General features: G+C 62.4%; 46 protein-coding genes and 1 pseudogene (1 of these 47 running past the window's edge). 22 read left to right on the top strand and 25 right to left on the bottom strand.

Annotation, left to right across the window (positions count from 1 at the left end):
• The 3 genes in view from EYW47_RS26300 to EYW47_RS26290 are tightly spaced (each overlapping or abutting the next) and all read left to right on the top strand, a layout consistent with a single transcriptional unit that may run on beyond the window.
• Positions 1 to 1,344 carry the 3' portion of a bifunctional alpha/beta hydrolase/class I SAM-dependent methyltransferase gene (locus EYW47_RS26300; protein WP_133197772.1) on the top strand. Its footprint begins 423 nt before the window's first position, so 1,344 of the gene's 1,767 nt are visible here — the last part of the coding sequence; its start codon lies off the left edge, out of view; its stop codon occupies positions 1,342 to 1,344.
• The gene (locus EYW47_RS26295; RefSeq protein ID WP_133197771.1) at positions 1,341 to 2,744 is read left to right on the top strand and encodes a phosphatase PAP2/dual specificity phosphatase family protein; all 1,404 of its coding nucleotides are present in this window, start codon (positions 1,341 to 1,343) and stop codon (positions 2,742 to 2,744) included. The genes EYW47_RS26300 and EYW47_RS26295 overlap by 4 nt, the downstream gene beginning before the upstream one ends.
• Positions 2,744 to 3,199 (top strand): hypothetical protein, encoded by a 456-nt coding sequence (locus tag EYW47_RS26290; RefSeq protein WP_133197770.1) that lies wholly within the window; start codon positions 2,744 to 2,746, stop codon positions 3,197 to 3,199. Before EYW47_RS26295 ends, EYW47_RS26290 begins: the two co-directional genes overlap by 1 nt.
• A 240-nt stretch (positions 3,200 to 3,439) precedes the next feature.
• Here EYW47_RS26290 and EYW47_RS26285 read toward each other — a convergent pair whose 3' ends face one another.
• The 7 genes from EYW47_RS26285 to EYW47_RS26255 form a co-directional block, all read right to left on the bottom strand.
• Positions 3,440 to 4,711, bottom strand: coding sequence for an IS256 family transposase (locus EYW47_RS26285; protein ID WP_133197863.1), 1,272 nt, complete (start codon positions 4,709 to 4,711; stop codon positions 3,440 to 3,442).
• 174 nt (positions 4,712 to 4,885) lie between these two features.
• The gene (locus EYW47_RS26280; protein ID WP_133197769.1) at positions 4,886 to 5,764 is read right to left on the bottom strand and encodes a hypothetical protein; all 879 of its coding nucleotides are present in this window, start codon (positions 5,762 to 5,764) and stop codon (positions 4,886 to 4,888) included.
• A gap of 70 nt (positions 5,765 to 5,834) precedes the next feature.
• Positions 5,835 to 6,374: a type VI secretion system lipoprotein TssJ gene (tssJ, locus tag EYW47_RS26275; protein ID WP_240763929.1), complete on the bottom strand. Its 540-nt coding sequence runs from the start codon at positions 6,372 to 6,374 to the stop codon at positions 5,835 to 5,837.
• Between the two features lie 13 nt (positions 6,375 to 6,387).
• On the bottom strand, positions 6,388 to 7,491 hold the full coding sequence (gene tssG / locus EYW47_RS26270) for a type VI secretion system baseplate subunit TssG (protein WP_133197767.1): 1,104 nt from the start codon (positions 7,489 to 7,491) through the stop codon (positions 6,388 to 6,390).
• Entirely contained in the window at positions 7,488 to 9,296 is a 1,809-nt protein-coding gene (gene tssF, locus EYW47_RS26265; protein ID WP_133197766.1) for a type VI secretion system baseplate subunit TssF, read from the bottom strand. The genes tssG and tssF overlap by 4 nt, the downstream gene beginning before the upstream one ends.
• A gap of 37 nt (positions 9,297 to 9,333) precedes the next feature.
• Entirely contained in the window at positions 9,334 to 10,920 is a 1,587-nt protein-coding gene (gene tssA, locus EYW47_RS26260) for a type VI secretion system protein TssA (protein ID WP_133197765.1), read from the bottom strand.
• The gene (locus EYW47_RS26255; RefSeq protein ID WP_133197764.1) at positions 10,917 to 14,474 is read right to left on the bottom strand and encodes an ImcF-related family protein; all 3,558 of its coding nucleotides are present in this window, start codon (positions 14,472 to 14,474) and stop codon (positions 10,917 to 10,919) included. The genes tssA and EYW47_RS26255 overlap by 4 nt, the downstream gene beginning before the upstream one ends.
• A 344-nt stretch (positions 14,475 to 14,818) precedes the next feature.
• On the opposite strand from EYW47_RS26255, the gene EYW47_RS26250 reads away from it, so the two are divergent.
• On the top strand, positions 14,819 to 15,094 hold the full coding sequence (locus EYW47_RS26250) for a PAAR domain-containing protein (RefSeq protein WP_133197763.1): 276 nt from the start codon (positions 14,819 to 14,821) through the stop codon (positions 15,092 to 15,094).
• Positions 15,095 to 15,136: 42 nt separating this feature from the next.
• Here EYW47_RS26250 and EYW47_RS26245 read toward each other — a convergent pair whose 3' ends face one another.
• The 8 genes from EYW47_RS26245 to tssB all read right to left on the bottom strand — a co-directional run bounded on the left by EYW47_RS26245 (position 15,137) and on the right by tssB (position 24,483).
• Positions 15,137 to 16,396 (bottom strand): hypothetical protein, encoded by a 1,260-nt coding sequence (locus EYW47_RS26245; RefSeq protein ID WP_133197762.1) that lies wholly within the window; start codon positions 16,394 to 16,396, stop codon positions 15,137 to 15,139.
• A gap of 125 nt (positions 16,397 to 16,521) precedes the next feature.
• Entirely contained in the window at positions 16,522 to 17,124 is a 603-nt protein-coding gene (locus EYW47_RS26240; RefSeq protein WP_133197761.1) for a WD40/YVTN/BNR-like repeat-containing protein, read from the bottom strand.
• A 325-nt stretch (positions 17,125 to 17,449) separates the two neighbouring features.
• Positions 17,450 to 18,052, bottom strand: coding sequence for a hypothetical protein (locus EYW47_RS26235; protein WP_133197760.1), 603 nt, complete (start codon positions 18,050 to 18,052; stop codon positions 17,450 to 17,452).
• A gap of 76 nt (positions 18,053 to 18,128) precedes the next feature.
• On the bottom strand, positions 18,129 to 19,028 hold the full coding sequence (locus EYW47_RS26230) for a DUF4424 family protein (RefSeq protein WP_240763936.1): 900 nt from the start codon (positions 19,026 to 19,028) through the stop codon (positions 18,129 to 18,131).
• On the bottom strand, positions 19,025 to 19,585 hold the full coding sequence (locus tag EYW47_RS26225; RefSeq protein ID WP_133197758.1) for an NlpC/P60 family protein: 561 nt from the start codon (positions 19,583 to 19,585) through the stop codon (positions 19,025 to 19,027). Before EYW47_RS26225 ends, EYW47_RS26230 begins: the two co-directional genes overlap by 4 nt.
• Positions 19,585 to 22,266: a type VI secretion system Vgr family protein gene (locus tag EYW47_RS26220; protein WP_133197757.1), complete on the bottom strand. Its 2,682-nt coding sequence runs from the start codon at positions 22,264 to 22,266 to the stop codon at positions 19,585 to 19,587. Before EYW47_RS26220 ends, EYW47_RS26225 begins: the two co-directional genes overlap by 1 nt.
• A gap of 83 nt (positions 22,267 to 22,349) precedes the next feature.
• Positions 22,350 to 23,897: a type VI secretion system contractile sheath large subunit gene (gene tssC, locus EYW47_RS26215; protein WP_133197756.1), complete on the bottom strand. Its 1,548-nt coding sequence runs from the start codon at positions 23,895 to 23,897 to the stop codon at positions 22,350 to 22,352.
• Between the two features lie 73 nt (positions 23,898 to 23,970).
• Positions 23,971 to 24,483 carry a type VI secretion system contractile sheath small subunit gene (gene tssB / locus EYW47_RS26210; protein WP_133197755.1) on the bottom strand — a complete coding sequence of 171 codons (513 nt, stop codon included), beginning with the start codon at positions 24,481 to 24,483 and terminating at the stop codon, positions 23,971 to 23,973.
• Between the two features lie 549 nt (positions 24,484 to 25,032).
• Between tssB and tssK the strand changes: the two genes are divergently transcribed.
• From tssK to tssE, 6 genes are all read left to right on the top strand, one after another.
• On the top strand, positions 25,033 to 26,385 hold the full coding sequence (gene tssK, locus EYW47_RS26205) for a type VI secretion system baseplate subunit TssK (protein WP_133197754.1): 1,353 nt from the start codon (positions 25,033 to 25,035) through the stop codon (positions 26,383 to 26,385).
• On the top strand, positions 26,382 to 27,110 hold the full coding sequence (locus EYW47_RS26200) for a DotU family type IV/VI secretion system protein (RefSeq protein WP_133197753.1): 729 nt from the start codon (positions 26,382 to 26,384) through the stop codon (positions 27,108 to 27,110). The genes tssK and EYW47_RS26200 overlap by 4 nt, the downstream gene beginning before the upstream one ends.
• Positions 26,999 to 28,837 carry an OmpA family protein gene (locus tag EYW47_RS26195; RefSeq protein WP_133197752.1) on the top strand — a complete coding sequence of 613 codons (1,839 nt, stop codon included), beginning with the start codon at positions 26,999 to 27,001 and terminating at the stop codon, positions 28,835 to 28,837. Before EYW47_RS26200 ends, EYW47_RS26195 begins: the two co-directional genes overlap by 112 nt.
• A gap of 105 nt (positions 28,838 to 28,942) precedes the next feature.
• Positions 28,943 to 29,428, top strand: coding sequence for an Hcp family type VI secretion system effector (locus tag EYW47_RS26190; RefSeq protein ID WP_133197751.1), 486 nt, complete (start codon positions 28,943 to 28,945; stop codon positions 29,426 to 29,428).
• Between the two features lie 159 nt (positions 29,429 to 29,587).
• Positions 29,588 to 32,365: a type VI secretion system ATPase TssH gene (gene tssH, locus EYW47_RS26185; RefSeq protein ID WP_133197750.1), complete on the top strand. Its 2,778-nt coding sequence runs from the start codon at positions 29,588 to 29,590 to the stop codon at positions 32,363 to 32,365.
• A gap of 14 nt (positions 32,366 to 32,379) precedes the next feature.
• Positions 32,380 to 32,805 (top strand): type VI secretion system baseplate subunit TssE, encoded by a 426-nt coding sequence (tssE, locus tag EYW47_RS26180; RefSeq protein WP_133197749.1) that lies wholly within the window; start codon positions 32,380 to 32,382, stop codon positions 32,803 to 32,805.
• 38 nt (positions 32,806 to 32,843) lie between these two features.
• Here the strand turns inward: tssE and EYW47_RS26175 are convergent, their stop codons facing one another.
• A complete protein-coding gene (locus tag EYW47_RS26175) occupies positions 32,844 to 33,716 on the bottom strand; it encodes a LysR family transcriptional regulator (protein ID WP_133197748.1) in 873 nt (290 codons plus the stop codon).
• 170 nt (positions 33,717 to 33,886) lie between these two features.
• Here EYW47_RS26175 and ampC point away from each other — a divergent pair, with 170 nt between their 5' ends.
• The 3 genes from ampC (at position 33,887) to alr (ending at position 36,742) form a co-directional block, all read left to right on the top strand.
• The gene (gene ampC / locus EYW47_RS26170) at positions 33,887 to 35,056 is read left to right on the top strand and encodes a class C beta-lactamase (protein WP_205710160.1); all 1,170 of its coding nucleotides are present in this window, start codon (positions 33,887 to 33,889) and stop codon (positions 35,054 to 35,056) included.
• A gap of 88 nt (positions 35,057 to 35,144) precedes the next feature.
• Positions 35,145 to 35,477 (top strand): DUF2322 family protein, encoded by a 333-nt coding sequence (locus EYW47_RS26165; RefSeq protein ID WP_133197747.1) that lies wholly within the window; start codon positions 35,145 to 35,147, stop codon positions 35,475 to 35,477.
• A gap of 152 nt (positions 35,478 to 35,629) precedes the next feature.
• Positions 35,630 to 36,742 (top strand): alanine racemase, encoded by a 1,113-nt coding sequence (gene alr, locus EYW47_RS26160; protein ID WP_133197746.1) that lies wholly within the window; start codon positions 35,630 to 35,632, stop codon positions 36,740 to 36,742.
• A 133-nt stretch (positions 36,743 to 36,875) separates the two neighbouring features.
• Here the strand turns inward: alr and EYW47_RS26155 are convergent, their stop codons facing one another.
• Entirely contained in the window at positions 36,876 to 38,342 is a 1,467-nt protein-coding gene (locus EYW47_RS26155) for an aminotransferase-like domain-containing protein (RefSeq protein ID WP_133197745.1), read from the bottom strand.
• Between the two features lie 218 nt (positions 38,343 to 38,560).
• Here EYW47_RS26155 and EYW47_RS26150 point away from each other — a divergent pair, with 218 nt between their 5' ends.
• The 5 genes from EYW47_RS26150 (at position 38,561) to EYW47_RS26130 (ending at position 43,695) form a co-directional block, all read left to right on the top strand.
• A complete protein-coding gene (locus EYW47_RS26150; protein WP_133197744.1) occupies positions 38,561 to 39,691 on the top strand; it encodes a mandelate racemase/muconate lactonizing enzyme family protein in 1,131 nt (376 codons plus the stop codon).
• A 147-nt stretch (positions 39,692 to 39,838) separates the two neighbouring features.
• Positions 39,839 to 40,879 carry an ABC transporter substrate-binding protein gene (locus EYW47_RS26145; RefSeq protein ID WP_133197743.1) on the top strand — a complete coding sequence of 347 codons (1,041 nt, stop codon included), beginning with the start codon at positions 39,839 to 39,841 and terminating at the stop codon, positions 40,877 to 40,879.
• Positions 40,880 to 41,005: 126 nt separating this feature from the next.
• Positions 41,006 to 42,136 carry a porin gene (locus EYW47_RS26140; protein WP_133197742.1) on the top strand — a complete coding sequence of 377 codons (1,131 nt, stop codon included), beginning with the start codon at positions 41,006 to 41,008 and terminating at the stop codon, positions 42,134 to 42,136.
• 65 nt (positions 42,137 to 42,201) lie between these two features.
• The gene (locus EYW47_RS26135) at positions 42,202 to 43,152 is read left to right on the top strand and encodes a LysR substrate-binding domain-containing protein (RefSeq protein WP_133197741.1); all 951 of its coding nucleotides are present in this window, start codon (positions 42,202 to 42,204) and stop codon (positions 43,150 to 43,152) included.
• Positions 43,153 to 43,236: 84 nt separating this feature from the next.
• Positions 43,237 to 43,695: an excisionase family DNA-binding protein gene (locus EYW47_RS26130; RefSeq protein WP_133197740.1), complete on the top strand. Its 459-nt coding sequence runs from the start codon at positions 43,237 to 43,239 to the stop codon at positions 43,693 to 43,695.
• A 126-nt stretch (positions 43,696 to 43,821) separates the two neighbouring features.
• On the opposite strand, the gene EYW47_RS26125 is transcribed toward EYW47_RS26130, so the two are convergent.
• Genes EYW47_RS26125 through fae form a run of 3 tightly spaced genes read right to left on the bottom strand, consistent with a single transcriptional unit; the run spans position 43,822 to position 46,843 of the window.
• Positions 43,822 to 45,276: an NAD-dependent succinate-semialdehyde dehydrogenase gene (locus EYW47_RS26125; protein WP_133197739.1), complete on the bottom strand. Its 1,455-nt coding sequence runs from the start codon at positions 45,274 to 45,276 to the stop codon at positions 43,822 to 43,824.
• Positions 45,273 to 46,292: an aldo/keto reductase gene (locus EYW47_RS26120; RefSeq protein WP_133197738.1), complete on the bottom strand. Its 1,020-nt coding sequence runs from the start codon at positions 46,290 to 46,292 to the stop codon at positions 45,273 to 45,275. Before EYW47_RS26120 ends, EYW47_RS26125 begins: the two co-directional genes overlap by 4 nt.
• Before the next feature lie 29 nt (positions 46,293 to 46,321).
• Positions 46,322 to 46,843, bottom strand: a complete 522-nt coding sequence (gene fae, locus EYW47_RS26115) for a formaldehyde-activating enzyme (protein WP_133197737.1) — start codon at positions 46,841 to 46,843, stop codon at positions 46,322 to 46,324.
• Between the two features lie 390 nt (positions 46,844 to 47,233).
• On the opposite strand from fae, the gene EYW47_RS26110 reads away from it, so the two are divergent.
• The 4 genes from EYW47_RS26110 to EYW47_RS26095 all read left to right on the top strand — a co-directional run bounded on the left by EYW47_RS26110 (position 47,234) and on the right by EYW47_RS26095 (position 51,298).
• The gene (locus EYW47_RS26110; RefSeq protein ID WP_133197736.1) at positions 47,234 to 48,199 is read left to right on the top strand and encodes an ABC transporter permease; all 966 of its coding nucleotides are present in this window, start codon (positions 47,234 to 47,236) and stop codon (positions 48,197 to 48,199) included.
• A gap of 101 nt (positions 48,200 to 48,300) precedes the next feature.
• Positions 48,301 to 49,125: a quaternary amine ABC transporter ATP-binding protein gene (locus tag EYW47_RS26105; RefSeq protein WP_133197735.1), complete on the top strand. Its 825-nt coding sequence runs from the start codon at positions 48,301 to 48,303 to the stop codon at positions 49,123 to 49,125.
• A 9-nt stretch (positions 49,126 to 49,134) separates the two neighbouring features.
• A complete protein-coding gene (locus tag EYW47_RS26100; RefSeq protein ID WP_133197734.1) occupies positions 49,135 to 50,298 on the top strand; it encodes an MFS transporter in 1,164 nt (387 codons plus the stop codon).
• Between the two features lie 121 nt (positions 50,299 to 50,419).
• Entirely contained in the window at positions 50,420 to 51,298 is an 879-nt protein-coding gene (locus EYW47_RS26095) for a LysR substrate-binding domain-containing protein (RefSeq protein ID WP_205710161.1), read from the top strand.
• Here EYW47_RS26095 and EYW47_RS26090 read toward each other — a convergent pair.
• The 5 genes and pseudogenes from EYW47_RS26090 to EYW47_RS26070 form a co-directional block, all read right to left on the bottom strand.
• The gene (locus EYW47_RS26090) at positions 51,271 to 52,959 is read right to left on the bottom strand and encodes a GMC family oxidoreductase (RefSeq protein WP_133197732.1); all 1,689 of its coding nucleotides are present in this window, start codon (positions 52,957 to 52,959) and stop codon (positions 51,271 to 51,273) included. The genes EYW47_RS26095 and EYW47_RS26090 overlap by 28 nt on opposite strands.
• A gap of 17 nt (positions 52,960 to 52,976) precedes the next feature.
• The gene (locus EYW47_RS26085) at positions 52,977 to 54,194 is read right to left on the bottom strand and encodes a mandelate racemase/muconate lactonizing enzyme family protein (RefSeq protein WP_133197731.1); all 1,218 of its coding nucleotides are present in this window, start codon (positions 54,192 to 54,194) and stop codon (positions 52,977 to 52,979) included.
• Between the two features lie 3 nt (positions 54,195 to 54,197).
• The gene (locus tag EYW47_RS26080) at positions 54,198 to 55,562 is read right to left on the bottom strand and encodes an MFS transporter (RefSeq protein ID WP_377785044.1); all 1,365 of its coding nucleotides are present in this window, start codon (positions 55,560 to 55,562) and stop codon (positions 54,198 to 54,200) included.
• 131 nt (positions 55,563 to 55,693) lie between these two features.
• Positions 55,694 to 57,115, bottom strand: coding sequence for an aldehyde dehydrogenase (aldA, locus tag EYW47_RS26075; protein ID WP_133197729.1), 1,422 nt, complete (start codon positions 57,113 to 57,115; stop codon positions 55,694 to 55,696).
• Between the two features lie 255 nt (positions 57,116 to 57,370).
• Positions 57,371 to 57,671 (bottom strand): annotated as a pseudogene (locus tag EYW47_RS26070) (urocanate hydratase); the annotation flags it as partial.

Here is a 57,671-nt window from a genome sequence, read left to right as displayed (position 1 = left end):
CATATCAAGCTCTACGTACCGTTCGCACGGCCCGGGCTGCGGCTGATGCACAAGCTGCGTGGCCTGTTCTACGTGAACAGCTATGTCAAACCCAAATTCCTGACCCACGACCCCGAGCGAATCGCGAGCTATGCAGCCGATCCGCTAATCACGCGCCCGATTGCCGTCAACATGCTGCTCGACGTGCACGACACCGCACAACGCATCGTCGCCGATGCAGCCGCGATCACGGTGCCCACCCAACTGCTGATTTCCGGAGCGGACTGGGTCGTTCATCGCGGCCCACAGGATCGCTTCTTCGAGCGCCTCGGCTCGGTACGCAAAGAGCGTATCGAACTGCCTGGTTTCTATCACGATACGCTCGGCGAGCGCGACCGCGCACAGGCGCTTGCGCCCTCGCGGGCGTTCGTGCTGCGTGAATTCGATGCGCCAGCGCCGCGGGTCTCGCTTGTCGACGCCGACCGGAGCGGCGCATTCCACGATGAATACACGGCCTTGATCCGGCCGGCGACGAATCCGGTCGCTCGCGCTTATTGGACCGCCACACGCGCGGGACTCAAAGCTGCGGGCACGCTATCGGACGGCATTGCGCTTGGGCTGAAGCTCGGCTTCGATTCGGGCTCGACGCTCGACTATGTCTATCGCAACGACGCGAAGGGGAATCTCGGTATCGGGCGAATGATTGATCGCGCGTATCTGGATTCGCCGGGCTGGGTTGGTATTCGCCAGCGCAAAGTCCATCTCGAAGAACTGATCGGTTCAGCGATCGGCCGTCTGCGCGGTGGCGGCACAGCCGTGCGGATCGTCGACATTGCCGCCGGCCACGGCCGTTACTTGCTCGACGCCATTGCGGCGGCAGTGCGCGAAGGTGCCCCGCCCGACGACATCGTGCTTCGCGACTACAGCCCGACGAACGTCGCGGCGGGACGCACGCTGATTGCACAACGCGGCCTGGAGACTATCGCACGGTTTGAAAAAGGCGACGCATTCGACGAAGCCTCACTCGCCGCACTCGAGCCGCACCCTACATTGGCGATTGTGTCTGGTCTCTACGAGTTGTTTGGTGAAAATTCGCTGATCGAGCGATCTCTGCGCGGCCTCGCTCAGGCAGTGCCAGCAGGAGGCTATATCGTCTATACCTGCCAACCATGGCACCCGCAACTCGAGTTCATCGCCCGCGCACTCAACAATCATCGCGGCGATGCAACCTGGGTGATGCGCCGCCGCTGTCAGGCTGAAATGGACGAGCTCGTCGCACGTGCCGGGTTTCGCAAGATCGAGCAACGCATCGATGCGGCGGGTATCTTTACCGTCAGCCTCGCGCAGCGGGTTGCAGCAGCATGAGCGAGTCGGTTGGCCGTTCGACCAATGCCGCCGCAAATGTCGCGGGTAGCGAACGCAAGGCGACGTTCGCAATGCAATTCGGCTGGCTCACCCTCATGGGCGCGGTATTCTTCTCGACCTACGGTCTTGCCAACTGGCTGGCTACGCAGCGCGCCTACGTGCCATCGTTTTCGTTCGGATGGGAGCGTGCGATTCCGTTTGTACCCTGGTCGATCGTCCCGTACTGGTCAATCGATTTTCTATATGCGCTTTCATTCTTCTTCTGGACCCGTCGCGACGACCTGCTCGACCACGTGAAGCGCTTGCTGACCGTGCAACTCATTTCGGTCGCGTGCTTTATCCTGTGGCCATTGCGTTACGACTTCGCGCGCCCTGCCACGGACGGTGTAGCCGGCACGCTGATCACGCTGCTGATGGGCTTCGACAAGCCGTACAACCAGGCCCCTTCGCTGCACATCGCATTACTGGTCGTGCTTTGGGCGGTCTATGCAAGGCATCTACGCAATAGAGCGGCGCGCCTTGCAATGCATCTGTGGTTTGCGGCGATTGGCGTTTCGGTACTGACGACCTGGCAACATCATGTGATCGACGTTCCGACTGGCGCGGCGGTCGGCTGCCTCGCATTGTTCTTGTTCCCGTTGCGCAACATGGCTAGCGCGCCCCCGGACGATGATGTTGCATCGCGCACTCGCCGTCGCGCGCTTGCCCTACGCTATACGGCTGCGGCCTGTGTTGCCGGTTTGGCGGCTATCGCGTGTATTCCTCGCGCGGTGGAGTGGGCGCTTGTCGCCGGCTGGGGCGCGTTGGGACTAGCGTGCGTCGCATGGGTCTATTGCCGCGGCAACGCGAAAGCCTTCCAGAAGGACGTGCTGGGACACTTTCCGGTGCCTATGTTGATATTATTCGCGCCGACGATTGCCGGCGCATTCGTCAATTCCCGCGCCTGGACCTGGCGGCGGCCAGCGCCTGTACGCATCGACGAGAGACTATCGATAGGCCGCACACCGACTGGCGGCGATTTGCTCCGCCGCGGCTTCACGGGTCTGGTCGATTTGACAGCGGAAATGCCGCGTTGGGTATCGCTCGATGCTTCGTGCGCCTATTCGGCCGTTCCACAACTCGATCTCGTCGCACCCTCCATGCAGCAACTGGAGCGGGCGCTCGCCGCGCTCGGGTGTATGCACCGCGAAGGCCGTGACGTGCTCGTTTGCTGTGCGCTCGGCTACGGGCGCAGCGTCCTGTGCGCGGCCGCGTGGATAGCAAGACAACGAGGGCTCACGGATGCACGCGCCGCACTCGCGGCGGTGCGCGAGCGACAACCGCGAGCGGTGTGCTCCGACGAAAGCATCTCCGTGCTGCAAGACTGGATCGATCGCCATTGCGCGATGACGGAGGCTTGATGAGTGATCGCCGCGATATGTTTCGGATTGCCGCTGCGCGCGGCGCGCTCGACGCAGGTATGTGGGGTGTGGTCGCAGCATTCATTGCCGCGATTGCGGGATGGTGGATAGCAACGGGTTGGGTGCAGGCGCCGTTGGCTGGTTCGTTGCTCGCCTTCGTCAGCACTGCTTCGGGGTTAGGTGCGTTGTGGTACGCAGTGAGGATTGCGATCGACCGCAGGCTGTTTGCAGCGATGGCAGATTATGCGCTGGCGCCCGAATCTGGAATCGACGAGACCTTGGCTGGATTGGATGAGGCGCTGACCTATCTCGGATGGATCAGCGCAGCAAAGGCCGGCCGCCCGCTGAACGCGCGGGTACGAGGAACGATCGGATTACAACGGGCGAGTTTGATTGTTGCCGCCGTGCAGTGGGGCGTTGTGGGGGTGGCACTCGTTGCAAGAACGCTTTGCTGACCTCCAACAGGAACTTCAGCTTGAGCCTCCAGATCGCGACACCTATACCGGTATTCTCACCTGCATACGGAGAATCTTGAATAACGGAGAGCAGAAAGGCTCGATACTCGAATCGACGAGTCGTCGCCAAGTTGGCCGAGAACTGGATCTTCCATCGTCTACGAGAAGAAATCTCTTCGCGTGAATTCGGCGATTTCGAACCTGTCCGCATTTTTGTGGGCGAGGCGGTTGAACAAATCGTTATCCACGCGCCTGTGTGAATCGATCACCGAACAGGATAGCAAACGGGTTCATGGCGGATTTCGAGTCGAAGGCTGCGCGTACCGACTTGGCCAGCACGTTGCGCAATGCCAGCCAGAGCAGCTTGATAGCCGCTTCGTCATTCGGGAAGTGGCCCCGGGTCTTGATGATCTTGCGTAACTGCATGTTCAGGCTTTCGATGGCGTTGGTTGTGTACACAACCCGCCGAATCTCCGGCGTGAACACGAAGAACGGCGTGACATGCTCCCAGGCGCGCTGCCAGGATTGCACGATCGTCAGATACCTTGTCCCCCAGGGGCCGTCAGCAAACGCTCGCAGGGCAAGCTGCGCAGCCTGTTCGCTACTGGCGGCATAGATCGGGCGCAGGGCCGCGGCGAGCGCTTTGCGGTCCTTGTAGCTGGCGTACTCCAGACTGTTGCGGATCAGATGCACGATGCAGGTCTGCACGGTGGTGCGAGGGTAAGCCGTGCCAGTCGCTTCGGCCAGCCCCTTCAGGCCATCGACGACCGCGATCAGGATGTCCCGGCAGCCGCGGGTCTTGAGCTCGCTGAACACCTTGAGCCAGAATTTGGCGCCCTCGGTCTGCTCGATCCACAGGCCCAGCACGTCGCGCTGGCCGTCGGCCTGGATGCCCAGAGCCAGATACACGGCCTTGTTGCTGACCACGCCGTCATCGCGGATCTTGACCCGTAGCGCGTCGAAGAACACCACCGGATACATCACCTCGAGCGGGCGGCTCTGCCAGCTCAGGGCGTCGGCCATCACCTCGTCGGTCACCGAGCTGATGAAGTCGGGCGACACTTCGGTGCCATAGCTCTCGGCCAGGAACGCCTGGATCTCGCGCACACTCACGCCGCGCGCGTACATCGCGATGATGCGCTCGTCGAAGCCGGTGAAGCGGCGTTCGTGTTTGGGAATCAGGATGGGCTCGAAGCTGCCGTCGCGGTAGCGGGGGACCTCGACACGCACCGGCCCCCCATCGGTAATCACCGTCTTGCCGCTGGCGCCGTTGCGTTCGATGGCCTGTCCGGGTGGCTTGGCCTGGCCCGGCTGGTAGCCCAGATGCAGGTTCATCTCCGCACCCATTGCACGCTCGATGAGCGCCTTGTTGAACGCCAGCATCAGGTCCTGTACTTCACCCGGCGTCATCGGCCCCTTGACCAGTTGATCGAGCAGTTCCGCGGGCAATTCAGGCAGAGGCCCGCGAGCCGCTGCCTGCGAAGCTACCGTGCGTCTCCTCTTCATCGGCATATCCATGATTTTTACCTCTTATGATATGCCTCGCCCACAAAATGCCGGATAGGTCCGGGTAATGAGGAAGCCAATCATCGATGAAGGCCTGCGGAGAAGTATCGACCACAATTGCCGCCTCCGACGCTCCGACATACGAAGAACCCGGGACGCAATATCGCAACTAAGCTACGTTCATCGGGATGCGGTCTGGACTATGCGCCATCGGTTGTCAGGACCGCGAGTCCAGTGAAACGATCGCTCAAACCACGCCTCATATGGACTGAGCACCCCCACATCATTTGAGTTTTTAAGGGGGATATCGGGCTCGGGGTTGCGCTTCATGAACTCGTTATCAAGATCAATGGGCGGTAGCTCAGGTGCGCGACCATCGGTTACCATGAGTTGATGCCGAACTGGACTGGAACCGCTCACGACAAACCACGCCACTGAGGACTCGTCTGGCGAAACGCTCACGAATTCGCATCTCCCATTTGCGTAGTTGACGATCCCCGGCCGGGCCGGCAACCAATGCTGTGTCAACTGCATCCCATTGAACAGTCGTCCGCCTCGCTCGATGTAGTTCGGGTACGTGCCTTCACGGCGGACGTCTGGGATATACCACCGATGATCGTCGATACGCTTCATCTGCACACCTTGACGGCGTTCGTCGTCCATGTTCCAAAGCGGCGTCAGAACTGGACGCTCCGAGCCCATCGTCATCAACGCAACGCTATCTCCGACGCGAAGAAGCCATGCCAATCGATCTGACGGCAAACGAACAATTTCATCGATTCGGTCAGTCTTGTATTTATCAACCGGGAAATAGACCGGTGTGGGAAATAGCCGCCCGTACTTGATCGTAAAATAATTGTAGCTAGTTGACCCGGCAGAATACGCTGGCAAATGATCCGTATATTCCTGGAATTGAAATGCGCCTACGATTTGAGCCTTCCCTACGGGTGTCTCATCCTCACATCCCCCGGGAAAGACCATTGACGACAGTACTGCTATGGCAGCAATGAGTTCTCGCATATTACTGTTTGAGCTGGCGCACGAGTTCGCTGAATTCAACGCGTCTTCGTTAATACAACGCCTGTTTGTGATACAGGCGGCTTTACCTACTTAGGGAATAACCGGGACATCACTTCGTGGGTCTCCCGGGCGATTCGCCTCCGGCAAGCAGAAGCTGATCAACTAGCTCGAGCTTCAATGGCTTGTCTGCATCGAGCTTCTTTTTCCCAATCACGTACTTCCAGCCATCGCCGCTGCCCGGATTTCGGTAGAACACGACGATGGCCACGTACTGCGTATCGGCTTTCATCGGCTGCGAGAGGCTTGCCGACGCACCGGGATTCAACACTGCCGCCATGTTGTCCCGCAAGTCTTGGGCAAGTACGTTTCGGTCATTCTTCAAGAGATCATTGTAGGAAGCCCCATCGAAGAGCTTACGGTCCCTGAGCTGATACACCCGCACGGCCACCGACGTGGATCTGCCTGCGTCGTCGGGATTGAGCGCATCGCGTGCTGCAAGATCGACGTTGAGCACCTTGACCTGGCGATAGAAGACGAAGCGAAACGCACTCGACGTGCCATCGGAGACGGCCTGCCACGCGCCGCACCCCGAGAGCAGCAGAATGGGTGTAACAGCAAAAGCGACAGCAGCAACGAGGCGTCGGGACATCGGGTTTCCTTGCTCAAACATGTTGGGGAGTCAGATACGGATTGGGCGCGGGCGCCGGGATGGCTTCGCAGACGCCGAGCGCGATGTTGATCATGCGTTCGCTCTCAGCCGGCAAAACCGTGGTCCAGCCGAGTCGCGGTGAAAGGCCGGCGTGAACAGTCGCGATGGACGATGCGGGAACAAACCGCGTCGAGAGTTCCATGCGCAAAACGACATCGGCTTTTACACCGATATAGAGCTGAACAACGGCCATCAATTCTCGATGCAACCATGCCCCAGGCAACAGATCGTGAGCCTGTTGCGCACCTGCCGGCCGCAAGGTCGCGCGCGCTGCGCGGCTACGGTACGCAAGCCGCTTGCCGAGCACATAGCCGCCACCCAACCCTTTGCGCGGCTGTCCAGCAGCGCTAACTGCGTCATGCGAAGCGAGCGGCATCGGCGCGCCAGCGCTTGCGTACGCCGTATAGAATTCGTCGACACGCACCTCTACTCCAGGCGCCGTTAGCGCAATGACGCCAGCGAGCCCTTCGGGCGTGCGCGTACGCTGAATGAGAAGACCGAGCAGGGCAAGCACGCGCGAGTCCGGCAACCCCACGCGCTGAGGCTTCTCTCCCCAACCAAATCCGGCCAGGCACAACAGGTTGCGCGAATGGGCGTCGTTGCCGCCCGGACGAAAGCTTTCCGGGTATCGGTATTTCTTCCACGCGCGGTACAGCAGCGTCACGAAGCGATGATTGAACCTGTCGAGAAACGATTCGACAACTTCGTGCCCTTCCTCACGCAGGACGATGTCATCGACCAAATGCGACGGCATCGCCGCATCGACGCCATATAGCCCCATGAAAGTCGTTCGCACGATGGGCGGAACCGTCGAGCCTGCTTCGCCCGGCACATCTCCGAAGTCGACCGCGACGACTTCGGCCGCCGGAAATCCGACACGCGGCCACGACCCGAAACGCACGGGTTCGTGCTCAGGCGTGTCGCGCGTTCCGAGTCCCGGGAGACCAGGCGCACGCATTTCAAGCAGACGGCACAATTGCATGAAACTCATCCGGGGCGCATCTGCAAGCAGCGACGCGACCAACGGTTCAAGATCGGGACAACCCTGCGGTTTCATAGCGGCGCCCTCTGCGCCTTGCTGCGCGGCCAGACTGTGCGCGTCTGCGACGGCAGGCTCACGATGGAGAGCTTCGTGAACAAATTGATTTCCGCATACAACGCAAAGAACCGGTGCAACAGTTCGCCAAACAGCATCACGTCGCCCTCGCCCGCGAACGCATGGGAATCTAGCGTCACCTCGATCAGCACACCGCGCTCGACCGCGCCTCCCGACACCTCCTCGAGCAGTTCCTGCGAGACCCAGAGTATGCCGGCGAGGCGCCGGCGGTTCAGTTCGTCGTCGGTCCAGTCGTAGAGCGCCAGCGCGCCACGCAGCACTTCCGCATTCATCAGCGAAAGAAAGTTCGGTGCCAGATGCGAGAGCACGCGCCACTGGAACCGGTCGCCAGTGGGCGGATAAAGCGGCAAGGTGGGGGCGACGAGATTGCGCACGCCGGCAACGTTCGGCGTGCTCGCGGCAAGCTCGCCGATGCTGGCCTCGCGCAGCCCCTTGCGCGGCAGCATCCCATTGGTGCCAGTCACACGCAGCGAAAGGCTTTCCTCCGGCAGCGTCTCCATGGTCTCCCAGGCGTGTCCGCCGAGGACGACCCAAGTCTCGTGCAACCCCGATACGCCAGGACGCACGCGCGCGTGGTAATACCGCTCAGGCGCCTCGTGCCGCAACATGCCGCCGCGATGCCGGAACGTGGCGAACGGCACATATTCGTAGCGCTCACCCGTCACATGATCGAGCGCCTCGATCGCATCGACCGAATATGTTTCGACATGCTCACCATGATGACCAGCTGGCACGACGCGATACTCCGTTTCGTGGTGGTCGATTTCGATGGGTTCAGCGTCGAGTTCAAAGAGATTGATCACCGGCGAGCAGAACAGCCGCACATTGTCCTTGTTGAAACGCTGATCTGATGGGTAGGCATCCTTCAGGACGATTTCGAGCTCGAATCGCGTCGCGCCCGCGGGCAGCTTTGCGACATCGAGCCCGCACAGGTCGACGAAGAGGAACTTCTCGCGGAACGAAAAATATTCGAGCAGGAGCTGGTAGCCGGAAAACGCGGCATCGGCCTTGGGCCACAACCGCTCCTCAGTCGAGAAACCCGCGGGCTCGAACGTGACTCCAGCAAGCGGCACGGCATCGCCGTCGCGTACTTCCGGAATGCGCCACAGGACCGTATCGACCTGGCGAGTCAGCGCGAGATGCATGGAGAACGCCACCGGCAGATCGGCGTTCAGGTGCAGGCGCAGGCGCGAAAGGTCCGTTTCTTCGCGCTGCGCCGAATGATGAAGCTCGAAGCCCAGCCGAATAGCCGAGCGGCCATCATGCCGTACGGTCGGTCCAGCGTGCGTGATGGTGAGCGGCTGCAGCATCACAGCTTGAGTGGTGCGGTACAGGCATTGAACGGTGCGTGGTGTCGTGCCCTCGGCGCCTGCCGCGGGCGGCACGCCGATCGGCGCTGAACGCACCGGCACGCCGGCCGGCACCGCTTCGGTTCGCTGGAGCTTCTCCCGAAGCGGCACCAACTCGGCCACCGAGAGCGATGGAATCATCCGCAAATAGTGCGGCCACAACAGGCTCACGAGCCCTTCGGTGAGTTCCGGCAGCTCGTCGTCGAGCTTCTGCTGGAGGCGTCCGGTGAGGAAGGCGAAACCCTCATGGAGCCGCTCGACATACGGATCGCGGTCGCCCACGCGATCGAGGTTGAGCAGGCGCGCACGGTCGGGATGCGCCTTCGCAAACTCCTTGCCGGACTCGCGCAGATAACGCATTTCCGCTTCGTAGTAGCGCAGGATCGGATCGTCCATCTGAGTTTTCCTGTTGTTGATTCGGCCGTCTGCGACCTCAATGAGCCAACGACAACGCACGGGCGGGATCGAGGACCGTCATCTCGGCCTGCAATTCGCCGATACGGCGCGCAAGCGCCAGCTTGTCGGCATCCTTGCGGTTGCTCACAGCCTTTAGAGCCCTGAACAACTGATGCTTGACCTCGAAGACGAGTGCGGGATCCCAAAGCGAGAGCGGCAGCGATTTCGCCGACGAATCCAGCTCGGCAAGCAGCGCGAGCGCCGTATCCGCACGCCCCGCGTGGTCGGCGAGACGTGCCATCACGAGCCGCTGCAGATAGCGGTGACGACCGGTCCTCATGCCCGGCAGCGCCTCGAGCCACGCGAACGCCGCGTCGATACCGTCGCGCCCAGCCAGATCCCTTGCCTGCGCCTCGATTTCCGGCCAGTCGCCGGCGCTCCCGTCCTCGCTATCGGCCGACACAGGCAGGGGCGCCACGCTCTCCCCGGCTTCAAGGTCCCGCACGACCGCGTGCCGGGCAATCCACTCGAGTGTCGTATCGTCGGAGAAGGGTGTGCCGTCGCTGAACGACAACCGCTCAATTCCGGGCAGCCGTTCGAGAAAAAGCGCAAAGTCCGCGCGCAGCAACTCGCGCCACGCGTCGTATGGCGCACCCACGTGATCGAGGGCGACGTGCTGGAAGTACTGCAAGTCGAACCACAGGTGATTGACACCTTCCATGAAAGCGCCCTCGACACGTTCCAGCAGTTCATGCCACTGCTTCTGCAGCACGAGCCGTTTCATCTGCTGACGCAACTCGGCGCGCGGCGCCATCAGTCGCGTATGCGACGCCGCATTCGACGGCGGCACTTCGTGCAACGTGTCCCAGCGTACGCTGCGCACGAGCCGCACCGATGGAAGGTAGCCGTTCTCCTGATCGTGCAGCCACGCTGCCATGGCGCGTGCCTGGTCGAGCAGATCGCGAGTGGAAGTGATCGGGCCGGCCGAAGGACCCGCCGTGACAGCCGGGGACGATACGGTGGAATCGGCTTCACGACTGGAGGCAGCTTCCCTGCGCTCGAACCTCGATACAAGCGGTTGAAGGTTCGGACGCGCAACCTCCGGCCAGGCGCCCGTGAGTGTCACCAGAACATCGAGGGCCGCAAGCGCGCGCTCGAGATCCATCGATGCGAATTCGCCCCGGCTCTCGAGCAGATCCAGCACGCGTGCGGACGCCAGCATTTCAAGCGCGCCTTTCTTCGCTTCGGCCCTTGCGGGCAGCACGGCATCGCCAAACCGGTCGACGAGCGCGGCGGTCAGTTCCAGCCCGTCGGCAAAACCGGATGGGCCGTCCTGGCGCAAGCGCGCAAATGTGTAGTAGCCCGAAAGACGCAGATCCTTGCCGGTCTCCTTCAAGAGCTGCTCGCAGGAACGAGTGATCAGACTCTCGTCGATACCCGAGAGCTTGCCCGCCTCATCCCTGAGCTCGAAAAAAGCATCTTCGTAGCCGGGATCGCGGCCAGCGCCGGCCTCGCCCGTGAGCGGCTGCAACCACGGCAGCCACGCATCGAGGCGCGTGCGAGCAAGTTCCCCGCCATCTTCGCGCGACGGAAAGAGACTCTTGAACAATTCTCCGAGCTTCATTCGGCCTCCGTCACGGAACCCTGCGGTAATGGCATGGCCGCATGTTTCGCAGCGGCGAGCGCAGCCGGCGGCAACGGCGGCGGGCTGCCGGCCGAAAGTTTGGGTCCTGACTTTGCACCGCCCGTCACAAAGATCCGGGTGGGCAGAGTGAAGTGCCGCAGTTGCAGCACGTTGAGCGGACCCGCGCCCGCATCGCTGCGCATCTGGACCTTGAGCGCAATGCCCTGACTCGCGTCGGGAGCCCACGTCAGCAGATAGCGCGCGTTGTCCTGCTGGGAGACCTGCGCCCGCTCGAGCAGCCGGATCAGCCCGAACCGCCCCTGCGCGTCGAGGGCAGAACGCAGGCCGCCCTGCTCCATCTGCCATTCGACGTGCGAGAGGTTTTCCAGCGACTGGCCGGGCCATTCGAACGGTACCCACTCCTCCTTCTGGTTGAAGTAGTGCAGCTCGTTGCCCGGCAGCACAACCCGCATGTCCGTAATACCCGATACCGGCACGCCGCGCAGATCGAACCGGATATGCGCGTCACCAGACGGGAACAGCACCGTCGATACCCGCATCAACCGGTTCAAACCATCCAGGAAAGCCGGGTCGAGCCGCAATGCTTCCTGTTGCGTGCCGCGATCCGCTCCTTGCGCGGCTACCCAGCGGTCTCCCTGCCGCTCGACGACGCCAGCGAGTTGAGTCGTGACGAACTGGGCGATCACGCCGTTGTCTGGACGCATGAAGCGCGCCATCTCGGGCAGCGATGCATCGTTGTCCGAATCGGCAAACGGATAGCGGCCACCGAAGGCCTGATTCCAGTCGGCCAGAATCGAACTGCGCCAGATGTCGTTCAGGCTCGCCGCCGCAGGCTGCACCACAGCCTGCCACGTCTGGTTCAGCGGCGCCCGGAATAGCTGGCCGAAGCCCGCCCATTGCTCGCCCAGACTCGCGGCGACGCGGCTTGCGTAGTCGCGACTATCGGCGATGTCCGAGCTCTTGCCCTGTAACACCGCCTGCGCCGCGACACGCGACATCGCCTCCGTATCAGGGCTGGCCACCATCTGCTGCACCTTGAGCCGCATCGCCGTGACTCGTTCGAGATAGCGAGCGAGGCTCAGGTCGCCCGTGGTCGCCTGCTGCGCTGCCACCTTGCCGGATTGCGCCGGTGTGGCGGAAACGAGGTCGCTGCCCGTCAAGCGCAGGATCGGGCCGAATGCGACCGCAAGCGGTGCAAGCTGAGGCTGCGATTGCTTCGACGGATCTTTGTTGTCGGCGCCGACTAGCTGCTGGGCCTTGCTGATCAACGTGTCCGAAAGCGATTGCTCCGTCACGCCGGCGCCAGCCTGATACACGATCGCATTCATGAGCGCCACCAGCGGCGAGCGTTGCGGATCGCCCAGCAAGGTGAGCTGGTCGGCCGTTGCCGACAGCGTCGGTGCGGGTTGCCAGCGCATGCTGTTGAGAAACTGTTCCCATGCCCGCGTGTAGTCGTCGAAGTAGCGCTGACGCAGTTCGGCCTTCAGCGTCGAAGGCGCCTGGCTCGCAGTCTTCGCATCCGAAAGCACCCAGTCGCTGGCGACGTTGCCCTGTTCGCTCGCATCGTCGATCGCCTTCGAGATACGCTGTTCCCACGCCTCGCGTGTGAAGATACCCGGGATCGTCTGTGTCGTATTGAACAGACCCCGGCCGGTGGTGTCGCCAAGCAGCGTAGCCAGCGATGCCGGAGGATATTTGGGCTTGGCGTCGTCGAGAATCTGCTGGTAGACCGTGTCGGTCGAGTTCTGGATGCCGCGCACGCCGATAACCGTCTGACGTGTCGCGGCGATCAGGCCGCTATCCGGCACGATGGCAAGCGACGAACCATTCGTGGATATCCGATGACCCAAATGCTCCGCAAAAAAAGCGATGGCGTGCTGGCGCAGGTCCTCCCAGGTGCCGGATGAAAGCGGCGAGTCGAGCGGGCGGGCAGGCATTGCCGTCGCGACGAGTTCTGAAGTCAGGAAGGAGGCAACGGCGCGCTCCGGCTTCGCGAGCATCAGGTAGGCCTTGAGCGTGTCGTAGGCGGCCTGCGTCTGAGCGCTGCCGCCGCTCGCTATCTCTTCGTCGGACATCGAAGCCAGTTGGCGCAGGCGATCCTCGAGCTTTTGGCGGATCGGGGCAACGAGGACACGGTTTGCTGCGTCTTCGTAGCCTGGCCATAGTGCAGCGAGCAAGGCGCGGTCGCTGTTCAGGCCGAAGCGGGTTGTCCAGGGGGCGCCTTCGCGCTGGTGAGTTTCGAGTGTGTCGATCTGCTTGTCGAGGCTGTCCAGCGTTTGCATCGCCTGAGTGGGATCCTGAGCGCCGTATAGCTTCGCGAGTGTGTCTTTCGCAGCGCCGATCGACTCGCGGTTCGAGAAACCCGACACCATCGTGCCTGCGATCCAGAGACCAATCGCGGCGGTCGTCGCCCATGCGGCTGTCGCCGAGAGCGAGAAGCCGACGCGGCGGCCGTGGACTTTTCGGCTGTGGTCGGCAATGGTTTGCCATGTTGAGCGGTGCTGTGGGGCAATGGTGGCCCCTTCCGCTTCCTCGCCTGGCTCTTCCGTAGGCGTAGGCGGAGGCAGTTGCCGCTCTTTGAAGAGCGGCGCGAACAAAAGACCTTGCACCGGCTGGCGCCAGTATCGTGAGTTAGCCGTCTGCAGCACGAGGTCCGACAGCGCACCACCCAACATCTCGACGTGTTGCGACAACTCGGCTGGATAGCGGTCTGAGTTGTCCTGTGCAATGCGCGCAACGCCTGCGTCCGCGAGGGTGTGCGTGAGCCTGTCCAGTGACGCGTGAATTTCGTCGGCATTCACGCGGGCGTTCGACCAGGTGAAACCGATGGCCTCGTCCGGGCCCGCAGGCTCAGTGCCGAAATCCGTCGCGTTCAGCAGATACGTAGGCGCGGCCCAACGTAGCGCACGCGCGTGGCGCATGAGGCGCTGGGCTAGCTCGTCGGCATCGAATGGGGACCTTGGCGCTGCGCGGTTGCGGGTCACTGCGACTATCGCGTCGATCGGGCGGCTCAGGCGCAGGCGCCGGATATGGTCGAGCCAGTCGGTATCGAGTTTGGTGCTTGTTTGCTTTGCGTAGAGCAGGACGGCGTCGCCGGTGATCGCGTAGCCGGAGTTGACCAGGCCGGGGGCCAGACGTTTGACGAGGGGCTCGTCGCCGGCGACCAGGATCCAGCGGTCGCGGTAACGCCAGCGCCAGCCGTGGCGGTCTTTGAGTGCACTTTTGAGAGTCTCGCAGGAGTGCGCGTTGAAGTCGAACGCACTCGCATTCCCATCTGCGCGGAGCCGGGCAGCCGGCTCTCGAACATACTGCGTCACCGATTTGCCGTGCGTGTGTTTTGCAACAAATCGCCAAACGCCAGTCAAAGAAGCACGATGCGATAGGACAACAACACCAGCCAGGACAACAAAACCCACACGACGGAAAGCCGACGGTTCGAGGTCAGAGCCGTTGAAGTAGGCAATGATCCCCATGAAAGCGGTAAGCGCAGGGACTAGTATCAAATATCCGGATAATACCTTGCGTACGGTCATGCCCTAAATCTCGTCCAAATAACAAGTTCGAAGTCCATCACGCGAAAAGTTCAGGCTGGTAGATCGTTTCGTTCGATAAGTACTACAACGGAATCTCGACAATATGTCAAATATCATCAATTGCCAGACTTACGCTGCGACAAATCAAACTCAATTGATTAGAAAATTTCACAATCCCTGCTTTATCTCGATACTTCATGAAATTAACATGATGGTTTATTTCCAGCGCCATGCGCTCTCCATCAATTGTCACAATGATCCACCAAGGATTGAGTATGGCCCCGTTTCGCAATCTCCCTATCCACACTTCCTAAGACACCTACTCCCCAATCAGGAATTCAGCTATGCGCAAAGCGGTCGTTCGACACGGTGACCCCACCACAACTGGCGGTCTAGTTGTCGCGCAGTCATCAAAACGGTTCGACAACGGAAAGATCGTTGCGCTTGACGGCGATGAAGCAACGTGTGGCGACTGTTCTGGAATTTTCAAGATCCTTGGCACAGGAAAGGGTATGGACGAGAAAAATCGATGCGCTGTCGTAGAGCAGGATCTGGTCCTCTGTCCGTGCGGGAAGAATCGAGTCCTCGTAGGAAAAAATCCTGGAATATTCATAGGCTGAGAGGCATTTCTTGAATTCTCCCTACCTTGTCCAATCGCATCGTCAGTCAGATTGCTCTAACTCACCAGCGATTGGGCCATTACCTTGATGCAAAGGAGGGCGTACGACGCAAATACGCAACGCTCTATCGCTCGAAATAGTAAGTTGCGGCTTTCCGGTTAGCGCCGCGTGCTCGCTCGCCAGAGCGACATTGAGCCATTCCGCGCTCGCTCTGCAATTTCCTAACGCGTTCTCAACATTGTGTATTCCCGAAAATTCCGGAGTATTAACAAATTCAATCGCGAGTTCAGTTGAGCATCGAAAGAAACTCGCGCTTCCTTCTCCCACCAAACCGCTCGTCCAAGCATCCTCAATTTCAGCACCTTTTGAATTCCCCCAAAGCATCGCCTTTGAGAGACTCTCAGTTAGCGCTTTCGAGTCTGCTTCGATTGGACGGTGCAACATCGCTACGGAATTTATGCGGCGTCGCGCCACCAGCGGAGCCCAGCCGAGTAATAGCGCTACCGCAGCTTCACCACTGTCGTTCAGTGTATGTTCGTGAAGCTCGACGGAAACGAAAAGAACCACTCTCTCAAGACGCGGCCCTCCAGACACGTCTAGCCACTTATCGATCGCCATAATTCCCTCTCCTGCCGGAAGAAGCTCGGTCTTCATTTGACGCATCCGAGCCATTTCGCAGCACGCGTTCCATGTCGCTAACAGTTGCCCTTCGTTGAGAAGAGTCACTGGTACGTCCAAGTATGCATACAGAGGTACGTCACGGGGAAGTTCGCCGACGGCACCGGAGAGTTGTGTCAGCAACGCGGTAAAACACTTCCGATGGAGATCCAGTGTGCTTGTTCCATCATCGAACGCCAGTGCGGTATGACGGACTCCCGTGTCACCGTCGCGAGTAGTTTGTGCACGAAGTGCAGATTCTCCTTCCGCGATTTTCGCCGACAAGCCGGAGATGCCAAGCGCAGTGACGTACGAGAAGTCAAGCACGGCCAGTGGCTCACTCGCAAATTCAATCGCCGTCTTCCTACGGGTTACCTTTTCTTCTAGCTCTGCTGCGATCTTCGCGCACTCGTCGTTGTAGTAATGCAATCGGAGACCAAACAGAGCGCACCAGAACAGCGCCGGAAGCACAAACGAGCGACACCAAAACCAAGCTGTGCCGGTTGGCTCGGTTTTGGGCCACTCAAAGATCGATACTGCGCATCCAACGATCACAACCAAGACGAACAAAGCGCACCATGTCAGCGACCGTGGCGGTGACGGATCCAACTCATCAAGATCGACAACTGGCAGTTCTACAGGCATATTTTTATATTCACCTGATTTTTAGAAATATTAACGAATGGTGAGTGGCAAGATAGACACACGCAACTGAACGTATCGATCCATCTAAATACAACGGCAAGCCTCCACGTTGAGCAGGCAACCTGTCAATTGATAGCTTTCGCGTTCACACGCATTTGCCCCTCAAACCAGATAGGAGGCAACCGCTTGAGGACCGGATCCCCCCACTTGATTGGCACCCATGTGTGCCCGCCGTCGTCTGAGTGCACAATCGATGGGCCTGTGTCTTGACCTATCCTCCCATCGTTCGCAGCAAGCCAAATTTCGTGATCGTTTGAAACGTAGGCGCTCACCAACTGTGATGTCTCAGGCGAAAGAACCGCGGCCGTCCAGTGTTCTCCATCTTTCGATTGAAGCAATGTAGTTTCGATCGAACCGACAATCCACCAATGACCTTCTGGCGACCAACCAATCTCAATCAAATTGTCCGGATTCCCCAGCGAAGTCACACGCATCCGACAAGACGCAGGATCAATCCTCACCGTCCAATAGCGAATATCGCTTGCGGCGTCGCCGATCGAGGTCCTGAACAATCCGACGAGTGGCCCGTCAGAATCAACGAAAGAAATGTCCTTCAGGGTTAGCGTTGATATATTAGTTACGTTTGCATTTGAAAATTTAAGATTTTTAGCCGTGACCTCACATCTTTTTCCATCCCTCTGCACCATGATCGTGCCGGGCCGCTGCATCGAACTCTCTATTTGATAGTGTGGACCAAGCATTATGATATTACGATTCCCCTTATTCTCAACTACTTCTCCGCGCGCAGTCGAAATTATCTTGTCACCAACGTAAAAATTTCCATTTCTGTCTCGAAAAAAGGGAGGCCAATGAAACCCACCGTGGTCATCAACGCTAACTGATTCGCCGTTACTAAGAGAAAACTTGATGTAGTCTCCCTGATCTTGAATGATCGCGACCTTCCCATCCTCGAGCCTTAGTAAGGGGGACGCGCTGGAATCGGTAGAACACAGTCCCAAAAGAGCGAAGAATACCGATGCGATGCCAAAGTCATCATGGAATTTTCGCAGCCATACCCGCACCAACCGGCGAAAGCCAGAAACGCGAATGTCCGATGTTCTTGCCTTGCCCTTTGTCTCCCCCGCGAAAATTATCATAGGTGTACTTAGAATTTGGACCAGACTCCATAAATAATTTAATCGCATCGATAGCCTCCTGCAAATCTGAACAATCGCCCACACCTAAGTTTTTATACTGCGACCCCATCACACTTTGCATTTTTTGGGTAAGTTTCGGAGTCACAGTTTGAAATTGCCCTTCGGCATTACAAACCCCCGCAAACGTAGTTGCTATATATTTGTTATTAGGATACCCCTTCCTGTTGATTCTGAAGAATGTCGTGTTTATGATCGCTTCTTTTTCTGCCTTTCTTGTTTCGAGGTCAGGCAACATCGATGCACCGCTTGCCTCAGCAAAAAGTACTCGGGCGAAGTAATTCAAATCATCAGCTGTAAATGTCAATTCGGCGGTCCGTTCCGGCGAATTGGCAACAGAATATGTGGTCGTAGCGTCAAACCACGTTACGTCACAGATTATTACCTCAACACCTTTACTGTTTTCCTTAGCGGTCATCTTACCGTGGTGTCGCTTTCCCATGAATTACCCTTGTCGAATATGCTATCAACGTAGAGCGCCAACAATATCTCTGACTTATGACGGCGCTCCGAAACGCCTACATCGCCGGAGCTGAGATCACGAGAATAGATATCCTCGCGTCAGATTCTCCAATAACACCTTTAATCGGCAGGAAAGATCCATTCGGAACAGTAACGCCACACACAAGAGCCAGTAGCGGATGTGCCCCCAACGAATTTTCTGTTGGCTGACCCACGGTTAGTGTCACAGAGGCAGACTTAAAGAATGACACTGGAGCGACGTATTTCTGAAGTACGACGGCACGTAGGTTCGGCTTCATTTTGCGTACTTGCTTAGCGACCATCGAAGCGTCGCCGCAATGTTGACCGACGAGACGATTGAATCTGGCTCCCGAAATATCGGCGAGTTCAAATTGCGGCAAGGACTTGTACCGAATCGTCATTTCCCGCGCCTCCGATGCAGGAACCAGAGTCTGCCACGAATACAGAACCTGCCCTTCCCAATCACTCCCGTCCTTAAGCTTTACTCCCATCTGCTCGGGAACCGACGTAAGACGATCGTCGTCAACACCGGCATTGGGAATCGGTGCAATGCCAGCGCCCGTCAAAGCATGTGTAATGTCCTGGCCGAGAAAAAAAGCCCTACTATCACTTGTCAGTGCCAGCGGTTTTCCGTCAACTTCAACACGAAGATCGCTAAATGTCTTATCAGCGTATGTCTCCGCTTCACCGAATTTCTGAAAAAGTTGCGTGTACGCAAAGAAACCATACTGTATTGATTCAGTGTTTTGATTCTCCAATCTTGCAGAAATAGAGATATTATCGCCACCGAGCGATATCGCCGCATCGATTGGAATCGGATTACTTACACGCCCACCAATTGTAAGCGTTTCCGCGTTTTCCGAATCGTTTGCGCTCGCAATTGTTACCGCCGATGAGAGAAACAAGGCGAACACTGCACTGATAAAACACTTCACTTCTCGCAATTTTCCTCTCCGGGAAGAATGTAGTAGCGGTAGACGACGTATCTATCGTTACGTATCATCTCGCTATTGAACGGACCATACGGCCTACCACCTGGACGAAATGCGGTGTAGATATCGTTGAACTTGGGCACACCGTGCTTAACCAACTTTCCGTCGTAATTTTGACTGTCGGACTTGAATGCTGCATAGATCGCCATGTGACCCGGCCAAAGAAGAATGTCTCCCGCCTGCGGCCTTTCCTTGGCCAAATCAATTTGGCGAAATCTATTCGTCTTCTTTGCAAATGCTGCGAAGGAAGATGTAGACTGATATGGGTATCGAAATCCCGCATCCACGAAAATCTTGTTGGTCGTTCCAGAGCAATCCCCTCCAACCCCTATCTCTGACCCCGCACCGAGAAGCCTGTAAGGTGTACCCACCCACGCGGCAGCCAAAGCGACAATCCTCTGACCATCAGATTCGGAGATGAAATGCCCGACCGTGCAATCTTTCCCGTCCACGTTCGAATTGTCGCTGGTGATAGACTCGGCAAGCGTAATCTCACTCATCAGTTGACTCCAGTATCTACGGGATATTCGTCGATTGCTGATCCAGCGTAGAGCAGTTCCACCTTTTCTACCTCGTCGCTCGAAAGAACTTGTGTTTTACCCATCTCATCTGTGGCGCCAATAACAACCTTACCGGTTTGGGTGGAAATTTTGTACGGAAAATTCGCAATCGGCTCACCTAAAGAATCCCTAATAATAAAATGCTCGTCGTAGTCGCCCAGTATTTCGAGCGCAACACCTTGGCCAATATCCCCGGATACGATCTGCGTTTTCCCCTCAGAGTCTGTCTCCCCGATTACCACGGTGTCACCGGATATTAAACGATATCGTTGATTGGCAATAGGACGACCGTCGTGTGATTTCAGTACGAAATGCTGATTCGCGTCCGTCGTATCGACAATTGGCAGCGTCGGAAGTGTTGGTGCCACACTCACCGGGCCAGGCTTTTGCATGCTTGCACATTTGTGTATAATATCGCCCGGCGTACCGTGTTCGATGCAGTTTTCGCCAATCTTTATATACGACCCACCTGCACCTATCCAGATCTCTTTGGGAGCGGAAAGCACAAGCCGTCCATCGACACTGGTGATCTTAAAATCCCTCAATGCGGTCAACGTAATCTCGTCACGCAGTGACCTAACGTCCACCTTACCGTTAGCCACGAGAGTAATCCCCAGTTTTCGCGCGAAGAATGAAATTGCGGTACCTGCGGCCATTGTGAGCTTCTTCAGTACACCAATATCTGCGGATCCGCCCGCAGTCACCGCCAGATTGCATTCCGCTGCGAGTTGGAGATGCTCCCCGCTTGTGAGCGCTATTCCATCGGGCGCCGATGCGAGAATTACTGCACGTTGTAATCCGTTCAAGCGCTCTAGAAGAAATTTCCTCTGTTGCTCTACTTCAGCAAGCTGAGCTTGTGCAGTTCGAGCGCTATCGTTCAGATCTTGCATGAGTTGCAAGGCGTCATCCAGTTGCGCCCTCGCCGCCTCCATATCCAGTTGCTTGCCGTTGGCGCCACTTTGACTCTCGGTAGTCAGCAAAAGCCCCTTTGCGCCGCGAACCGCCGTGTGCCCGTCAGATCGGAACTCCGCGCCTTGCCCCCTCTCCTTGCGCCCCCCGTCAACCATGTGCCCCAGATTAAGCTCACTGGTCTGAAACGGCGTCGTGAGATGGATATGCTCGATACCTTCCTTGTCCTCCATCCGCAACTCATTCTGCGCGGCGGTACGAATGAGATTGCGCGTGTTGTTGAGGTTGTTGACAAGGTCCGGATGCAGGCTGTCATGCATCGCGCCGATGATGATCGGCCGGTTTGGATCCCCAGCGGTAAAGTCGAGCGCCACTTCCGCCGAATCGATCAACGGAAAATGGTGACCATAGTTGTCGCCGCTATAGGGCTTGGCAAAGCGCACCGGCCGGCTCGTGCCGCCGGGACTCCACTCGTCAAGATCAAACGGCAGCTTGATTACATACCAGCCTTGCTCGGTCAAGTACGCGTACTTGTAATTCCCGGGCGACGTAATACGCGCTGGCAGGATGCCGTCGATAGTCGGTCGCTTGACACTGTCCATCGAAGTGCGCCAAACGCGATCCGAAGGAATCCCCTCAAACGTCACCCGATACGATTGATTGCGCGCCCCATGCGAGCGCACCGACGTAACAAAGATTCCGTGTTTTGCATCGGCCTGGGCAGGTTCAACCAGCATGACCTCACCCGCTTCCAGCCAGAACGGATTCCCGGTGCCAACGAATTTTACCTGGCTTGCCAGATACGCCTCGTGCCGCAACCGCGCAATGCGTTGGCCTTCCTCAAGCGTCTCGTAATGCTCGCCCCAGTGATAATCGACAGCATTAGTGGTCTTGTCACCGCGTGCCGCGTTCTCTTCAACCAGCAATGACACATCGGCCTGCCGGTGGTTATAGTCGTGCAGCCGCACCGCCTCCGGCACACGCCGGGTTCGCCGCCTGAGCGACTTGACCGATTCCGCACCCACACTCTCCAGCCCAGAGTCGCGCCGAAACGGCACCGTGCGCTGCTTGCGCGCATACGCATCTACGTCGTCACCGAACACAACCACCGCGTAGTCCTTCTTCTGCTCCCAGCGAAACCAGATCCCCTCTTCCGCACAAATGCGCTGAATAAACGCAAACGTCGTTTCGTGATACTGCGTGACGTATTCATGCCGCTTGTATTTGCCGCGCAGCTTGAACACAAAATCGACCCCAGCGCGGTATCCATAGTGCCGTAGCGTATCGGTAATGATCTCTTCGACCGACTGCTTCTGGAACAAGCGACTCGTGACGCCCCGGTTGAGATCGGCCATTTTCGGCTCGAGGGTGACCCGGTAGCGCGTCTCGTCGGCGGACGTTTCGAATTCGTCGAACTTCGTGATGATGCCGTGCACCGTCTGCGCGGGCGGCTTGTTGCTGAACTGCTCGGCGTTATCCCCGAACATCCTGCGCAGGTGACCCATGTTCGGGTCAATCGGGTCGATCATGAATCTCGCAGGACGCCCAAGAACCTGGTCCATTGGAATACCCGCCATCGGGCTTGTGAATTCGATCTCGTACCAGTACAGCCGGCTAACCTGATCAACGCCAGCAAATTTAAGGACCGAGAACGGCGCGGGATGAGGCGCCAGCTTCAATTCATAAGCCTGTAACGGCATGACCATCGACATGGATTTCCTCGCGGATAGGCAACCACAACAGCACCGTCGGGGCACCCTGAGGCACCCCGGCGGCTTATACAGCTAGCGTCAAATCAGCTCTTCGCCTTCGGCATCTGCGAAACGAGCGACAGCCCGATATCCATGCCTTCCACCTGGAAGTGGGGGATGATGAAGAGCTTGATGCGGAAGAACCCGGGGTTGTCTTCGATATCCTCGACCGTCACCTTCGCTTCGCGCAACGGGTGCGAGGCCTGAAGTTCATCGGCGGGATCGGTCATCTCGGTCACGAGGCCCTTGATCCAGTTGTTCAGCTCGAGTTCGAGCAACCGGCGATCCTTCGTCGTACCAATGTTCTCGCGCTGAATCAGCTTCAGGTAATGGGCGATGCGCGAAAGCAGGAAGATGTATGGCAGGCGCGCGTTGATGCGGCTGTTGGCCGTGGCCTCCTTCGTCTCGTAGAGCGCCGGCTTCTGTGCGGAGTTCGCCGAGAAGAAGCACGCGAAGTCGTGGTTCTTGTAGAACGACAGCGGGATGAAACCCAGATTCGCAAACTCGAACTCGCGCGTCTCGGGAATCAGCACTTCGGTAGGGATCTTCGGCTGCACGCCCGTGCCCAGATCGTAGAGGTGCACCGGCAGGTTTTCCACCTTGCCGCCAGCCTGCGGGCCGCGAATCTGCACACACCAGCCGTTGTTCACGAAGCTGCGCACCATGTTGGTCGCGAACGCAAACGATGCGTTGACCCACAGGTACTTGTCGTGGTCCGGGCCGCGCACCGCTTCCTCGTAGTTGAAGGCCCGCACCGGCGCGGTGTCCTTGCCGTAAGGCAGGCGCCCAAGCACGCGCGGCATGGTCAGGCCCACATAGCGCGCATCGTCGGTATCGCGGAAGCTCTTCCACTTGATGTATTCCGCGCGGTCGAAGTAGTTGCCGATGTCCTGAATGGCCGCCACCTCCTCCATCGACTTCTTGCCGAAGAATGCCGCACCCACCGCCCCGATGAACGGCATATGTGCCGCGGCGGCCACCTTCGAGATATTGCGCAGCAGGGCGATGTCCATCGGCGAGTTCTCGAACTCGTAGTCGCTGATCAGTGCGCTGATCGGCTGGCCGCCCGGCGTATCGTATTCCTCGATATACGTTTGTCGATACAAGCCGCTCTGGATGACTTCGGGGGTGTCTTCGAAGTCGCGCTGCAGTGCGTCTTTGGAAACATCGAGCACCTCGATCCGCGCATTCTTGCGGAAGTCCGTGCGCGAAACGAGCAGTTTCAGACCCCGCCATCGCCCTTCGAGCGCCTGGAAATGCGGGTTGTGCATGACGGCATCAAGCTGCCGGCTGATCTGTCGGTCGAGCTGGCCAATATGGAAATCGAGCAGCGATTTGTCGAGGCGGTCGACAGGCTGGCTCGATTTCGCGATCAGATCGAGGAAGGCACCCATGCCGCGCGCGATGCGCTCGTCGGCCGAGGCTTCCGAAAGCATGTCGTTGTCGCGAAAGGCCTCCAGAGGGCGCGCTTCAGCCACAGGCCTCAGGTTGATCTTGCTGCACAGCGCGGCGTAGACGCTGTCACCTGCACTTTGAGGGGCGTCCAGCACGACGGTTTGCATCGCGCCTTGATGGGATTCATTCTGTTTCATGTCGTGTCCTGTCTGCTTGCGTAGGGCTACCTGACTCTGGAACGCGGTAAAGGCCGCTTTGGCCTTGTCACGCTCAGCCATGACCTTCCTGCTGCGTCGCCGCCGTGGCGATCTGCGCGAGCTCGCCGCGCAGCTTCTCGGAGAGACCCTTGTCCTTGAGGATCTTTTCGAATTCGCGTCGGAAGGTGCCGTTGTCGAGCAGATTCGATTTGAGGTCACGCAGCAGGTTGCGCATGGCGAGCAGAGCACGCAATTCGGGAATCTGGCGGGCCACGTGTTCAGGCTCGAAGTCCTTCATCGAGCGGAACGAGAGATTTACCGGCAACTCGGTGCCATCGCTTGCGAGGGTGTTGTCGGCGGCGAACTTCAGGTCCGGCGCGTAGTCGGCGAGCACGGCATCGAAGTTGTTCTTGTCGATGTTCACCTTCTTGCGCGCTGCGAGGGGGGCATGCTCACGGCCGGCGCTGAAGTCGCCCGCAACGAGCAGTTTGAGTGGCAACTCGACCTTCTTCTGGGCACCGCCGGTGTGCAGATCAAGCGTGATGGAAACTCTGGATTTCGGAATTTCGCGCTGGAAGCTATCCATCAGGACTCCATATTTGGTGTGAGAAAGTCCGCAGAACCGGTCCGCTACGATGGATGACGCCCCCCGACCAGCATGAGCCGGCTTCGGAGATATGGGTCCGGCACCCCGTATAGCGGTCACTGTTCTAGCGGCGCTCTATGCGCCCGCTATTTAACGGTCTGGATTGAACCCCGTCAAAGATGCCATTCAGGTGACGAAAGTAAAGGCCCACAAAATTAATTCATATTGCATCGCCAATTTAGGATAAAACCTATTCCCACATCTTCAAATTGAATTTAAAGATGCGGAAATTTCACTAAATGACATGCAAGAATCGCGCCATTGATCGCCGTTTTTATTGATAATTATCAACATTTTAAATCTGCATTTAGAGTTGGCACTCTAATTTCATCTTCCATTCCATCTCGTAAACAAGCGGCTTTTATCGCCTTGATCGCGTCGCGATGGCATGATTCCGCGCATTGCGATCACGCCTCGTTGCGGTCGCGATTACGGGGAAAGCGAAATATCGCCTTCATAAGTCGAACAACAGCGGTAACGACTACACGTATGCGCATCCATAAACCGCTGTGGCACGAGGGACTCATCCTCGCCCAGCAGCATTTTCAGCAGCAGGATCGATATACGGGATTCGCGATGCAGCAGCTCGCGACCGCTGCCCTTGCCTGCGCGTGGGGCACGCTCGATGTCGCTATCGACGAGGAGGCGCTGGAAACCGGCCGCCTGAAGCTCACCGCGCTCAAACTGCGCTTTCCCGACGGCACGCCCGTCGATACGACAGTCGCCGATGCGCTTCCCCCTGCCCGCGATCTCACGCGCGGCCTGCCGGCTGATGCGCAGAGCATCGGCATTTTTGCGGCTCTCGCGCTGCCGGACGCCAATGGCAGCAACTGCCGCATGGATGAAACGACGCTCGCGCGCCCTCGCCGCTCGTATCGCGAGTTCATCAAGGTCAACGATCTGAACGGCAGCACGGAAACCGAGATCGCAGCCGAGCGCCTCGCGGTGCGGCTGCTCTTCGACTTCGAATCCCACGCAGACGACACCGTCTGTGCGATCGCGCGGCTCACGCGCACGACGAACGGCCAATTCCGTGTCGATCATCGCTTCGTGCCGCCTTGCCTTACGCTCGGCAGCCATCCGCTGCACATCGAGCGCATCAATCGTCTGGGCGACATCTTGCAGGCGAAGAGCGCCGCGCTCGGTACGCGCCGCGGCGAGCGCGTCGGGCAGGTCGCCGAATACGGCGTGGCCGACGTGCAGCTCTTCTGGCTGCTGCACTGCATTCACGGCGCGTGGCCCGAGTTGCGGCACTTCGCGGCCAATCCTGCGCGGCCGCCTGAGCAGCTCTACCTGGCACTCGCGCGGCTCGTCAGCGCACTCATGACGTTCTCGACCCACTCGAATCTCGCGGATATCCCGGTCTACGACCATGAGTGCGCAGACGAAGTCTTCGCCCGGCTCGAGGCGATGATCCGAGAACTGCTGGACGCGATCATTCCCTCGCGCGTGGTATCGATCGGCCTCGAGCACAAGACACCCACCACATGGGCGGGCCAGTTTCACGACGAGCGCCTCGTCGCCGGCCCGGTCGACTGGTATCTCTCCGTCAATGCCTCGGCGAGCGCCTTCGAACTCGTCGAGCAGGTGCCGCGCCTGTGCAAGATCGGCGCGCCCGAAGATGTCGAGCACATCGTCAACGCTGCGCTGCCCGGCATTGCGCTCAAGGCCGTTCAACGCGTGCCGGCCGCGATTCCCGTGCGTCTCGACAATCAATATTTCGCGCTCGATGCCAATAGCGCGGCGCACGCGCGCATGCTCGCGGCGCGCGCATGCCAGGTCTATCTGCCGGCATCGGTAGCCGATGCCTCGCTCGAACTCTACGCGGTGTTGCGCTCATGATCTCCCTGACTCTTAGCCGCCGGGAGCCCGCGCTACCGGGTGCGACCGCGAAGGAAGCACATCCGTCGGGTGACGGCATACGCGACCTGCTGCGCGACACGGCCCTGTTCGTCACCTCGCTGGCGCCGGGCGGCGAGCCGAAGTCCGTCGACGAGGTGCAGGAGCAGTGCCGCAAGCTCGCACGCGACTTTTCCGATGCACTGCACCGCCGCGGCTATGCCGACGAGGTTTGCAACGACGCGGAAATGGCCCAGTGCGGCCTGCTCGACGAGATCGCCCTGCGCTGCTTCAAGGGCGCCACACGCTCTGCCTGGGAACTCCAGCCGCTTCAAGTGGAGCGCTTCGGCATTCACGACGCCGGCGAGCGCGTGTTCGAGCGTCTCGAGCAGCGCCTGCGCGAACCCACAGCACAGGTCGATCTCCTCGAATGCTACTCGGCCGTGCTCGGCATGGGTTTTGTCGGCCGTTACGCGCGCGAGGGTGAAGCGAAGCTCGATGCGCTCGTGAGCGCATTGCACGCGAGGATCGCCAAGCTGCGCCCGGCCGCTGCTCAACCGTTCACTTCCGATCACACTGCGCGCCGTGCTTTTGACTGGTTGCACCGGCTTTCGCCATGGGCGACTGCGGGTCTCCTCGCCATCGTGGCCGTTCTCGTCTGGCTCGTCTGGCACGGCGCCCTCGATGTGCAGCTTGCCCATTTGCTATCCGGGAAGCCTCAGTCGTGACCTCGGCCGCCAACGAAGGACGTGGCTACCCGCTCAGGCTGGTCGTCCTCTTCGCCCTCGCCCTTGCGCTTGCGGTGATCTGGCTGGTGTTGCCGCTAGAACGCAGCACCGTCTGGATGCTGACGACCGTCGGCACGCTCGCCGCGCTCGCCATTGTCGCGTGGCGGACCCGGCGGCTCGCCATCGCGCGTGCGCAGAATGCCCAGGTGCTCGCCGCACTCGGCACAGCGACCTCGACGATTCCGGGCGGCATGCACACCAGCATGCCCCTCGTGCTGCTCACCGGCGACGGTCTGGCGGCGCTCTTCGATCGCGACGACACCACGCGCCTCGCGTGGGTGGGCGACGGCGCGATCTGGCTGCGCGTCGATGACCCGAACGCGCTGCCGCGCCTGGCCGTTGCGGTCAGGCAGTGGCGCGACGGCCGCGCACCCGATGGCGTCGTCCTCAGCGTCGCGCCGGCGTTGCATACGAACGCCGACGCGCTCGTCCAGAGGCTGAGGCTCGCAAGGCAGGCCATGGCTGACGCTTCGCGCATGCTCGGCACGCGCTTGCCCGGCTATGTGGCGATCTATCAGCGTCTTGCCGGGCGGGGGCCGAACGCGCTCCCCACGGGCAATATCGCAACAGATAATCCGCAGTGGTTCGGCGTAGCGTCGATAACGCCGCTCGCCAGCACCAGTGCCTTCGAAACGGCAATTCGCGGCGCCGAAGATGCTGTCCAGGAAACATCCCGCGTTCAGGATGCCGCGACTCGAACCACCCGCGCCGCCGGTATCGCCTCGCTCGTCGACTGGACGCAGCGCGTGGTGATGGGCGCACTCACGGACCGTCGACAGCCCGCGGCACTGTGGCCATTGCATGGCGCCGTCTGGATCGACTGCGGACCTGCAAGCGGGCCGGATTCGCCTTGGGAGCGTGACGTCGAACTGCGCACGAAGGTGGCGCCCGCCTCCGTCGCCGCTTCGCCGTCGCCCTGGCCTCTGCCACAGCCGCTGATCGAAGCGATGCCCGTCCACCGACGGGCCGCACCACGTCTGAGCGCACTGGGCCATGCGCTGGCACTGCTCGCCTGCGCAGCCGCCGTGGCGTTCTGGGGCGCGGCGAGGAACAACGAAGCACTGCTCAAGAAAATCGGCGCGGATCTGGAGCACTTCCGCTCAATTCCAGCCACGCACGACGCGGCGAGGCGCGACGCCCTGGTCGCGCTCGTCGCCGACCGCGACCGGCTAGAGCGATATGCGCGTACGGGCGTGCCCCTGCGGCTATCGTTCGGCATGTATCACGGCGCGCAATTGCTCGCTCCGCTCAACGATGCGATCGCGTCGTACGTGCCGCCGCCTCCGCCGCCCGCTGTCGTGACGCTCGACAGCATGTCGCTGTTCGACAGCGGCAAGGCGCAACTCAAGGTGGGTTCGACACGCGCGATGGTCGGCGCGCTCGAGCTGATCAAGGCGCACCCCGGCAAGCGGATCCTCGTGGCTGGCCACACCGACAATGTGGGCGATCCCGCCAGCAACCTGAAGCTTTCAGTTGGGCGTGCTAGTGCCGTGCGTGACTGGCTGGTCGACGCCTCGGGCATCCCCACGACACAATTCGCCATTCAGGGTTACGGCGACACTCGCCCGATCGCGGACAACGAAACGCAGGACGGACGCGCGCGCAACCGGCGCGTCGAGATCACGCTGGTCCCGGACGCCGCGCAGCAAGCCCCTTCGGCACAGTAGCGAATTTTTAGCCCCCGAAGCGCTTCGCTTCGGGATCGTGAGGCCCGGTGACGGACTCCGGGCAAAATAAGTAGTACGTAGCAGATCTGCAATAGGGAGTTAAACATGGCAATTCCGGCCTATATGTGGCTCAAGGACGACGGCGGCGCGGACATCAAGGGCTCGGTCACTGTGCAGGGCCGCGAAGGCAGCGTCGAGGTCACCGCGTTCGATCACAGTCTGCATATTCCGACCGATGGCAATACCGGCAAGTTGACCGGCACGCGCGTGCACGCGCCGATCACGTTGACGAAGGAAACCGACGCGTCTACGCCGTATCTCTACAAGGCGGTCACGAGCGGCCAGACGCTCAAATCCGCGGAGATCAAGTGGTACAAGATCGACGACGCGGGCAAGGAGAAGGAGTACTTCAACACGAAGCTGGAGAACGTGAAGATCGTCGCGGTCCGCCCGAAGATGCTCGACATCAAGGTCCCCGAGTACGAAAAGCACAATCACCTCGAGGAAGTGGAACTGCGCTACGAGACCATCACGTGGTCGTACAAGGACGGCAACATCATCCACAAGGACACGTGGAACGAGCGTTCCTGATGCAGTGTCACGGACCGGCATTCCGATGCCGGTTCCTTTCCAGCCCGGGGCCGAGCCACGGGCTGTCCCTCTTGCCCTTACCGTGGTGAACCGGAAAGCACCCGCTTCCCGTGCGACCGGATGCAAACGCCGCCGCGAGCCGGCGCGACGACCGAAGGAATGCCCATGCGCGACGACCGAAGGAAATCCTTGCGGGATACCAGCCAGCTACTGCGCCAGCTCAACCCGCATTGCGCGAGCGCGCTCGAGGCGGCAGCAAGCCTTTGTCAGACGCGGCTCGCCGACGAGATCACCGTCGAGCACTGGCTGCTCAAGCTCATCGAAGCCGGCGACGGGGACATTCCCGCAATCGTCCGGCATTACGACATCGATATCGACGCAGTCTGGGACGCCCTGATCGGCGCAATCGACCATCTGCCGCGCAGTCTGCGCGGGCGCCCGGCACTCTCGCCGCAACTTGCCACCGTGCTCCAGGACGCGTCGTTGCACGCCTCGGCGGAGGCGGACGAAATCGTCATCCGCTCGGCGCATGTGCTGCAGGCCATCGTCGACGCGCCTCATGTGCTGCGCGCGCGCAACGCCTGGCCGTTGCTCTCGATGTCCAGCGCACAGATCAGGCGTCTGCTGCCACGGCTGGGCAACCGCACGTGCGAGGCGCCGGTGGAAGAGCCGCCAGCACCCACGACGCAAAGCACGCCGACCCTCGCCGCCACCGAAACGACTGGAATGACCGGCGCAACCGCGACGACCAACAGTCTGCCCCCCTCTACCCCCCACAAAGTCGAAGGCGACGCCCTCGCACGCTTCGCGATCGACATTACGCAGAAGGCGCGCGACGGCAAGATCGATCCGGTCTTCGGACGCGATCGCGAGATCCAGCAGATGGTCGACGTGCTCGCGCGCCGTCGCAAGAACAACCCGATCCTCGTGGGCGAGCCGGGCGTCGGCAAGACGGCGCTCGTGGAAGGCCTCGCGCTGCGCGTGGCCGAAGGCACCGTGCCGAACGTGATCCGCGAGGTGCGCATTCTCACGCTCGATCTGGGCCTGCTGCAGGCGGGCGCCGGCGTGAAGGGCGAATTCGAGCAGCGTCTGAAGAATGTGATCGACGAGGTTCAGACCTCGGCGGTTCCCATCCTGCTCTTCATCGACGAGGCCCATACGATGATTGGCGCAGGCAACGCCGCCGGCGGCGCCGATGCCGCTAACCTGCTCAAGCCTGCACTCGCGCGAGGCGAACTGCGTACGATAGCCGCCACGACGTGGTCGGAATACAAGCAATACTTCGAACGCGATGCCGCTCTCGAGCGCCGCTTCCAGGTCATCAAGGTCGAAGAGCCCGACGACGATGCCGCCTGCCTCATGCTGCGCGGCCTCAAGGAGCGCTATGCGCGCTATCACAACGTCCACATCCGCGACGAAGCGCTCGTGGCCGCGGTGAGGCTCTCGCGCCGCTATATCCCTGCGCGGCAATTGCCCGACAAGGCGGTCGATCTGATCGACACGGCCGCTGCGCGCGTGCGCATGGGGCTGGAGTCGCCGCCGGCGGAACTGCAGCGCGCCCGCGCACGCGTGGCCACGCTCGAACTCGAAGGCGCCACGCTCGACGCCGACCGGCAAGCGGGCATCGAGCCGTCAAGCGCGCGGCAGGAGGCGCTGGAGACGGCGCTCGCCGGCGCGCAGGTGGAGCTCGCCGCGCTCCACGCGCGCTACGAAGTCGAGCTCGAACGGGTGCACGCAATCGAAACGCTGCGTACGGCCGATCCGTCGGCACGTGACGCTGCAGCATTCGTGCATGCACGGCAAGCGCTAGCGAATGCCCAAGGCAAGGCACCGCTGATCTTCGCGGATGTCAACGCCGATGCCGTTGCGCGCGTCGTGGCCGAATGGACGGGCGTGCCGGTGGGCAGCCTCGTCGAAGATGAATTGCTCGGCCTGCTCGCGCTCGAAGCACGGCTCTCCACACGCGTGGTCGCGCAGGACGACGCGCTCGCGGCGCTCGCTGAGAGCCTGCGGACCGCCAAAGCAGGCCTTAAGAACGAGCACGCGCCACTCGGCGTCTTCTTGCTTGCCGGGCCGTCCGGCGTCGGCAAGACCGAAACGGCGCTCGCACTCGCCGACGTGCTGTTCGGTGGCGAGGCTGCGCTCACGACGATCAATATGTCGGAGTACCAGGAATCGCATACGGTTTCCCAGTTGAAAGGTTCGCCCCCGGGTTACGTCGGTTACGGCCGCGGAGGCATTCTTACCGAGGCCGTGAGGCAACGGCCCTATAGCGTGATCCTGCTGGACGAGGTAGAGAAAGCCCATCGTGACGTACTCGATCTGTTCTATCAGGTGTTCGACCGCGGCACGATGCGCGACGGCGAGGGACGCGAGATCGACTTCCGCAATTGCGTGATCCTGATGACCTCCAATCTCGGCAGCGAGCAGATCGACGAAGCCTCGGGCGACAATCCGGCGGTCTCGCATGCGCAGCTGCTCGACGCAATCCGTCCGCAATTGCTCGCGCACTTTCAGCCTGCGCTGCTCGCACGCTTCCAGACGCTGGTCTACCGGCCGCTCGATGCGGCGGCGCTCGCCGCCATCGTGCGCCTGAAGCTTGCGAAGGTCGCGCAGCGCCTGCACCGCCAGCACGACGTCGCGTTCGTCTGCGACGATTCTCTGATCGACGCGATAGCCGAGCTTTGTCTCGAGCGCCACTCGGGCGCACGCAACGTCGACGCGTTCCTCAACCAGCACGTGCTGCCCACCGTTTCGCGCGAGCTGCTGGCACGCATGGCCAGCGGTGCGCTGCCGGCGCAGATTCGTCTGGCAAGTTCGCCCGAGGGCAATTTGACGATCGATTTCGTCGATGCGCCCGAAGGGCATGCGGATGAAGTCGATGCGGATGAGGCGGAATCAACGCAAGCCGCCGATCCCGTGCGTGCCGGCGCGTGACGGAGAGCGAACGAATGCCGGCTGGTCCCTCTCTCTACGACATGCTGCTCGGGCACATAGGCGGCGAACCCCTCGACTACCATGACGATCGCACGCTCGAATGTCTGAGCGTCCAGCAGAACGTGCAGCGCATTCTGAACACCCGGGCGGGTGTACTCAAGCACCTGCCCGATTATGGTCTGCCGGACCTCACGAACATCTACAAGGCGCTCCCCGCCTCGGCCCATCAACTCAGGGACCAGATGGAAGCGACCCTGCTCAAGTACGAACCGCGCATCCGCGCGATTGACGTAGCGATCCTCGAAAACGACGATCCCGGCGTGCTGGTGAGCTTTGAGATGACATGCCACCTGAAGAAAGCGGGACTCGTACGCTTCGGGACATATTTCGAGTCACCGGGGCGAATGAGGCTATTGCGCAGGATACCGAATCAAAATTAAGCCCATCCTCTGAATGGACGACCGCACAGCGGCCTCCCTCAAGCACCTGCGCTCGCCTCCCCCACAATCCACTCATGAAATAGCCGCATGGCCGGCGACATCGCCCGCGACTGCAGCCACGTCAGCCAATAACTGCCGGTAGGCACCTCGACTTCGAAAGGCCGCACAAGCAACCCCGCCTGTAACTCACGCGCGAACATGCGCGCGGGCGCGAGTGCCACGCCCGCACCCTGCATGGCGGCCTCGGCCATCAGCCGCGACGAATCGAAGATCGGCCCGCTCACCGTCCACGGTTCGAGCCCGGCCGCCACGAACCATCGCGGCCATTCGTCGGTGCGATAGGAGCGCAACAATGTCTCCTTCGCCAGATCGGCGGGCGTAGCGAGCCGCCGCGCGATCTCGGGCGCGCACAGCACGGCGAGCGGCGCGTCGAGCAGCCGCGTGTTTTCGGTAGCGGGCCACTTGCCGTCGCCGAAGCGGATCGCGAAATCAAGCCCTTCGCCCGCAAGATCGACGAGATTGTTGTTCGTGAGGAGGCGCAACTCCACGAACGGATGCGCCTCGCGAAACGACTTGAGCCGCGGCATCAGCCAACCGATCGCGAAGGTGCCCACCACGCCCACCGTCAAAACCTCATGCAGGCGCCCGCCCTCGAATTGCTTGAGCACGGCCTCGATGCGGCCGAATGCGTCGCTCAATACAGGCAGTAGCGCGCGCGCCTCGTCGGTCATGCCGAGCCCGCGCGGCAGCCGCCGGAACAGCGGCACGCCCAGCCATTCTTCGAGCATGCGCACCTGCTGGCTGACCGCCGCCTGCGTGACCTTCAATTCGAGGCCCGCGCGCGTGAAGCTCAGATGACGCGCCGACGCCTCGAAGGCTCTGAGCGCGTGCAGGGGCAAATGGGGGCGCATGAATGACCTATAAGTTTGGCTTTTGTCAGCGCCAAATTATCGTCGCTTGTCGTGGATCCGGCAACGCACCACAATCCTCCGCGCAAGGCACGCTTTTGTGCATACGTGCCCGGCATTTCGGCGCTTTGGCCGCGCCTGCGCCTTCCATGAAACGCATCCGGAACCCAACCATGTCCAACGACGTGAAAATCAAGATAAAACTCCTGCTGATGGCTCTGACGTGTGCGGCGGCCACCGCCAGCGCAGCGCAACCCAGCGTGAAAGAAGCCGTGGATGCCGCCATCGCCCCGCTGCAGGCCAAATACGGCATCCCTGGCGTGGCGGTGGGGATTACCGTGGACGGCAAGCACGCCTTCTACAACTACGGCGTGGCATCGAAGGCCACCGGCACGCCGGTCGACAACCAGACGCTGTTCGAAGTCGGCTCGTTCACCAAGACGCTAACGGCCACGCTGGCCTGCTATGCGCAAACGAGCGGCAAGCTCTCGTTTTCCGCCCCTGCGAGCCAGTATGTGAGCGCTCTGCGCGGCAGCCAGTTCGACCACGTGAGCGTGCTCAATCTCGGCACGCATACGTCCGGCCTGCCACTGTTCGTCCCGGACAGCCTCACCAACGACGCGCAATTGATGGACTGGTTCCGCAACTGGCAGCCATCGAGTCCGATTGGCACGCAGCGCGTGTATTCCAATCTCGGCATCGGCCTGCTTGGGCGCGCCGCCGCTCAAAGCCTCGGCGAGCCGTTCCGCAATGCCGTGCAGAAGCAGCTATTGCCCGCCTTCGGCATGACGCACTCGTGGCTCGACGTGCCCGCGTCCAGCATGCCGGACTACGCCCAGGGCTATGACAAGCACGGCACGCCCACACGCATGCACCCCGGCGAGCTGGCCGACGAGGCCTACGGCCTGCGCACGACCTCGGGCGATATCGTGCGCTATCTCGACGCCAACATGGGTCTCGCGCCGCTCGACGCGCCGTGGCAACGCGCCGTCGCCTGCGCGCACACCGGCTATTACACGGCGGGCGTCTTCACGCAGGACCTGGTCTGGGAGCAATATCCGTGGCCGGCCGCGCTGCAGACGCTGCAGCGCGGCAACAGCCCCGACGCCATCCTCAAGGGCATGCCGGCGCAGGCGCTCACGCCGCCGCTGCCGCCTCAGGCCGAGGCGCTCCTGAACAAGACCGGCTCGACCAACGGCTTTTCGACCTACGCGGCGTTCATACCGGCGAAGCGGATCGGCGTCGTGATTCTCGCCAACAAGTCGTATCCGACCGAGGCGCGCGTAAGCGCGGCCTACGCGATCCTCGATGCGCTCGGCCGAGGCCAGGGCCTCGGGCAATGAGCGCGAAGCAATCGACCCAGTCGTTCGGCTAATTCCATCGGCTAAGATACGGGCCCCCGCATTTCATCGAACCAACGGAGTGTTTTCAGTGATCCAGCCAGGTAACGTATTCAAGGACAATCTCGCGCAACTGCCCGCCATCGACGGCATCGAGCGCATCGATCTCGTGAACGGCCAGGGCGCCATCGTGGCGACCATCGAGAACAAGCCGGGCAAGCAAGGCTCGCTCGCGGTCTACCACTATCTGAAGCAGGCCTTCGGCACGCTCGACGCCAAGGCGGCCGAGCATGGTCTCGCCGTGTTCGCCGAGCACACCGCCGACGCGCGCAACCGTCCCGGCGCGCACCCGAACGTCGACCGCCTGCTCGAGATCGCAGCGGGCGGCGAGGCGCTGCGCATCGACGTCGTCGCCGCAGCCTGACCGACGCGCTCGGGGCGCGAGGGGCCAGTGACGCCCTGATAGTGGATAAACCCAAATTCCCAGAAAAATACATTAAAAATAACTGGGTAAAAATCAATACGATTGCAAAAACCACTAGTCATCGTCACTAACCCTCGCCAGCAGGATCGCTCATGCCGCGCCCGATTTCCGTCCGCATCCATCCCGAAGCCGTCCGTCACAACCTGCAGACCGCGAAGCAAAGCGCCTCGGGCGCGCGCGTCTGGGCCGTCGTCAAGGCCAACGCCTATGGTCACGGGATCGAGCGCGTTTATCCGGCGCTAGCCGGCGCGGACGGCATCGCGCTGCTCGACCTCGACGAGGCCGTGCGCGTGCGCGAGCTCGGTTGGACCAAACCCATCCTGCTGCTCGAAGGCGTCTTCGATTCCGCCGATGTCGCCACGGCCGTCGCGCACCGGCTGACCGTGTCCGTGCATGACGACGAGCAGCTCGTGCTGCTCGCGGCGGCCCGCACGCAACAGCCGATCGACATCCAGCTGAAGATGAACTCGGGCATGAACCGCCTCGGCTACCGGCCCGACGTTTTTCGCGCCGCATGGGAGCGCGCACGCGCGACGCCCACGATCGGCTCGATCGGCCTCATGACGCACTTCGCCAACGCCGACGACGGCGCCATCGACTGGCAGCTCGACCGCTTCGACGCCGCCACGCACGGCATTCCCGGCGAGCGCTCGCTCTCGAACTCGGCGGCGGTGCTCTGGCATCCGCGCGCGCATCGCGACTGGGTGCGTCCCGGCACGATCCTCTACGGCGCGTCGCCCACGGGCGCGGCGCGGCATATCGAAGGCATCGGGCTGCGCGCGGCCATGACGCTCTCGAGCCGGATCATCGGCGTGCAAACGCTGGCGCCGCAGGAAACGGTCGGCTATGGGCGCACTTACGAGGTCGAACGGCCCATGCGCATTGGCGTGGTGGCGTGCGGCTATGCGGATGGCTACCCGCGTCACGCGCCTACGGGCACGCCCATCGTCGTCGATGGCATACGCACGCGCGTGGTCGGACGCGTGTCGATGGACATGCTGACCGTCGATCTCACGCCCTGCCCGAATGCGGGCATCGGCTCGACGGTGGAGCTGTGGGGCGAGAACGTGAAGGTCGATGAGGTGGCCGAGGCAGCCGGCACGATTGGCTACGAGCTGATGTGCGCCGTTGCGCGACGTGTGCCGGTAGACATCGACACGCTCGCGGCTGCGCAGCATGAGGCCGCAGAGAGCGTAACGGCCTGAGCGCCCGGATCGATCAACCGATCGTGGATAAACGGCGCGCGGCACGGCATCGGCACCGTGCGTTGGCGCCGTCGCGAAATCATTCGCCGCGCTCCCGTCGCGCCGACATCTCGCGCGCCGGCGCGCCCCAATTTCAAGCCGAATAAGGCCCCTCCGGCCCATTGCGCAACGTTCGCGCAAGCCGCTCCAGCGCGTCGCGCAAGGCCTCATGGCTGCGCGCGCCACCGAGACTCAGCCGCACCGCATGCGGCGCCGAGCCACGCCCGATCACGAAGCTGTCCGCCGTCTTCAACAGCACGCCCGCCTGACGCAGCGCCGCGGCGAACTCGGCGGCGCGCCACGGCTCGGCGAGCGGCAGCCAGAGATGCGGGCTCGCGGGGTCCGTGCGATACGTCCAGTCCGCCAGCACCTCGGCGGCAATCGCGTGGCGCACGTCCACTTGCGCGCGCTGCTGCGCGACCAGTCGGTCGACATCGCCGTTCACGATCCAGCGCGCCGCAATCTCGGCGCACAGCGGCGAAGTCATCCAGCAATCGCTGCGGATCACGGCCAGAATCTTGCCGACCCAGTCCTGCGGCGCCTGCACGTAGCCGATGCGCAAGCCGGGCGCGAGCGCCTTCGAAAGACTGCTGATGACGATGCCGTGCTCCGGCAGCCGCGCGGCCAGCGGCGTGGGCGGCGCATCGAGCAGCGCGGCGGGCACGAGGTCTTCGATCACGACGAGATTGTGGCGCACGGCAATCTCGGCGATGGCTACGCGCCGTGCCTCGGAGAGCGTCGCCGTGGTCGGGTTGTGGAGCGTCGGCACGCAAAAGAGTGCGCGCGGCGCAAGCAGTGCGCATGCGCGTTCGAGTGCGGCGGGCACGATGCCCTCCTCGTCGATTTCAATGCCCACGAGATTGAGCCGCAACTGCCGCGCGAGCGCGACGATGCCGGGGTAGCTCAACGCCTCGGCAAAGATCGTGTCGCCGGGGCGCAGCACCGCGCGCAACACGCACGCGAGCCCATGCTGCGCCCCCTGGGTCACGAGCACGCGCTCCGCCGGCACCACGCAGCCCATGCGCGCAAGCCAGCGCGCTCCCGCCTCACGGTGCGAGCGGCGCCCGCCCTCGGGCTGATAGAGCAACAGCTCGCCAGCGAGGCGCTCCTCGGCGGCCAGCTCGCGCAGGGTCTGCGTGAGCAACAACGCTTCGTCGGTCGGCATCGGCACGTTCTGGCCGAGATCGAACGTGCGGGCCGCAGCGGCGCTTGCATGCGGGGCGCCGGGAGCCGCGGCAACGCCCGTCGCCGCCGGTGCCGTCTGTGCCGGCGTCTGGCGCGTGCGGGCGGGCAAGCGCGCACCGTCGGCGTCCGGCTCCGCCACGTAGGTGCCATCGCCCACGCGGGCCACCACCATGCCGCAGCGCTCCAGCTCCGCATAGGCCCGGCTGACGGTGCCGGTCGTCACGTTGAGCTTTTTCGCCAGCAGCCGGTGCGCAGGCAGTTTCTCGCCGGGCAGCATCTGCCCGCCGTCGATGGCCTGCGCGTAGGCATACGCGATCGCGCGGTACTTCGGTTCGTTGCGCGGCAGCGCAGGCGAGGTGGGCATCCAGCCGTTCATGGTGTTTTCCCGAAGGTCGACGCGCGCCGTGCGCCTGCACGGCGGCCGCGTCATTATCGCGCCCAATTCGCGGAATTGAATGCTGTCATTTACTTCAATTGACTTCATTGAGTGCCACTAATTGACCCTCTAGGATGCCGTAACACCTCGACAGGCCAAGGAGACAATCGCCGCCCACGCGCTTCGCTTATGCGCGCAACGACGGCGCCTTACAAGCCATGACAAATCGCATCGCCCGCATCACGGTCAGCCAGCACCGTTTGCCGCTCGACCCACCCTTTCCGGCCTCCTGGGACAGCCGGCCGCGCCGCGCCTTTCCCGCGACGATCGTGCGCGTGGAGGATACCGAAGGACGCGTCGGGATCGGCTCGGGCGACGCCATGTACGGCTTCGACGACTATCGCGATCTCTTTATCGGCGCCGATCCGCTCGATCTCGCACGACACGCCGCCGTGCTCGACAATCTCAGCTTCCATGCCGGCCGCCTGTGGCCGCTCGACGTCGCGCTCTGGGACCTGGCCGGCAAGATTCTCGGCCAGCCGTGCTGGCAGATGGCGGGCGCCCGCACGAGCCGGGTGCGCGCGTATGCGTCGTCGGGCGTGCACCGCTCGTTCGACGGCATGGCGCGCTGGGCCGAGCACGCGGTCGCGCGCGGCTTTCCGGCGCTCAAGGTGCGCTTCGGGCGCGCGAGCCTCGCCGACGATCTCGCCGCGCTCGCCGCCGTGCGCGAAGCGGCGGGCGAGCATATCGAGCTGATGGTGGACTGCAATCAGGGCTGGCGCATGCCGTGGGACACCCAGGCGCCCTGGCGCGCCGAGGAGGCGCTCGCCGTGATCCGTCAGATCGAGCGGCATCGCGTGTACTGGGTCGAGGAACCGCTGCATCGCGGCGACTACACGGGTCACGCGTGGCTGCGCAAGCAGACCGATGTGCGCATCGCGGGCGGCGAGATGACGCGCGAAGCGCACGAATTCGCGACGCTGCTCGCGCACGAGTGCCTCGACGTCTATCAACCCGACGTCGTCTGCACGCTCGGCATGGAAGGCGCACGGCGTCTGGCCGCGCAGATCGAAGCGCACGGCAAGGTGTTCACGCCGCATACGTGGGGCAATGGCATCGGCCTCGCCGCGAACCTGCATGTGGTGGCGGGCGCTGCTCACGCGCCCTTCGTCGAGTTTCCCTACGACCCGCCCGAATGGACGCCCGCGCGGCGCGACTTCCCGCTCACGCGCGCCATCGAGCCCGACGCGCAGGGCTGGATCGAGCTCGGCACGGCGCCTGGGCTCGGCATCGAACTGAACGAAGCCGTGCTCGCCGCCACGCGCGCAAGCGACAGCCGCTACGACTGAGGCGCACGCAGGCAAGGCGTGGCATTCCGGGGCGCGGCACACAGCGAAGCGCGTGCAGGCGGCCCCGTCCCGGCAACGGGATAGCGCCGGGACTCAACGATGCATTGACAAGTATTCCGAAGCATTCAAATTACAAGGAGACACGCAATGAAAACGATTACCTCCCTGATTCGCGCGGCTTGCATCGCCGCACCGCTTGCCGTGGCCGCCCTTCCGGCACACGCGACCGGCACCTGGTGCAGCCAGGGCAAGCCGGTGCGCTTCGCCGGCATCACCTGGGAAAGCGGCAACTTCACGAGCGAAGTGCTGCGCTACATCGTCAAGAACGGCTATGGCTGCCAGACCGATACCGTTCCCGGCAGCACGGCGGCCACGGAAACGGCGCTTTCGCGCAACGACCTGCAGGTATGGTCCGAGCAATGGACGGGCCGCTCGGAGATCATCGCGGGTGCGGTGAAGGCGGGCACAGTGACGCTCGTGGGCGACACGCTGCCGGGCGGCACCAAGGAAGGCTGGTACGTGCCCGACTACGTGGTGCACGGCGACGCGAAGCGCGGCATCAAGCCGAGCGCGCCCGACCTCCAGTCGGTGAGCGATCTGCCCAAATACAAGACCCTCTTCACCGACGACGAGGAACCGGACCGTGGCCGCTTCCTGAACTGCCCCTCGGGCTGGGACTGCGAGCGCGTGAACACGCGCCTCCTGAAGCTGCTCAAGCTCGACGACACCTATACGAATTTCCGCCCCGGCACGGGCGCGGCGCTCGATGCGGCCATATCGTCGGCGTATGCGCGCGGCAAGCCGATTCTCACCTATTACTGGGAGCCGGCCGCGCTGATGGCGAAGTACAAGTTCGTACAACTCAAGATGCCGCCGTTCAACGAGGCCTGCTGGAAGACACTGCGCGACCCGAACAGTGCGCAGCCGTGCGCGTCGTCGTATCTGGTCTCGCACCTGAAGATCGGCGTTTCCACGCCCTTCTACCAGGCCGAGCCCGACGTGATGGCGTTTTTCTCGAAGGTGAGCTTCCCCATCGACTTCCTGAACACGACGATTCTCGACATGACCGAGCACAAGGTCGACGCACAAGCCGAAGCGCTCAAGTTCCTCAAGGAACACCCGGAGATGTGGAAGACGTGGGTCCCCGCAGAGGTCGCGTCGAAGGTGCAGAAGTCGCTTGGCGCGTAATCAGCCAAATCAGCCGCCAAATCAGCGGATAAATCAGCGGGCAAATCAGCAGGCATCCAGGGCTTACAAGCCGGCAAACCAGAAAGCGGAGCTGCGCCTTGCGGCTCCCACCAAAGGAGACTCTGAGTGAAGAAGAAACTTCTCGCGGCGCTGCCGCTCGCGCTCGCCGCAGCGGGCGCCCATGCGCAAAGCAGTGTGACGCTGTACGGTATCGTCGACCTCGGTATCGACTATGCCAACAACGTGGTCAACGGCGCGAACGGCAATCTCGTGCCGGGCAGCGGCGGCCACCTGTTCCAGATGCAAAGCGGCGTGCCGGCGGGCAGCCGCTGGGGCCTGCGCGGCTCTGAAGACCTGGGCGGCGGCCTTTCGGCGATCTTCCGCCTCGAAGACGGCTTCAATGCAGCAACGGGCGGCGGCGGCGCCGGCTTCTCGCGCAACGCCTATGTGGGCTTCAAGTCGGAGCAGTACGGCCAACTCACGTTCGGCAAGCAGTGGGACGCCACCGTCGACCTGATCGAGCCGTACTCGCTCAACGGCAACTACGGCGGCTGGTACTTCGCACACCCGAACGACATGGACAACATGGACAACGGGTTCTCGGTCAACAACGCCGTCAAGTACATCAGCCCGGTGTTCGCCGGCTTCCAGTTCGAGGGCCACTACTCGTTCGGCGGCCAGGCCGGCCAGTTCTCGAACAATGCCTCGTACAGCGCGGCGGCGGCCTACACGCTCGGCTCGTTCAGCGCCGGCGTGGGCTACCTGCGCGTGAACGACCCGATCACGGCGGTGGCCGGCTATGGCAGCGGCGGCAGCTTCGTGAACGTCGTCTACGGCAATGCGCTCGCCAACGCGCGCTATCAGGGCATCTTGTCCGCCGGCGCATCATATGCGCTCGGCAGCCTGAAGATGATGTTCAACTACACGAACGTGGACTTCTCGTCGGGCAACGGCAGTCACGACCTGCACTTCCAGAACTATGAGGTCTCCGGCACCTATGCGATTACGCCGGCCTTCACGGTGGGCGCGGGCTATACCTTCACGGACGGCCTCGACCACGCAACCGACGCATCGCCGAAGTATCACCAGTTCAACCTGATCGGGCAGTACGCGCTCTCCAAGCGCACTTCCGTCTACGCGATGGGTTCGTACCAGCACGCGGCGGGCTCGGCTGAAAACGCGCAGATCACGGGCTTCAACCCGTCCAGCACGCAGAATCAGGTCATCAGCCGCGTAGGCATCACGCACGTGTTCTAACTCACTATCCCACTGTGCAGGCGCCGGCCCAGGCTGGCGCCTTTTCCGCATCACGAGGTTGCAGCATGCGCCGCCTTCCCTCTCTCTCGGCACTGCGCTCATTCGAAGAAGCCAGCCGGACCCTCAGTTTCACGAGGGCGGCGCAGAATCTGCACGTCACGCAAGGCGCAATCAGCCGGCAGATTCGCCTGCTCGAAGACTATCTCGGCACGCCGCTGTTCATGCGGCATCATCACCGGCTCGAAATCACCGCCGCAGGCAAGCGCCTGCTGCCCACGCTGCAGGCCGCGTTCGACAGCATCGCTCATACGCTGGACACCATCCGCGCCGATCCGTCGAACAGCCTCCTCACCTTGAACGCGGCGCCCACGCTCGCCACGCGCTGGCTCACGCCGCGCCTGCGAGACTTTCAGGCGCGCCATCCCGACCTGCGCATCTCCATCACGAACGAGTACGGAGCGCTGCACGGCAGCGAACGCAACGAGGATTGCCAGATCCGCTTCGGCATGGAGCCGCTACCGGGAGGACAGAGCACGCTGCTCATGCGCGAGCGCCATGTGCTCGTGGGCTCGGCGCGCGACTTCGACGCACCGCCCGCGGACGAAGACGCACTGCGCGCCATCCTCGCGCTGCACCCGTGGCTCTATATCCTCGACATTGACCGTCGCTTGCTCGTGTGGGAAGCATGGCTCGAAGCCGCGAAGCTCGACGTGGAAATGGCGCCGCGCGGAGAGATGGAGTTCAGCACGCTCGATCAGGTCATTCATGCGGCGGTGGCCGGACTCGGCATTGCCATCGCGGACCGGCACATGATCGAGCAGGAACTCGCGAATGGCACGCTCGTGCAGCTGAGCGCAATCGAAGTGGATGGGCCTGCGGGCTATTGGCTCGACGTACGGCCGGAAGTGCAAGAGACGCTGCGCGTGCGCAATTTCAGCGGTTGGCTCGTCGAGCATCACGCGGCGGGAGCTTCTGAAGCGAAGGGGCACGCTGCGCTCATTTCGCCCACGCCATAGCCCGCCACGCCTGGCACCGCGTTTCGATTATTGCGATTTCGATTATTTCGATTTAGAATCGCGATATTGAGCCAGGAGTCCCTTATGAACACCACGAAACACCCTACGCCACTTCCGTCAGAGCAGGAGGCAGAACTCGCCCGGGTGTCGGGACGGGATCTTTCGGTCGTCCTGTCGAGCCGTGCCGAAACTCAGCAGTTCGATTTCAAGGACGACAGGGGCGAGACGCGCACCGTGACGCTGCCGACGTCGTTCGTCCGGCTGATGGTCGAGGCGCTCGCGGAGATCGGACAAGGCAACGCGGTATCGCTCATTCCAATCCATGCCGAACTGACGTCGCAAGAAGCGGCGGACGTTCTCAACGTTTCGCGCCCGTACTTGATCCAGCTACTCGACAAGGGCGAAATCCCCTACCGGAAGGTGAATACGCACCGGCGCATCCGCTACGATGACGTACTCGCTTACAAGAATCGCGTCGATGCCGACCGTCGTGCGGCACTGGAAGAACTTTCGGCGCTCCACCAGGAAATGGGATTGGAGTAAATGGCATCGAGCTTCACGGTGGTCTATGACGCGTGCATTCTTTATCCGGCTGCCGCGCACGGCCTGACGCAAACTATTTCGATTGTCAGGCCGTACGCTGCCGCTATCTAAGATCCGCTGGCAGGATCACCCCAACCCACCCATCATCATGTACTTCGTTTCGAGGTACTCATCGAGTCCGTACTTCGAGCCTTCGCGCCCGAGCCCCGACTCCTTCACGCCGCCGAACGGCGCGACCTCCGTCGAGATGATCCCTTCGTTGATGCCGACCATGCCGCTTTCCAGCGCCCCAGCAACGCGCCACACGCGGCCGATGTCGCGCGCATAGAAATACGCGGAAAGCCCGAAATCGGTATCGTTCGCCGCCTGGATCGCCTCTTGCTCGGTGTCGAAACGGAACACGGCCGCCACCGGGCCAAAGGTCTCTTCGTTCGCGAGCATCATGCCGCCGTGCGCGCCCGTGATGACGGTCGGTTCATAGAACGTACCGCCGAGCGCATGCCGGCTGCCACCGCATACGATGGTGCCGCCCTTCTCGCGCGCGTCGCTCACGTGCGCCTCGACCTTGCGCAGCGCGGCGCCGTTGATGAGCGGCCCTTGCGTCGCGCCTGGCTCCATGCCGTTTGCAACGCGAAGCTTGCGCACCGCAGTGACGAGTTTCTTCACGAACGCGTCATGCACGCCCGACTGCACGTAAAAGCGGTTCACGCACACGCAGGTCTGCCCGGTGTTGCGGAACTTCGAGGCCATCGCGCCCTCCACCGCGGCATCGAGATCGGCGTCGTCGAACACGATGAACGGCGCGTTGCCGCCCAGCTCCAGCGAGACCTTCTTCACGCTATCCGCGGCGGCGCGCATGAGCAGCTTGCCCACGCGCGTCGATCCCGTGAACGAGATCTTGCGCACGGCCTTCGACGCCATCAGCGTGTCGCCGATCGCAGGCGCGTCGCCGGACACCACGTTGAACACGCCGCGCGCAATACCGGCCTCCTCGGCCAGCACCGCCAGCGCGAACGCGCAAAGCGGTGTTTCTTCGGATGGCTTGAGCACCATCGTGCAGCCCGCCGCCAGCGCAGGGCCCGCCTTGCGCGTGACCATCGCGAGCGGGAAGTTCCACGGCGTGATGGCGCCGACCACACCCACGGGCTCCTTCGTCACGATGATGCGCGAGCCCTTCTTCGGCGCGGGAATCACGTCGCCGTACGCGCGCCGCGCTTCCTCCGCAAACCAGGTGAGGAAGCTTGCCGCATAGGCCACTTCGCCGAGCGCCTCCGCATACGGCTTGCCCTGCTCCGCGGTCATGATGCGCGCGAGATCTTCGCGATGCGCGAGCATCAGTTCGCCCCAGCGGCGCACCTTCTCGCCGCGCTCGGCGGCCGTAGCGTCGCGCCACGCGGGAAACGCCTGGGTGGCCGCAGCCACGGCCTGAAGCGTCTCGCGCGCGCCCGCACGAGCAACCTCCACCAGCGCTGCGCCACTGGCCGGGTCGAACACCGTGTAGGTCGCGTCGCTCGCCACCCACTCTCCGTCGATGAAGCTCGACGTGCGCCACAAGCGCGCTTCAGTCAGGCCGCCGATCATGCCGCGATCTCCAGCCGGCGGGCCGCGCGCGGCACGCGCGGAATGCGCGCCGTCACATAGTCGTTGATCACGTCGCACGGCGTGTAGTTGCGATCGAGCTCGTAAAGCTCGCCAGCATCGAGTTGCGTGTCGAGCGCCGCGAGCGCGCTCTCGAACTGCGCGACCGTGTCGGCGCCCACCAGCATCGACGCCACGCCCGTGCGGCCCAGCACCCACGCCTGCGCGATCTGAGCACACGAGACCCCGCGTGCATCGGCGACTTCGGCTACCGAGCGCGCGATCTCGCGCGAAACCTCATCGTCGTACATCTGCACGGTGAAGAAGTCGGTCTGGTTGCGCACCGACTTCGCGTCGCCCGAAAGCAGGCCGCGCGCGAGCGGGCTGAACACCGAAACGCCAATGCCCTGATCCTGGCAAAACGGGATCATCTCGCGCTCTTCCTCGCGGTACGCGCAGTTCAGCTGCAGCTGCATATTGATCGGGCGTGCGAAGTTATAGCGCTCGCAGGCCTGCAGGATCTTCGCGAACTGCCACGTGAACATGGTCGAGACGCCGATATAGCGCGCCTTGCCCGCGCGCACGATATCGTTGAGCGCATCCATGGTTTCCTCGACGGGCGTATTCACGTCGAAGTAGTGGAGCATGTAGACGTCGACATAATCGGTCTGCAGGCGGCGCAGCGAGCCGTCGATGCCATCCATGATGTGCTTGCGCGAATGGCCCTGGTTATTGACGCCGTTGCCGATGGGATAGCCCACCTTGGTCGTGAGCACGAGCTCGTCGCGCTTCGCAATGCGCCGCACGATGCGCCCGACCACTTCCTCGCCCACGCCAGTCGAATAAAAATCCGCGAGGTCGATGAAGTTCACGCCCGCTTCGAGCGCGCGGCGCACGATCGGCTCGCTCTGCTCTTCGTTGTAGATCCACGGCTTCCAGTCGGGCGTGCCCATGTTCATAGTGCCGAGGCACAGGCGCGACACCTTCAGGCCCGAGCGGCCGAGTTGCACGTATTGCATCGTAGTCCTCTGATAACGGTAGTCGCGACTCAGGCAGCACGAGCCTTGGGCGTGTAGAACGGATTGCTGATCTGGTCTTTGATCTTCGCGACGTCGTCGAGCTTGGGGAGCCCGTTCATCGCCGCGCGAATCGCCGTCTTGCAGGCCGCGTAATTGTTCTCGTAGACGGCGTCGAGGTCGTCGCACGACCAGTTCACCCAGTTCGCGGTGACGATGCACCACTCGTTCTCGGCCTCGGGCGGCAGCGTGCCGTCGAGCATCGCTTCGGTCACCGCCTTCGCAATGGCCGCCTGGGAAGCGCCCCAGGTGGCGTTGCCGTGCAGATCGCCGCGGATATCGGCTTTATTCACATAGAGCGTGGCGGGCTTGACCGGCACATTGGGCTGCGCCACCACCATGAAGGGCACGTGACCCTGCGAAGGCGACGAGAGGCTGTTCGTGAACGCCTGCCCTACCGGGCCGCTACGCGGGCCGATCATGATGTTGATGTGAGCGGCGTTTACGCCTGGTCCTGCGAAACCCTCACCGATATAGACTTCCAAGGCTTTCATGGCTGACTCCGTCTCCAGTTTCGTTGTGTGCCGCAGCGCAGCATGCTTCATCGATGCGGCCTGCGCGTCGAGACGAATTGCAGCACACGCGAAAGGCGCCTAAAAGCTATGAAATCTCATGGGGGCATGAGGCGGATTCATTGCCATGAGATCAGGTAATGCTTCGATGACTATTCGTGGCTTCGCAACCCAAAACGCTCCCGGTAGACTCTGTTCGCACCGGTTAAAAAGACATGGCCCGCGCACCTGCGCAGAGGCCCATAGATACATAGGAGACACGACATGAGACGTATCACCCACGCGAGCCCCCACACCTGAGCGCCCTCCCCGCACCGTGAAGCGATCGATGCAGCAAGGCATCGCCCCGTCATACGCAGAATGAGGCTCACCATGGGATCTCCCTTCCTTCACCTGTCGATTTCCGACTGGGTCAACGATCAGGTCACCGCGTTCGTGCAGCAGCACGGCGACACGTTTCATAACTTCAGCGTCCTGATGCTGCGCCACGTGCTCGTGCCGCTCGAGGGCCTGCTGCGGGCGACGCCGCCGCTGGTCATACTCGCCGCCGTGGGCCTGCTCGCCTGGCACGCGTCACGCCGCATCGGCGTGGCGCTCCTGTTCGTCGCCCTGCTCTGGCTGATCGGCTGCTTCGGGCTGTGGGACAAGCTCATGCAGACCTTCGCGCTGATGGTCGTCGCCACGCTCATTTCGGTGATACTCGGCGTGCCCATCGGCATCCTTGCGGCATCGAGCAGCTCGCTGCGCCGCGTGCTGCTGCCCGTCCTCGACGTGATGCAAACGCTGCCGAGCTTCGTCTACCTGATTCCAGTGCTGATGCTGTTCGGCCTCGGCAAGGTGCCCGCGATTCTCGCGACCGTCGTCTACGCGCTGCCGCCGCTCATCCGCCTGACCGATCTCGGCATTCGCCACGTGGATAGCGAGATCGTCGAAGCCGCGCGTGCGTTCGGCACCACGCGCATGCAACTGCTGTTCGGCGTGCAGTTGCCGCTCGCGCGGCCGAGCATCATGGCCGGCATCAACCAGACCACGATGATGGCGCTTTCGATGGTGGTAATCGCCTCGATGATCGGCTCGCGCGGCCTCGGCGAGGACGTGCTTGCGGGCATCCAGACGCTCGACGTCGGCAAGGGCACGCAGGCCGGCATCGCCATCGTGATCCTCGCCATCGTGATCGACCGCATCAGCCAGGGCTACGGCCAGGGGCGCCGCACGCGCGGTCTGGCACGCAAGTCGAAGCAGCCCTCCCGAGTTCCGTTTCGCCGCGCCCGCGATCAGGAAAGCAGCGACGCCGATGCGGCCGGGACCGGCGACCTGAGCAGCCAGCCGGCCAAATAACGGCAACGCAGGACGAACAACGGACGCAATTGCATTGGCGCTGGCATCATGCGAGAGACGCAGGAGACGGCGCACTCCGAACACGCAATGAGGTAACGAACATGAGCGGCATCGAAGTCAAACACGTCTACAAGATTTTTGGCGCGCGCGACGCGGGCCAGCGCGCGCTCGAGCTGCTGCGCGGCGGCGCGAGCAAGGCCGAGGTCCTCGAAAAGACACGCTGCAACGTCGGCCTGAACGACGTGAGCCTGTCGATCGGCTCGGGCCAGATCTTCGTCATCATGGGGCTCTCGGGCTCGGGCAAATCCACGCTCGTGCGCCACTTCAACCGGCTGATCGAGCCTACCGTGGGCGAGATCCTGATCGACGGCAACGACGTGCTCAAGCTCTCCGATAGCGGCCTGCGCCATCTGCGCCGCTACGGCGTGAGCATGGTGTTCCAGAGCTTCGGCCTGCTGCCGCACCAGACGGTGCTCAACAACACCGCCTACGCGCTCGTCACGCGCGGCGAGAAGAAGGCCGCCGCGCACGCGAGCGCGCGGGAATGGCTCGCCAAGGTGGGACTCGACGGCTACGCCGACCACTACCCCGACGAACTCTCGGGCGGCATGCGCCAGCGTGTCGGCCTCGCCCGCGCGCTGGCCGCGAACACCGACGTGATCCTGATGGACGAGGCGTTCTCCGCGCTCGATCCGCTGATCCGCACGGAGATGCAGGACCAGCTCCTCGAACTCCAGAAGACGCTCAAGAAGACCATCGTGTTCATCACGCACGACCTCGACGAGGCGCTGCGCATCGGCAACCAGATCGCGATTTTGCGTGACGGCCGCCTGATCCAGTGCGGCACGCCCGACGACATCCTGCATCGCCCCGCCGACGACTACGTGCGCCGCTTCGTGGAGCGTCGCGCCGGCGTGACGCACTAAGCGCGGCGCATGCGGGCGCTCATAGGCCTGCTGGGCGGCTACACGATTCTCGTCTGCGGCAACAGCCTGCTCACCACGCTGATTTCGCTGCGCATGCTCCAGGCGCAGCACACTGCGCTCGGCGTCGGCCTCGTGCAGTCGTGCTATTACGTCGGCTTCATCGTCGGTGCGCTCGGTCTCGGTCCGCTCGTGGCGCGCATCGGGCCGCAGCGCGCGTTCATCGGCTTCGGTGCGCTCGCAGCCCTCGCGGCGCTCGGCTATCTGTCCTTCGATTCGCCCGACATCTGGGCCGTGCTGCGGCTCGTGACGGGCTTCAGCATGGTTGGCGTATTCACGTCGATCGAGAGCGGTGTCAACAGCGCCGTACCCAACGGACAGCGCGGGCGCGCGTTCGCGTTCTATCTCGTGCTCACCTACCTCGGCGTGAGCATCGGCCAGTTCCTGCTCGGCGTGAGCGCCCCCGGCAGCAATCTCGAGCATGGGCTTGTGAATGGTCTCTTTGTCGCCGGCCTGATTCCCGTGGCGCTGATCGGCGACTGGCAACAAGCGATGCCGCCGCCCGCTGCTGCCATGGTAAGCGCCTCGCCGCTCGCGACACCCAAGCGCCCCACGCTGCTGCTCGACGGTCTGCGCGAGCTGCACCGCGTAGCACCCCGAAGCGTTCCCGCTTGCATCTGCGCGGGGCTGCTCTCCAGCACGTTCTATGCGCTCACGCCGGTCTATCTCGCGCGCATCGGCTTTCCGGCGGGCGACATTTCGCGTGTCATGGGCATCGTGCTGATCGGCGCGCTGCTCTCGCAGTGGCCCGTGGGCCGCCTGTCCGACCATCTCGGGCGGCGCGCCACGCTCGGCGCGGTTTCGCTCGTCGCAGCGCTCGCGGCGGCGGCGCTGATCGTGATGCGCGCGCCGTTGCTGGTCGATGTCCTGCTGTTCCTTTACGTCGCGCTCACCTTCACGCTCTACGGCGTGATCGTCTCCGACGTGAACGACCACGTCGACCAGGCGCGCCGCGTGCAGACGAGCGCCACGCTGCTGCTCGTGTTCTCGCTGGGCGGCGCGGCCGGGCCGACCATCGCTTCGATCTTCATGCGGCTCGTCGGCCCGGGCGGCCTCTACGTCTTCGCGCTCGCCGTCACGCTCGGGCTTGCTGCGCTCTCACGCGCGCGGCGCTGAACGGCGCGCCACCCGTGCGCCGGATCGCCGCTGCGCCTCGCTCACCGGTATACTCCGTCGTTTTGGCGCCCCGTCATTTCGAGATGGCGCGGCCCGCGAGGAGACAACCTTGAAGCGAAAAATGCCGGCGCTGAACGCGCTGAAGGCATTCGAGGCGGCAGGCACCAGCGGCAGCTTCACCCGCGCCGCCGAACAGTTGAACGTGACACAGAGCGCCGTGAGCCGCCAGGTACGCCAGCTCGAAGAGCAACTTGGCGAAACCCTGCTCGAACGCCACCATCACCGGCTGGAGCTCACCGACGCCGGCCGCACGCTCCTGCGCACGCTGCAGCAATCGTTCGACCGTATCGAACTGACCGTGCGCACGATCCAGCAAAAGAGCGACCTGAACCGCCTGCGCGTGAATGCGCCGCCCACCTTCGCGAGCCGCTGGCTCGTGCCGCGCCTGACGAAGCTGCACGCGCGCCATCCCACGCTCGAATTGAGCCTCACGACACACTTGCAGGACAGCCTCGCCGATTCCACCGCGCTCGATTGCGCAATCCGTTTCGGCGACGGCGAATGGGCAGGACTCGAAAGCTCGCTGCTGATGCACGAATCGCACATCGCGGTCTGCGCGCCCGCGCTGCTCGCGAACGGCCCGCTCGACCTCACAAAGCAAACGCTATTGCACGTGCTAGCCGGCGAAAATCAGCGCTATCTCACGTGGCGGCACTGGCTGGATGCCGCGCGCATCGAAGATGTGGACACGTCGGGCGGCTATGAATTCGATCTGCTCGATCATGCGATCCGCGCGGCGATCGAAGGACTCGGCGTGACCATGGCCGACCGCAACATGATCGCGCGCGAGTTGGCCGAAGGGCGGCTCGCACCGGTGCGGGACGTCCATGTGGACGGGCGCCAGTCGTACTGGTTCGTGGTGCGGCCCGAACAGCAAGGGTCCAGGCCGCTCCAGCTGTTCCGGCAGTGGCTTCAGGAAGAAATCGCCGCGGCCCGTTGAACGTTGGCCGCCAGACTGCGCGCGGCAATGTCATGCTCCGCATCTTCGATGATCATCTGCGCGCCCTTTTCCGCGACCATCATGGTGGGCGCGTTCGTATTGCCGGACGTGATGTTCGGGAAGATGGACGCATCCACCACGCGCAAAGCCTCGATGCCGTGCACGCGCAGGCGTGCATCGACCACGGCCGTGCGCGGATCGGGCCCCATCGCGCAGGTGCCGCACAGGTGGTAGATCGAGCCGCTCTGCTCGCGGAAGAACTTGAGCATGCTGGCGTCGTCGGTCACGTCGCCGGCGGGCGTCACCTCTTCCACTGTCACTTCCTGCAACGCGCGCGCCGTCATCAGCTTGCGCACGAGACGGCTGCCCGCGACCGCCTCGTCGCGATCCTTCTGCGTCGAGAGATAGTTGCCGCGAATCTTCGGCGCGTCGTCCACATTCGCCGACGCGATCTCGATCGAGCCGCGGCTCGTGGGCCGGCACGGATTGAAGCAGACGAGAAAGCCCGAATACGGCTCCGGGGTGAGCTGCGCGCGATTCGATTTAGGAATCCGATACGAAAGCGGATTGAAATACACCTGCATGTTCGGATGCGCTTCGTTCACGCTGGTGCGGAAAAAACCGCCCGACTGGTTCACGCTCATCGAGAACGGACCCGTGCGCTTGAGAAGGTATTGCAAGCCGAATTTGAGCTTGGTGGTCCAACTGCTGAACGCGTCGTTGAGCGTCTTCATGCGCGAGCGATAGTAGAAGCTCACGCACAGATGGTCCTGCAGGTTCTGGCCCACCGCCGGCAGCTCGTGAATCACCTCGATGCCATGCTTTGCGAGCAGCGCACGCGGGCCCACGCCTGAGAGCTGAAGCAGCTTGGGCGAATCGACCGCGCCCGCCGCGACTATGACTTCGCGGTTCGCATGGAACGTGCGCTTCGTGCCCTGCTGAATGATCTCCACACCGGTCGCGCGTCGCTTCCCGGTTACCGCGTCGCCATCGAACAGCACGCGCGATGTGTGCGCATGAAGCTCGATCTTGAGATTCGGACGATGCCCCGCGCGATGCAGATACGCGAAGCTGCTCGATGCGCGCTGGCCGTCGCGCGTGTTCACATCGTAAATGCCCACGCCTTCGAGTCGCGCGCCGTTGAAGTCGTCGTTGCGCTCGTAGCCGAGCTGCGTGCAGCCTTCGATGAAGGTCTGGCAAATCGGATGCGCGCCGTCCTTCATTGGCGTAATGCGCACGGGGCCGTTCGCGCCGTGCCACATCGTGTCGCCGAGCGGATGCGATTCGAGCTTGCGAAAATACGGCAACACGTCCTGGTACGACCAACCCGGATTGCCCGCCGCGGCCCAGTCGTCGAAATCGCGCTGGGCGCCGCGCACATAGATCATCGCGTTGATCGAGCCCGAGCCGCCCTGCACCTTGCCGCGCGGCGCGTAAATCTGGCGCCCGGCCAGCTCGGGCTCTGGCTCACTGCAATACATCCAGTTGTGCTTATCGTTGTAATACAGCTTGGCGAAGCCGATGGGTATTTTGAACCAGAACGAATCGTCGGAGCCGCCCGCCTCGAGCAGCAGCACCGAATGGCGCCCCGAAGCCGAGAGCCGCTCGGCGAGAATGCAGCCTGCCGAGCCGGCGCCGACGATGATGTAGTCGTAGTTCATCTGTTTGCTCCCACGGATCAGCCGCGTGCGGGCGAGGTGTCGCGCACGTCGGCCGGCTGGCTCGCCATCTGCAGATGCAGACGCTTGCCGGTGTATGGCGAGTGCGCGCGCACGACGTCCATGTCGAGTTCGACGCCCAGACCCGGCGCCTTCGACGGAATGATGTAACCGTCTTCCCACTGGATCGGCTTCTTGAGGATCTGCGCGTGGAAGCCATCCCACGTGCCGATGCTTTCCTGAATCAGGAAGTTCGGCGTGCAGGCCGCAATCTGGATGCTCGCCGCCGCGCCAATGGGCCCGTTATAGAGGTGCGGCGCGATCTGGGCGTAATGTACTTCGGCAAGCGTTGCGATCTTCTTGGCCTCGAGCAGACCGCCCACGCGCGCAACGTTCATTTGCAGGATCGACGCCCCGCCCGCCTGCAGCAGCTTGTGGAATTCATACTTGGTGGTGAGACGCTCGCCGGTCGCAATCGGAATCGACGTGTGCTTCGCCACGTTGGCGATAGCCTCTTCCTGGCCCGGCGGCACCGGCTCCTCGAACCAGAGCGGGTCGTACTTTTCGAGGCGCTTCGCAAGCCGGATCGCCGACGAAGGCACCATTTGCCCGTGCGTGCCGAACAGCAGGTCGGCCTTGTTGCCCACGGCTTCGCGCACCTTGCGACAGAACGTTTCACAGCGGTCGAGCACTTCGAGCGAAAGCTGATGCCCCGAGTAGGCCGTGTACGGTCCCGCCGGATCGAACTTGACCGCAGTGAAGCCACGCTTCACATTTTGAGCGGCGCATTCGGCGGCGAGATCGGGATCGTCGTAATCGTATTCGCCCTTCGCGTTCGTCGGATAAAGATAGGTATACGAACGAAGACGCTCGTTCACCATGCCGCCGAGCAACTCATACACCGGCTTGCCCGCCGCCTTGCCGACGATGTCCCAGCAAGCCATTTCGAGTCCGCTCACGATACCCATCATCGTGAGGTCCGGGCGCTGCGTGAAGCCGCTCGAATACGCCTCGCGGAACAGCCGCTCGACGTGGTGCGGATCGTGATCGAGCAGATAGCGCGAGAAAACGTCCTCGATGGCAGGCACCATCACATCGGGATGAAAGGTGGCGGCATAGATTTCACCGACACCCTCGATGCCGCAATCGGTCTGCAGCGTGACGAAGATCCAGTACATGCCGCCGAGGTGCGGAGGAGGCACCGCGACGACATGCGTTTGCATGGCGACGACTTTCATGGTTCAGGCAGATTCAGACAGAGTGGAAACGGGAGATGCGTGAGACATGCGCTTGAGCACGAGCGCGGCAATGCCGCCGAGCGCGCCGATCACCGCGATGTAGGCAAAGTAGAACTGGTAACCGAGCAGGCCCGCGTAGTGCTCCGTGAAGTAGCCGTTCACGAGCGGCAGGAAAATATCCGAGGAATAGCCGACCAAAGACACGAGGCCGATTGCAAGGCCCGTGATGCGCATCGGGATCGCACAATAATCGAGCAGCGTCCAGTAGAGGCCGCGAATCGCATAGGTCATGAGGCCGATGAAAAGCACGACGGCGCCAAGCAGCGCCATGTTGCGCAGCGCCGGCAGCACGATCAGGCCCACCAGCCCTGCAACGGCGAGGAACATCGCCCAGATCAGCACGCGCAGGTTCGAGAAGCGGTCGCCGAGAAAGCCGCCGCCGATGCCGCCGATCGGCCGCATCCAGAGCTTCGCCGTGGTCACCATGCCGGCGGCCACCACGCTCATATGCAACTCGCCTTGCTGGAGATACGCGGAGAAGCTGTACGTCGCCCAGAAGATCTGATAGCCGCAGAACACGACGGCCGCCATGAGCCAGAGTTGCGGAATCGATGCAAGCGTCCTGAGATCGCGCCAGAGCGAACCGTGCGTATTTGCCCCGGCCGCATCGGCCGATTTGCTCGCGGCATCGGCGGGCGTGGGGGCCGGATCCTTGAAGAACGTCATCGCCGCACCAAGCGCGATACACGTGAAGGAATACATATAAATCACGTGGCGCAGGCCGGCGGCCTCGCCGAGCCCCGAACCGGTGGCGGCGGCAAAGAGCGCAAGCGCCGCGGTCGCGAGCAGCGCCTCGACGAGCCCGCGCCCGCCGTCGAGCAGCCCGAAAAACCGGCCCTGCTCGTTCGGCGCCGCAATCATGCGCACGCGCTTGAGCACGGATGCCCAGAACGTGAGACCCGTCGTGAGGCCCCAGCAGCAGAAGATCACGAGCAGCACATTGAACGCCGGCGCCGTTGAATACCAGAGGCCCAGTGCGCCGGTGCCGATCAGCGAGAAACAGATCAGCAGGCGCGGCGCGACGCGGTCGGCGAGCCAGCCGCTCGGCAGATAGGAGACAAAGAAGACGATGCCGAGCACCGAGTAGAGGTAGCCCAACTGGGTGTTGTCGATGTGCAGGACATCGAGCATCGTGGTCTGATAGACCTGACGCAAATACAGAAGCGGATAGATTCCGCCGGCGGCCAGCACGAGCAGCAGCAACTGGACATAGCGCTGCGGCGAGCCCGTGGTTGCGGGTGCGAACGAAGCAATATCGGCGCGCGGCGAGCTTGCGGGCGCGTTGGGCTTGGCGATGGACTTCTGCAAGGCGGTCTCCATTTCGCAGGCTCGCTCGCATGGGCACCCGGCGTGGGACCCTGTTTGCGGTCTACGTTTATTCAGGCGGGCGTTCGTTGCAGCGAACGCCCATCAACACATTCAATCAGTAAGACGAATCATCAAAACGGCATGACGACGAGGCGCGTCTGCGTGAATTCGAGCATGCCGTGCTTGCCGTCGTCGCCGCCGAGACCCGAGCGCTTCCAGCCGGCGTGGAAGCCCTGGTAAGGGTCCGCGGGCGTGCGGTTCACATAGAGCTCGCCCGCCTCGATCTCGTTCGCGACCAACATGGCCGAGCGATAGCGCTCCGTATAGAGCACCGAGGAGAGACCGAACTGGTGGTCGTTAGCCATGCGAAGTGCGTCTTCGAGCGTTTCGTAAGCAAGCACCGGCAGCACCGGACCGAAGATCTCTTCCTGCACGATCTCCATGTCCTGGCGGCAGTGGCTCAGCAGCGTGGGCGGATAGAAGTGGCCCGCGCCTTCCGGCAGATAACCGCCCGTCTCGATCACGGCGCCTTCGGCCACGGCGCGCTCGACCATCGCATGGACCGAGGCGCGCGCCTGCGCGTTGACGAGCGGCCCCATGCGGGAGGGGTCGACCGAGCGGTCGCCGAAGGTCACGGCGCTCATCTTCTCGCGCAGCAGCGCAACGAAGCGCGCATGCACGGACTCCTGCACGTAGACGCGCTCGATGGCCGTGCAGAGCTGGCCGCAATGGGTTGTCTTGGAGCGCACGATGGCCGTGGCCGCGGCTTCGAGATCGGCGTCGGCCTCGACGATCGCCGGGGTCTTGCCGCCCAGCTCGAGCGAAGGCTTCGCGATGTTTTCCTTGCAGTAGTCGAGCACCTTGCGGCCCGCGGCCACACTGCCCGTGAGCGTGATCATGCCGACGCCCGGATGCGTGCACAGCACGGCAGCCGTGTCATGGTCCATCGCGAGCACGTTGAAGATGCCCGGCGGCAGGCCTGCGTCCTGGGCGGCGCGCGCCACTTCGAACGCCGAGCACGGCGTGTTGTTGCTCGGGCGCGCCACGACGGTGTTGCCGGTGATGAGCGCCGGCGCGATTTTGCGCAGCAGCGTGTAGATCGGGAAATTGAACGGGATCAGGCACGCGGCCACGCCGATGGGCTCGCGCATCAGGATCAGGTTTTCGTTTGCGCTGTCGCTCGGGATCACCTCGCCCTCGATACGGCGCGCCCATTGCGCGTGGTAGCGCAGGATCTCGGCGGCGTAGTGGGCTTCGGAGGTGGCGTCGGCGACGCTCTTGCCGGACTCGGCGGCGAGTACCGCGCCGATGACGGGGGAACGCGCATCGATGGCGTCGGCGAAACGGGTCAGGATCGCACCGCGCTCGGCGGCGGGCAGACGGCGCCAGGCGCGCTGGGCCTCTTTCGCGGCCTCGACGGCGCGGACGGCGTCGGCAGCGGTCGCCGCGCTCACGTGGCCGATCAGTTCGGCTTTCGCCGGGTTGTAGACGGCGATGCGCTGCGCGTCCACTTCAAGAAACTGCCCGTTAATGAAGTTGTAATCTGATCGCATAGTGTGATGCCGATTCGTCGCCACGTCTGGGAATGGAGGCAGTATCCCGGGGCGATGAAGGCGTCACAAACGATTAATTGTCGAGGGGAGCATGCGGAAAACGCATGGTTCGAAGTGGGCTGTCAGAACACGTGAGCACGAAGTGAAGTGCGCACTGGCCGCCCCAAAAAAAAAGCGCCGCGCAGCTACTCCAGCCGCACGACGCCCTTCTCATTTACCACACGCACCGCCCCGCCAGCGGTGCGTGCAAACCACTTACTTGCCCAGCATCGGCAGCTTGAGACCCGCTTCACGCGCCGTCTGCTGCGCGAGCTCGTAGCCTGCATCCGCGTGGCGCATCACGCCCGTCGCCGGATCGTTCAGCAGCACCCGGCCCAGACGCTCGTGCGCCGCCTGCGTGCCGTCGGCCACGATCACCACGCCCGAGTGCTGGCTGAAGCCCATGCCCACACCACCGCCGTGGTGCAGCGACACCCACGACGCGCCGCCTGCCGTGTTCAGCAGTGCGTTGAGCAGCGGCCAGTCGCTCACGGCGTCCGAACCGTCCTTCATCGAC

It is taken from the genome of Paraburkholderia silviterrae (assembly GCF_004353915.1).
Lineage (GTDB): Bacteria > Pseudomonadota > Gammaproteobacteria > Burkholderiales > Burkholderiaceae > Paraburkholderia > Paraburkholderia silviterrae.
The sequence above is the reverse complement of the archived record's forward strand: the minus strand, read 5'-3'. Positions and strand labels throughout refer to the sequence as shown.

Coding starts and splice junctions, on each gene's coding strand:
- EYW47_RS26295 (WP_133197771.1), top strand. CDS start 1,341: ATGAGCGAGTCGGTTGGCCGTTCGACCAATGCCGCCGCAAATGTCGCG.
- EYW47_RS26290 (WP_133197770.1), top strand. CDS start 2,744: ATGAGTGATCGCCGCGATATGTTTCGGATTGCCGCTGCGCGCGGCGCG.
- EYW47_RS26285 (WP_133197863.1), bottom strand. CDS start 4,711: ATGCCGATGAAGAGGAGACGCACGGTAGCTTCGCAGGCAGCGGCTCGC.
- tssJ (WP_240763929.1), bottom strand. CDS start 6,374: ATGTCCCGACGCCTCGTTGCTGCTGTCGCTTTTGCTGTTACACCCATT.
- tssG (WP_133197767.1), bottom strand. CDS start 7,491: ATGAAACCGCAGGGTTGTCCCGATCTTGAACCGTTGGTCGCGTCGCTG.
- tssF (WP_133197766.1), bottom strand. CDS start 9,296: ATGGACGATCCGATCCTGCGCTACTACGAAGCGGAAATGCGTTATCTG.
- tssA (WP_133197765.1), bottom strand. CDS start 10,920: ATGAAGCTCGGAGAATTGTTCAAGAGTCTCTTTCCGTCGCGCGAAGAT.
- EYW47_RS26255 (WP_133197764.1), bottom strand. CDS start 14,474: ATGACCGTACGCAAGGTATTATCCGGATATTTGATACTAGTCCCTGCG.
- EYW47_RS26250 (WP_133197763.1), top strand. CDS start 14,819: ATGCGCAAAGCGGTCGTTCGACACGGTGACCCCACCACAACTGGCGGT.
- EYW47_RS26245 (WP_133197762.1), bottom strand. CDS start 16,396: ATGCCTGTAGAACTGCCAGTTGTCGATCTTGATGAGTTGGATCCGTCA.
- EYW47_RS26240 (WP_133197761.1), bottom strand. CDS start 17,124: ATGCAGCGGCCCGGCACGATCATGGTGCAGAGGGATGGAAAAAGATGT.
- EYW47_RS26235 (WP_133197760.1), bottom strand. CDS start 18,052: ATGGGAAAGCGACACCACGGTAAGATGACCGCTAAGGAAAACAGTAAA.
- EYW47_RS26225 (WP_133197758.1), bottom strand. CDS start 19,585: ATGAGTGAGATTACGCTTGCCGAGTCTATCACCAGCGACAATTCGAAC.
- EYW47_RS26220 (WP_133197757.1), bottom strand. CDS start 22,266: ATGTCGATGGTCATGCCGTTACAGGCTTATGAATTGAAGCTGGCGCCT.
- tssC (WP_133197756.1), bottom strand. CDS start 23,897: ATGAAACAGAATGAATCCCATCAAGGCGCGATGCAAACCGTCGTGCTG.
- tssB (WP_133197755.1), bottom strand. CDS start 24,483: ATGGATAGCTTCCAGCGCGAAATTCCGAAATCCAGAGTTTCCATCACG.
- tssK (WP_133197754.1), top strand. CDS start 25,033: ATGCGCATCCATAAACCGCTGTGGCACGAGGGACTCATCCTCGCCCAG.
- EYW47_RS26200 (WP_133197753.1), top strand. CDS start 26,382: ATGATCTCCCTGACTCTTAGCCGCCGGGAGCCCGCGCTACCGGGTGCG.
- EYW47_RS26195 (WP_133197752.1), top strand. CDS start 26,999: ATGGGCGACTGCGGGTCTCCTCGCCATCGTGGCCGTTCTCGTCTGGCT.
- EYW47_RS26190 (WP_133197751.1), top strand. CDS start 28,943: ATGGCAATTCCGGCCTATATGTGGCTCAAGGACGACGGCGGCGCGGAC.
- tssH (WP_133197750.1), top strand. CDS start 29,588: ATGCCCATGCGCGACGACCGAAGGAAATCCTTGCGGGATACCAGCCAG.
- tssE (WP_133197749.1), top strand. CDS start 32,380: ATGCCGGCTGGTCCCTCTCTCTACGACATGCTGCTCGGGCACATAGGC.
- EYW47_RS26175 (WP_133197748.1), bottom strand. CDS start 33,716: ATGCGCCCCCATTTGCCCCTGCACGCGCTCAGAGCCTTCGAGGCGTCG.
- ampC (WP_205710160.1), top strand. CDS start 33,887: ATGTCCAACGACGTGAAAATCAAGATAAAACTCCTGCTGATGGCTCTG.
- alr (WP_133197746.1), top strand. CDS start 35,630: ATGCCGCGCCCGATTTCCGTCCGCATCCATCCCGAAGCCGTCCGTCAC.
- EYW47_RS26155 (WP_133197745.1), bottom strand. CDS start 38,342: ATGAACGGCTGGATGCCCACCTCGCCTGCGCTGCCGCGCAACGAACCG.
- EYW47_RS26150 (WP_133197744.1), top strand. CDS start 38,561: ATGACAAATCGCATCGCCCGCATCACGGTCAGCCAGCACCGTTTGCCG.
- EYW47_RS26145 (WP_133197743.1), top strand. CDS start 39,839: ATGAAAACGATTACCTCCCTGATTCGCGCGGCTTGCATCGCCGCACCG.
- EYW47_RS26135 (WP_133197741.1), top strand. CDS start 42,202: ATGCGCCGCCTTCCCTCTCTCTCGGCACTGCGCTCATTCGAAGAAGCC.
- EYW47_RS26130 (WP_133197740.1), top strand. CDS start 43,237: ATGAACACCACGAAACACCCTACGCCACTTCCGTCAGAGCAGGAGGCA.
- EYW47_RS26125 (WP_133197739.1), bottom strand. CDS start 45,276: ATGATCGGCGGCCTGACTGAAGCGCGCTTGTGGCGCACGTCGAGCTTC.
- EYW47_RS26120 (WP_133197738.1), bottom strand. CDS start 46,292: ATGCAATACGTGCAACTCGGCCGCTCGGGCCTGAAGGTGTCGCGCCTG.
- fae (WP_133197737.1), bottom strand. CDS start 46,843: ATGAAAGCCTTGGAAGTCTATATCGGTGAGGGTTTCGCAGGACCAGGC.
- EYW47_RS26110 (WP_133197736.1), top strand. CDS start 47,234: ATGGGATCTCCCTTCCTTCACCTGTCGATTTCCGACTGGGTCAACGAT.
- EYW47_RS26105 (WP_133197735.1), top strand. CDS start 48,301: ATGAGCGGCATCGAAGTCAAACACGTCTACAAGATTTTTGGCGCGCGC.
- EYW47_RS26100 (WP_133197734.1), top strand. CDS start 49,135: ATGCGGGCGCTCATAGGCCTGCTGGGCGGCTACACGATTCTCGTCTGC.
- EYW47_RS26095 (WP_205710161.1), top strand. CDS start 50,420: ATGCCGGCGCTGAACGCGCTGAAGGCATTCGAGGCGGCAGGCACCAGC.
- EYW47_RS26090 (WP_133197732.1), bottom strand. CDS start 52,959: ATGAACTACGACTACATCATCGTCGGCGCCGGCTCGGCAGGCTGCATT.
- EYW47_RS26085 (WP_133197731.1), bottom strand. CDS start 54,194: ATGAAAGTCGTCGCCATGCAAACGCATGTCGTCGCGGTGCCTCCTCCG.
- aldA (WP_133197729.1), bottom strand. CDS start 57,115: ATGCGATCAGATTACAACTTCATTAACGGGCAGTTTCTTGAAGTGGAC.